We start from the raw sequence: 56,332 nt of genomic DNA, 5'->3' as shown, positions 1-56,332 counted from the left end.
ATAGCAACGGTGGCGAGGCCCGACAGCAGGTGCGGTCTGAAAGACATAAGATACTCCCCCAAATTATGAGGGGTCGATCCATGCCCCCCTATAAAATGAGACGCGCCACCGCCGGATTTGCGCCCCTCTATTTTTCCGGGAGAGTTTTTGCCTTGCTGTCGAGCCGGATTTGCCTGCCCTCGTTCTGAACCGACACAGGGAAAATCGCGGTCACGCCGCTGATGAATCCGCGCGTATCGCCCGCGTCGAAAACCCCGTTTACCAGATAGCCGCCCGCCTTCGCATCGCCGACGACGATCGGTGTATCGGCATAGCGGTTCACCCGCTCGACCGCGCGCGACAGCGGTTCGTCGATGAAGGTCAGCCGCCCGCCTTCCCATGACAGCGACCGCACGGCATCAGCAGGCACGATGGTTGCGGTGCTGGATGACAGGCTGGCGACGAGTTCCTGACCTGGCTTGAGCTGCGATCCCGCGTCGGTGAGTCCGCCGATGCGAACGGGGGTTGGCGTTTTGCCGGGCGGCTGCGCCAGCACCGCGACATGGCCCTCGTATAGAAGAACGCGCATCTGATCGCGCAGCAGCTCGACGCTGAACGCCGTGCCGATCGCCACCACGGTCTTTTGACCGGCGGTGACGGTAAAGGGACGCAGCGGGTCTTTCGCCACGTCGAACTTCGCGCGCCCGCGTTCGAGGACGAGCGTGCGCTTATCGCCCGAATAGGCCACCGTCACGCGGCTCGACGCATCGAGCGATACGCGCGATCCGTCATCGAGCCGGACCACGCGCCTTTCGCCAACGCCGGTCGCATAAACATCCGGGCCGCTGGTCAGATACCATGCGCCGCTGACGACCATCAGCACGACCACCGCCGCGAGGGCAAACATACGCTGCCAGCCTTTGCGCCAGCCGGATTGCGGCTCGCTAGCGTCGCGGGCGGTTTCCATCGTGGTCAGCGCCTTCGCGCGTAGCGACAGGAAGCCCGGCATTTCGGCGATGGCGTCGGTGCCTTTCCAGACCGTCACCATTTCCTCGAACGCCTCGCGGTGGCGCGGGTCGGCGCGAAGCCATGCGTCGAACTCCTCGCGCTCACTTTCAGTGAGAATGCGATCGGCGATGCGCCAGCACCATTCGGCGGCCTGCTCTTCATAGGCGAGCGGCATGTCTTCATCCGCCAGATGGGTCATGGCCTTCCTCCTACCCGGCGGGCGAGGAAAACCAGCGCGCGAGAGATATGCTTTTCGACTGTCCGCACATTATAGCCGAAATTATCGGCGATAGTCTGCTTGTCCATATTCTCGACGCGATAGAGAATGAAAATCTGTTGGGTCGGCTCGGGGAGCGCCTGAATGGCGGCCCATAGCTTGCCGATCGTTTCGCGGGCGGCGGCGACACGGTGCGGGTCGAGGGGATCGACCTCCGTATCTTCCTGTTCGACCGACTGGCGATAGGCATCGCGCACCCGGTCGCGGCGCGAACGATCACGCAGCAGGTTCGTCGCGATGCGGAAGATGAAGGCCTCGGTGGAATCGAAGTTCTCGGTTTCCGTCTGGGCGAGGCGGATGAACACTTCCTGCGTCATGTCTTCGGCCTCTGCATGGCTCGATACTCTCCGCGAGAAAAACGCAACAAGGGCTGGCCGGAATTTCCGGCTCAAGCGTTCCAGATCGTCGGCAGCTTCCGCAGCCATCCGCAAAACCTTCCTCCCCTGTCTATATGACGCACGGTGCGCGACTTAGCGCCCTGAAAAATCAGCGCTGCCCTAACGGCAATGTCGATGGTGAATGTGGAGGCGGAGAAGAGCCTTAGGCGGCTTGGCATCGCCGTCGGACCGATGGTGCGACAATCGCAACGCGCTCAGACGTTCTGACCGCGCATTTTCTCCCTTAGTCGCATAGCGACTACTCGGACAGCACGAGACGGCAGAAGCGAGGAAACCTAGAATTCCTCTATGACAACCGAACTCATCCTCCAATTCCTCTCCGCAACCGCTGCTCAATTGATCGCAGCATGGACAGTCCAAAAACCAGAACGATACCGGCCTTCTTCGATCGACCGTCTGGTCGTCGGCATTACCGACATGGCTCTCAACAACGGCCAAGGAGATGCCACTATGTCGATCCTCAAGAACCTGAAACTCGCCACCGCCGCGCGCGGCAATCCCGCTTCGTCGGAGTTCGGCTTTCGCGCCAAGGTGCTCGCCTATCTCGCGGAGCAGAAGGCGCTCGCGGAGGCCGAGATTGCCGGAACGCGCTTCACCGCGACCAAGAAGGTCACGCGCAAGAACGCGGGGGGCGAAGACATTCGCGTCGATGTTCCTCGCAACGTCCGCAAGGGCTGGTTCACCGATGCCAGCGGCAAGATGTTCTTCCAGATCCGCTACGGCAGCAAGCCGCTGGAATTTGCCAAGGGCATGAACGCGGTCGAGGTCGAAAATCTCGCTGACGTGCCGGTCATCATCGGCTCGATCATCGAGGCGATCAACGCGGGCGAGTTGGACCCCCAGCTCAACGCCGTGCGCGAAGCCCGCCGCGCCAACTTCAAGTCCAAGACGAAGAAGGCTGCGGCATGACCGCGCAGGAAGAGAGGCGGGCGACCATCGCCCGCCTCAATGACCAGCTTCGTTCTACCGGCGAAGATGGCTGGACTTATTTGTCGCGCGGCGTGTCCAAGCTGCCAACCGCGATCCGGGAGGATGTGATCCGCGCGATCCGCCTGTTCTGTGATTTCACGCCGGACAACGACCCGCACGGCGAGCATGACGGCGCGACACTGACGGTCGGCGAATATCGGATCGCTTGGAAGATTGACTATTATACGCGCGGCCAGCAGCAGGGCGTCAAAGTTGATCACGCTGACCCAGCCACCACGCTGCGGGTGATGACCGTCATGTTCGTGGAACCACTTTGATACGGCGCTTCACCTGAACCCACCGATAAACGAGCCAGAAAGAGCGGGTTTTGCCCGCTCTTTTTTCTGACTGTTCCAGCCAACCACCCGCGATAATGCGACTGCCCGAGATGGATTATTCCCACTAGTAGTGGGGCGCGCGATCAGAGCTTCTGAGCGCAGGAGCGTGGGGACTGCTGTCAGACAGCTACGCAGGGGCAAATTGCCTTCGTCGGGCAGGAGAGCGCAATTCAGGCAGCGTCCTTGGTAGTTTGAGCATCAAGCACCTGCTGGACAAGCGTATCCCAATCCAGTCCCCCACCTTGAGCTTCCTGACGCAGAAAGGTCATTGCCCGCACAAGTTCGGCTGCGGAATGTCCATCCAGCTTCGTGATCGCATCTGCGCGCTGCTGCGGGATAACGTGGCTGTAATGCTTGCGGATTTGCTCATAGGACGTGCCCATATTCAGGGCCAAATCCTCGTAGCTGACACCAGCCTTCAGCCGTTCCGTCGCGTAGGTATGGCGGAAGCTGTATATCGTGCGATTGTGACCGTCCGGCCCTTTTAGCAGTCCCACGTCGCTCAGCAGCTTTTTCAAACTGACGTGCGGCTCCCAGCCTTCCGGCCAGACCAAATCCTCGTCGGCTCCGCGCTCCGGCAGATAGATGAATATATCGGGCTGGCTGATCGCTGTGCGTGTGCCGGTCTTGGTGTCGGCAGGGACGGTTATTTCCGCCTTCCCGTCCTTCAACCGCTTGACGCCTTTCCATGTCAGCGTTTCCATCTCGCGGCGACGAAGACCCGTCAGATAATAGCACCAGATCAAACGGCGCAGCAAAGCGCGCTGGGTGTTATGCAGACGGTGGCGTCCGCCATGCTGCCAACTCTCCATGTAACTGCCTAGCTCATACCATTCATCTGAGGTGAAGCCGTATCGCCGCTGTCGATCTGGATCACTTTTGATGACATGGGCTTTCATCACCCCCAGCGGCCGGATGAGCTTTTCACGTTCCGCCCAATTCAGGGCTTGCTTGAACAGGCCAAATTCAATCTGCAAGGTCTTCTTCGACGGCCGCACCGCGCAATTTTTGGGGCGATTATCCCGCTCGACCCAGTAGTCCCGCCGCCATTCCACATAGCCTTCCGCGATCTGCGCCGTAATCTGGTCGAGATTGCGATTGCCGACATAGGACTTGAGATACAGGCGTCCCGTGCCTTCATGCAGGCGATAGCGTTCCGGCGATAATCGCCGCTTCGCGTAGGGCAGCCATTTATTATCCCAGAAATCCGAGAACTTCAGTGTCTTCAACGGAAGGTCTTGGTCAACGCGGACGAGCAGCTTGCGATAAATCTCCTTCGCCTTGTGCTCTGCCACTGCGCGGTCTTGCGTTTCCAATGACCGCATTGCGCGCTGGCGATGACCGAACTGGAAATTCGCATACCAGAGGCCGCTTATCACGTCATCGCGCTGGAACACGGTGACTTTGCCGCTCTCTATCTTGAAAGCATTGATTCTCTTCACTTTTCTTGTTCCAAACCTGTTGCACATGGGGCGCGATCTGTTGCACGACCTGTTGCACGCAGGGATTGAAGTCGAGTTAAAGAATGGCAGAAAACCGCGCTTTCAAACGGCTTGCTGCAAATCTGTTGCACATGAAAAAAGCGGAGACAAGCCCCGCTTTTTCCTTGATATAGTTGGGCTTTTTCAAGCCCAGCAGTAAGGCTCGCCTTAGCGCTTCGAGAACTGGAAGCTGCGGCGGGCCTTCGCCTTGCCGTATTTCTTGCGCTCGACCGCGCGGCTGTCGCGGGTCAGGAAGCCGGCCGACTTGACCGAGCTGCGCAGCGCGGGCTCGAAGCGGGTCAGCGCCTGCGCGATGCCGTGCAGCACCGCACCCGCCTGGCCCGACAGGCCGCCGCCCTTGACGGTCGCGACGATGTCGTAGCTGCCGACCCGGTCGGTCAGGCCGAACGGCTGGTTGATGACGAGACGCAGCGTCGGACGCGCGAAATAGACTTCCTGGTCGCGGCCGTTGATCGTGATCTTGCCCGACCCGGGCTTCAGCCACACGCGGGCGACGGCGTCCTTGCGGCGGCCGGTCGCATAGGCGCGGCCCTGCTTGTCGACCTGCTTTTCGCGCAGCGGCGCGGCCGGGGTTTCGGGAGCCTCGACGCCAACGGCGACGTCGGCGAGATCCTTGAGATCGGTCATGGTCTGTTCGTCAGCCATTATGCACCCACCTTGTTCTTGCGGTTCATCGAAGCGACGTCGAGCACTTCGGGGTTCTGCGCCTCATGCGGATGATCGGTGCCGGCGAAGATGCGCAGGTTGCGCATCTGCTGACGGCCGAGCGGGCCGCGCGGGATCATGCGTTCGACGGCCTTTTCGAGCACGCGCTCGGGAAAGCGGCCTTCGAGAATCTTCTCGGGGCTGGTTTCCTTGATGCCGCCTGCATAGCCGGTGTGCTTGTAATAGCGCTTGTCGGCCATTTTCTTGCCGGTGAACTGCACCTTTTCCGCATTGATGACGATGACATTGTCACCGCAATCGGCGTGCGGGGTGAAGCTCGGCTTGTGCTTGCCGCGCAGGATGTTGGCGATGATCGTCGCGACGCGGCCCACGACCAGGCCGTCGGCGTCGATCAGCACCCATTTCTTTTCGACCGTCGCGGCGTTCGCCGACTGGGTCGTCTTGGTCAGCGCCTTCATGGCACGCTCCTTGACAGAGATGGACTTGGGCGAAGGGCCGGAAAGGTCCGCCGCCCCGAAACGAGCCGCGCCGCCCGGCCCGACAGGGACTCGGCGGCGCTTCGGAGCGGGCCAATGGCCTTCGGCACGCGGAAAGTCAAGCGCTGCGCGGCTTTGCTGACGGGTAATATGATACCTTCAGCGTTCGAGCAGCGCCCGGACCCGCTCTTCGACCAGCGTCCGCGCGCCGCTTCCGGCTTCGGTCGCCCAGCTCTGCTGCTGTTCGCGCACCACAAGGCCCGAGGCGGTATCGATCTGCCAGAGCCAGTCGATCTCGACCGCCTGCCCGCCGGCGATATCGTCCCTTTCGACCTTCGTCACCGTCCGCAGCCGTCCGTCCGCGGCAGAGGGCGCCGCCAGATCCCGATTGGCCGGCGCGACCAGCGCGCGAATATCGGCCGTAGCCAGTTCGGCGCGCTGCGCGGGCGAAAGCCCCTGGAGCAGGGCGGCAATCGCCCTCGCTTCGGGCCGCGATGCGTCGGCGGCCAGCGCCTCGGTCCGGCCCGTGATCCGCGCGCCGAGCGCATTGGGATCGGCCAGTTCGACGCGGCGTCCGTCGGCGGCGACCAGATAGGCGACGCTCTGCCCGATCAGCGGCTGGAGCACCGCGGTCAGCGCCTGCACCAGTTCGGGCCGCGCATCGGATTCGATCCGCAGCAAGGTGGCATCGAGCCGATAGCCGCGCCCGAGCCGGCTCCATTGCAGGCGATAGACGGACGAAAAGCCGATCAGCGAGCCGTCGCGCCCGAGCCGCCGCATCGTCACCTGCCAGCTCAGCGGCTCGCCGAGCGGCGGCGCGAAGCGCATAGCGGCCGCCTTGGCCGGGGCCGCGGGTTCGGCGGCCGCCGCGAAAGGCTGGGCAAGCGGCAGGAGTGCGGCCGCGAGGCGGCCCGCCCGCCTCATGCGTCGCGGCGTCCCAGCCGGTGCAGCGCCGCCGCCGTCGCCGCGACGAGAACCGCGCCGACCACCTGATGCAGCACTGCGATCCACATCGACACGCCCGTAACGACGGTCGCGATGCCGAGCGCCACCTGCGCCGCGACGACGAGAAGCAGCACCGCCGCCTCGCGCTGGCCGCCACGCCGCCACAGAGCGCGCGCGAGCAGCAGCAGCGCAAGCGCCGCGACCCACGCCCACCAGCGATGCAGGAAATGGATCAGGAAGGGATCTTTGGTGATCGCCATCCACGCGCCGCCCGACCAGTCGATCCCCTTGGGCACGAAATGGTCGTTCATCGACGGCCATGTACTCGCCACATAGCCCGCGTTGAGCCCCGCCGTCCACGCGCCGAGCAGGAGCTGGACCGTGAGGATAACGATCACGGCGACGGCTCCGCCGGTCAGCCGCGCCGGCCGCGCGGCGGGATTCTGCGCCAGCATCGCGAGATCGCGCGCCGTCCAGACCAGTCCCGCAAGCAGGAAGAGCGCGGTCAGCAAATGGGTCGCGAGGCGGAAATGGCTGACGTCGGTGCGCTGCGTGAGCCCCGATGCGACCATCCACCAGCCGATCGCCCCCTGCAATCCGACAAGCGCCGCCAGCGCGAACAGCCGCCAGCCATAGCCCGCCGGAACCACGCGCCGCCACGCATAGAAAACGAGCGGCACGAGCAGCGCCAACCCGACCAGCCGGCCGAGGATGCGGTGGAGCCATTCCCAGAAGAAGATCGCCTTGAACGCCGCGAGCGACATGCCGAGGTTGATCTCCCTATATTCGGGAATCTGCTTGTATTTCTCGAACTCGGCCAGCCATGCCGCCTCGCTGAGCGGGGGGAGCACGCCGGTCACAGGGTCCCATTCGGTGATCGACAGGCCCGATTCGGTGAGGCGGGTGATGCCGCCGACCGCGACGACCGCGATCACCAGCAGCGCGACGGCCCACAACCAGCGCGACAGCGCGGCGGGGCGGGATTTGGCGAACACAGCCTGGGTCATGCGCGCCCTATCGTCGCTCGCCCGGCGATAGGCAAGAGGCCGCGCGCCTTTCGCGCAAATTCATGGCGCCGACAGGCGGCGATTGCTAAGCCGCGCGCCGATGTCGTCGCTTTCCCGCCCGCTGCTGCTCCTCGCAATCGTCACCGTCGCCGCGCCGGCGATTGCCGCAGCTCCGGCAGAGGATGCCGAAGACGGCGTCTATGCTGAGCTTGCGGCGCTCGAGGCGCGGGTCGCGGCGATCGGCTTTCGCCTGACCACGGCCAACGCCGGCTGGTGCCCGGTCCGTCAAGCGCAGTTCGGCTGGATCTGGGGCGATCCGCGCCTCTATGACGACAGGCATCGCAGCGCCGCGCTCGCCGCCTATGGCGCCGGCACCGCCGACCTCCCCTTCCTTGCCGCCGTCGTGCCCGGATCGCCCGCCGACCGCGCCGGTTTGCATGTCGGCGACGCCGTCGCCGCGCTCGGCGACACGGCTGCCGCGGCCCCGGACAGGGACGATCCTTTCGCACGCATCGCCGCGTTCGAAACCGCCGCCTCGGCGCTGCCCGACGCCGCGCCGACGACGCTGGCGAAAGACGACGGTCAAGACACCGCCATCACGCCCGTCGCCGGCTGCGTCAGCGATTTCCGCGTCGAGGCGCGCGACCGCGCGACCGGCGCAGCCGATGGACGCCTCGTGCTGATCAGCGCCGGCCTCGCCCGCTTCGCCGCCGATGACGACGAGCTGGCCGCCGCGGTGGCGCACGAACTGGCGCACAATATCCTCCGCCACCGCGAGCGGCTCGACGCCGCCGACGTCGACCGCGGGCTGTTCAAGGGTTTCGGCCGCAGCGCCCGGCTGTTCCGCCAGACCGAGGTCGAGGCCGACCGGCTGTCGGTGTGGCTGATGCGCGGCGCCGGCTATGATCCGCAGGCGGCTGTGCGCTTCTGGGGACGCTTCGGAACCCGCGGCGGCCCGGTGCTGATCCAGCCCGGCACCCACCCCCGCTGGCGCGACCGGGTGCGCTCGATCGAGGAGGAGATCGCGGCGATCCGCGCCGCCGATGCCGCCGGCCGGCCGCTCGAACCACCGCTGATCGCGGCCCCGCCGCCCTTGGAATAGGGGCGCCGCATCCCTATTTCGGCATCCCTGCCCCCTCGACCGCAAAGGATGCCGTGATGACCCGAGACACCGCCATTTTCGCCGGAGGCTGCTTCTGGTGCACCGAGGCTGTGTTCCAGTCGCTGGCGGGGGTCGAACACATCGAGAGCGGCTATACGGGCGGCACCCTCGCCAATCCGACCTACAAGCAGGTGTGCGGCGGCGATACCGGCCATGCCGAGGCGATCCGCATTACCTATGACCCCGCCGTCATTTCCTATGACGACCTGCTCGACGTGCTGTTCGCGACGCACGATCCGACCCAGCTCAACCGGCAGGGGAACGACATCGGCACCCAGTATCGCAGCGCCGTCTTTCCGCTGAACACCGCACAGGAAGAGGCCGCACGCGCGGCGATCGCGCGCAACCAGCCGAACTGGCCGGCACCGATCGTCACCGCGATCGAACCCCTTTCGGACTGGTATCCGGCCGAGGATTATCATCAGGCCTATTGGAACGGCGAAGGCCAGCGCAGCCCCTATTGCCTCGCGGTTGTGCCGCCCAAGCTCGCCAAGCTTCGCAAGGGCTTCGCCGACCGGCTGCGCACGGAGTAAAGCGGTCGTCCTTGCGGCGCGGCGGCTGTTGCAAAGCTGTTGCAAAATGGTCGCATGACGCCACTTTCGCTTGACTTTCAGATGGTTTGGACTAGCGGACGCGACCTCGGCGGGGCAGGCTGATCCCCTAAACGAGGCAGGATCGCCTTTGGTGCTGAAGTCCATTCTCCTGATCGCGACCGCTTTTGCGGGATCGCAGCCGGCCCTGCAATTGGCCAGCCAGACCATCATCGAGGACGATGGGGGCGGGATGGCCGGCGCGGCGAATCGCATGGTCGGCGGGATCGTCAGCTATGTGGGCTGGCCGAACGGGCGGGGCGCCGCTGGACGCAGCCTGTGCCAGGTCGGCACTCCGCGGCTCGCGAGCAATCCTGTCGCCCCCCAATTGCCCAGCGGCCGGCACCTGATCGTGCGGCGGGTCACCGCTGCCGCAGTAATGGCGGGTGGCGACTGCGATATCCTGTTCCTCGGCCGGATGCCGGCGGGCGACCGCCAGCGGCTGATCGGCTGGGTGCGCGGCCGCGCCGTGCTGACGATAACCGACGACGATCCGGCCTGCCTCTATGGTGCCATGTTCTGCCTCGTACGGAAGCCCGCAGGGCTCGGCTTCTCGGCCAATCTCGACGCCATCGGCCGAGGCCCGCTACGCGTCGACCCCCGGGTGCTGCAGATCGGGCGCGATGACGGAGGCGCGTCATGACCGATCGAGCCGTCCGCCACACCACGCTGCAGCGGCTGCTGTCGCGCTTTCATTTCGGCATCACCCTGTTCGCGGTGGCGCTGTCGGGCATCACCATATTGTTCGCCGGCATTTCGGCGCTGCGCGGCTATGCCGACGGCAATCTGGAGCTTGCCGCGCAGCTCGGCGCCTATGGCGTCGAGCCGGCGCTGGTGTTCAACGACCCGCAGGCGGCGCGCGAGGGTCTTGCGCCGCTGACCCGCACCCCCGGCATCCAGAGGCTCCGCGTGCTCGACGATCGCGGACGGACGCTGACCGAATGGCGGTCCCCAGCGGCGGACCCGGCGCCGATACTGACCGGAATCTTCTTCCCGCGCTCGTTCGGGCTGACCGTGCGCCGCAACGGCTCGGCGATCGGGACGATCGAGGTCTGGGGCAATTCGACCGCACTGACCGACTATATACGCCTCGGGCTGTTCGCCGGCCTCGTCTGCCTGCTCATCACCGCGATCGGCACCATCATGCTCGCGCGCCGCTTCGAATATGAGCTGGTGAAGCCGCTGAACGAGATCGCGACCGTCGCCCACGACGTTCGGCTCCACCGCCGCTTCGACAAGCGTGTCGAGCCGCTCGGCATCGCCGAGCTCGACCGGCTCGGCGGCGACATCAACGCGCTGCTCGACGAACTGGAAGGGTGGCAGGGCCATATGGAAAGCGAGCGGGCGATGCTTGCCCATCGCGCCAGCCATGACACGCTGACGGCGATGCCGAACCGCGCTGCCTTCGACGAGCAGCTCGCGCGGCGGATCGAGGCCGCGGCACAGCGCGGCGCGGGACTTGCGCTGCTGTTCATCGACGCCGACCAGTTCAAGACGGCCAACGACAATTTCGGCCATGCCGCGGGCGATGCGGTGCTGGTCGCGATGTCGGAACGGATCAAGGCGACGCTGCGCAAACAGGATTTTGCGGCGCGGGTGGGCGGCGACGAGTTCGTCGTGATCGTCGACCCAGTCGAGGCGCGGCGCGAGGCCGACGAGCTTGCCGACCGTATCCGGCACAGCATGGCCGAGCCGATCGGCCTGCCCGGCGGCGATACCTATCGCATCGGCGTGAGCATCGGCGTCGCCCTCTATCCCGAGGACGGCGACGACGGCACCGCGCTGCTCACCGCCGCCGACGCCGGCATGTATGTCGACAAGTTCAAGAATCGCAACTGATCTGACGGATGAAGATGCCATGCCCCTGACCGCTCCCCCGCCCGCTCCGCAGCCTCATCCTGCTCGTCTGCGCCGCGCTGCTCGCCGCGTGCCAGAGCCTGCCGCGTCCGTCGGGCTTCACCGCCGAGCAGATCGCGGTACTGACCTCGGAAGGGTTCACCGCGGGCGACCCCGACTGGTCGCTGTCGCTCAGCGAGCGGCTGCTCTTCCCGTTCGACGAGAGTCAGGTGCCGCCCGACCAGCAGACGCGGATCGAAACGCTGGCTCACCGCCTGCTTTCGGTCGGCATCGATACCGCGCGGGTCGAGGGACATACCGATTCGATCGGCGCCGAATCCTATAATCTGGCGCTGTCGCAGGCGCGCGCAGAGGCGGTGGCGGCGCCGCTGCGCGCGGGCGGGATGCGCCTGACGCCCGATCAGGTCATCGGCCGCGGCGAGGCGCTGCCGCTGTCGAGCAACGAAACCGCAGAGGGACGCCGCGACAATCGTCGCGTCGTGATAATCGTCACGCCCTGACGCCCCCTGTCTTTTCTTGTTCATCGAACACGGCTAGTGGACCGCCATGAAGCCGATCCGCAAAGCCGTCTTTCCCGTCGCCGGTCTCGGCACCCGGTTCCTTCCGGCCACCAAGGCGATCCCCAAGGAAATGCTGCCCGTCGTCGACCGGCCGCTGATCCAATATGCCGTCGACGAGGCGCGCGAAGCGGGGATCGAGCAGATGATCTTCGTCACCGGGCGCGGCAAGAGCGCGATCGAGGATCATTTCGACATCGCCTTCGAGCTCGAAAAGACGATGTCGGAGCGCGGCAAGAATCTGTCGGTGCTCGAACCCACCCGCCTCGGCCCCGGCAATTGCGCCTATGTTCGCCAGCAGGAGCCGCTCGGACTCGGCCATGCCATCTGGTGCGCGCGCGACATCGTCGGCGACGAACCCTTCGCCATCTTCCTCCCCGACGAATTCATGCACGGCTCGCCCGGCTGCATGAAGCAGATGGTCGACGCCTATCACAAGGTCGGCGGCAATCTGATCTCTGTCCTCGAAATCCCGCGCGAACAGGTGTCCAGCTACGGCGTCATCGCGCCCGGCAGAGCCGATGGTGCGCTCACCGAAGTCACCGGGCTGGTCGAAAAGCCCCCGGTCGCCGACGCGCCCTCGAACCTGATCATCTCGGGCCGCTACATCCTCCAGCCCGAGGTGATGCGCGTGCTCGAAACGCAGGGGAAGGGGGCCGGCGGCGAGATTCAGCTCACCGACGCGATGGCGGCCATGATCGGCCGGCAGGCGTTTCATGCCGTGACCTTCGACGGCGTGCGCTATGACTGCGGATCGAAGGCCGGCTATATTCAGGCCAATCTCGCGCTCGCGCTCGAACGACCCGACATGGCCGACGAAGTGCGCGCCTTCGCGATCGACCTGCTCAAATAGGAAACGCCGGCCGGGCGGCGACCGGCCGGCGCGTTCCGTTCAGTCGCCCTCGATATTGGGCTTGGGAAAGGCGTCGGCGCCGACCGTGCGATAGAGCCAGCCACCGACCGATCCGCCGATCAGCGGCGCGACCCAGAAGAGCCACAATTGCTGGAACGCAAGGCCGCCGACGACGAGCGCCGGCCCGGTGCTGCGCGCCGGATTGACCGACGTGTTCGTCACCGGAATCGAGATCAGGTGGATCAGGGTCAGCGCGAGCCCGATTGCGAGCGGCGCGAAACCCGCCGGCGCGCGGCCGTCGGTCGAACCCATGATCACCCACACGAAGCCCGCGGTCAGCACGATTTCGATGATGAGCGCCGACCAGATGTCGTAACCGCCGGGCGACCCCGCGTCGAAGCCGTTCGCCGCCAGCCCGTTGGCGATGTCGAACCCCGGGCTGCCCTGCGCGATATAGTAGAGCAGCCAGGCGGCGACGATCGCGCCCAGCACCTGCGCGATCACATAGAGCGGGATGTCGCGCGCATCGAAGCGCCCGCCCGCCCACAGGCCGACGGTGACCGCCGGATTGAGATGGCCCCCCGAGATATGGCCGATCGCATAGACCATGGTCACGACGGTCAGACCGAACGCCAAAGCGACGCCGAGGAAGCCGATCCCGAGGTCGGGAAAGCCCGCCGCGATCACCGCGCTGCCGCAGCCGCCGAAAACCAGCCAGAAGGTGCCGATGAACTCGGCCAGTCCCTTTTGCATATTGCTCATATGACCCTCTCCTCCCGCCGGCGATCATGGGCACCGCCGGCGCGAAGCGACGTTATCAGCAGGAGCGCGTACGACAACCCTTCGTCGCACACTGCCTCAGGCGGCTGCGACGGCCTCGACGAAATGGCGCGCCCGCTGCTGGAGCGAGAGGGCGGCGTCGGTCAGCCCCGCCGACATCCGGCCGAGCGATTCGGCGCCCTCGCCGACCGCCGACGCGCCGCGGCCGATATCGCGAACGCGCGTGTCGATCTCGCGCCCCGCCGCGACCGCCTGCTCGACATAACCGGCGATCAGCAAGGTTGTCGCGCTCTGCCCATCGACCGCCCGGTCGACCGCGTCCGAAAAGCCGTTGTTCGCGTCGATCGCCCGCTCCACTTCGGCAAAGCCGTCGGCGACCAGTGCGACGATGCCGCGTATGTCCGCGACATGGCCGGCGATGTCGCCCGCCGCCGTCCGCGTCTGCGCGGCGAGCGCCTTGACCTCCGCCGCGACCACGGCGAAGCCCCGTCCCGCGTCGCCGGCGTGCGCGGCTTCTATCCCTGCGTTCAGGGCAAGCATGTTGGTCCGCCGCGCCATATCGACGATCAGTGCGAGCATTTGCTCGATCGACTGGCTCGCGGCGCGGAGTGCGGTCGCCTGCTCGCCCGCCTGGCGTATTTTCAGATAGGCCTGATGGCGAATCCCGCGGGCGCGGGCGCCATCGCCGACGATCTGCGCCATCGTATCGGCAAGCGCGCGGCCGCGATCACCCAGTTCCTGCAGCCCGGCGAGCGACTGCACCGTCGCGCCGGCGACCATCGCGGCGTCCTGCCCCGTCCCGCGCGCACGGTCCGACAGGCGGACCGCCATCGTCTCGGCCCCGCGCGCGATGTCGGAGAGGGTGGCGGTCAGCGCCGCGATGTCGGCCTCGAAGCGGCGCGCGGCTTCGTCGACCTTGCCTGCGCGCGCCGATCCTTCGCTCGCCCGTTCGACCTCCCGGTGCATGGCGAGCTGCGCGAGCTGCGCCGGGTCGAGCGTCGCGACGAACCGTCCATCCCGGATCAGCACCACCCCTTTCTGCTCCGGCGCCTGCGAAACCCGCTTCAGCAACGCGGCCACCGGCTGATCGGCATCGAGCGACAGACAGGGCTCGACCATCGAATCGATCGAGCCGCCGACCGTCGGATTCTGCATCAGCGAAAACCAATAGGGACAGAAAAGAAGCTCGCGTACCCGCTGCTCCCGAATGAGCCCGATCGGGCGGTGTCCGGCGTCGACGACCGCGAGTATCCGCAGATCGGGATGACTCCGGAAAATGTCGATAACCTCCGAAAGATGCGCGTCGCGGCGAACCACGACGGAGTGGCCATAGGATGAGGGCAGGACGATATCCACGGGGTTGCGATTCCTTTGGTGGGCAGCGGATGGATCGCAGCCGCCCTACAAAAGGAGGGTAAATGTCAATTTAACCAATTGTTTCAGCTATATGACAGAAAGAGCGGCCGCTCCCTTCCGTCCATCGCAACATTCTGTTCAGGTCGGCTGCGATATGCGAAGGACGGCCATCGTCTGGAGGACAAGCCAAGATGCGCACCACAATCGCCGCACTGTCGATCCTGCCGCTGCTTCTCGGCGGCTGTGTCAGCGCAGTCAAAACCGTCGTCACCGCGCCGGTGAAGGCGGTGGGAAAGGTCGCCGACTGGTCGACGACGAGCCAGGAGGAGGCCGACCGCAACCTCGGCCGCTCGGTGCGCGAGCGCGAGGCGAAGCTGGGCAAGCTGACCCGCCAGCGCGACAAGGCGGCCGAGAAATGCCGCGGCGGCGACGAAGAGCAATGCAGCCGCGCCGAAGTGCTCGACCATGAGATCGAAGCGATGACGGCCGCCCCCTATTAGGGTCCCGCGTCACCGCACCCGCCGCCCGGTCCAGACCACGCGCCCGACGAGTTGCACCGCTGCCATCGGCAGATCGTCCCAGCTTCGATATTGCGGATTGTCGCTGATCACCGCGATGCGCCCCGGCCCCGGCGCGCGGGCGATACGCTTCACCATCAGCCCATCGTCCATCCGCAGCACATAGATGCCGTCGCGTAGCCGCCCTGCGGCATCACCCCCATCGACCAATATGTCGTCGCCATCGCTGAGCGTCGGCGCCATCGAATCGCCCGCGACGCGGATGATGCTGAGCGCGCGCGGATCGGCGCCGAGGTCGCGCAGCCATTTGGGGTCAAAGGCGACCGCCCCCTCGACCGGCTCGCCATCGATGCTCGCCCCCGCGCCCGCCGAGGCGCCGATCGCGAGCTTGGGCACCAGCACCATGTCGCGCCCGCGCGATGCGGCGGACGCCGCGACCCGCCGGAGCGGCCCGCCGAGCATCGCTTCCGGCACGCCGAGATAGGCGGCAATGCGCGCGCGGTCCTCCTCGGCCAGGCGGCGCGGCGATCCGCGCTTGATATATTGCTGGATATAGGCGGGGTTGCGGCCGATGCGCGCCGACAGTTCGGCATAGTCGACGCGCCTGTCCCGCAGCAGGCGGTCGAGCGCGGCGCGCGGATCGTCAGCGAAATCCATCTCGGCAAAGTCTGGCATGACCTGTCCTTCCTGCTTTGCGTCTAGCAATAGGATTTTTCCTAGACAAGTAGGAAATCGAGCTTCAGATAGGAAATATCCTATCGGGCGACTCGCCCGGAACGCGATGGACGGGGAGACGAAAGATGGAGCGCAGATTGCTGCAACGGATCGAGGCCTTTTTACGCGAATCGGCGATGCCGCCGAGCGTCTTCGGCCGGGCTGCGGTGCGCGATCCGCGGCTCGTCTCCGACTTGCGCTGCGGACGCGAGCCGGGGCACCGGATCATCTCGCGCGTAGAACATTTCATGAACAAATGGCGCGCCGAGCAGCATCGGCCCAGCGGTGACGGGCGTACCCGCGCGATGCGCGCACGCCGCGGAGGAGGCCGGTCATGATCGGCTGGTCGCCCGTCCGGCCGGCGCGTCCCGGCTGCCCGCACCGCCGCCTGCGCCGCCTGCTGGCGCGCGAACTGCCGCACGGCGTCGCGCTGCTCGACGCCTCGACGCTGCGGCCATGGGCCAGCGCCAATTTCGTCGGCGCCCGCCACCTGTTCCCATGCAGCGTCGCGGCCGACGAGGGCGAAAACCTGGCCCGCTCGCTGCACGCGCATCTCGGCGCGGTCGAATTTCGGCTGCTCGGCCATATCGTCGCCGACGTCGCGGTCGAACGCGAGGCGCCGGGAGACCTCAGGATCGAAATATTGACGGTGGAGGATTAACCCGCGGCGTTGCGGTTGAGGCGCTGGAGCGTCGACAGCGCGGCTTCGAGCGCGAAATCGATATCCTCCGATCCATCCTCATTGGCGGCGTCGGCGAGCGCCGGAGCGGTGGATGGCGTCGCCGCCTGCGTCTGGCGGCGCTGCGCCAGTCCTGCCTCGAAGCGCGCGACCATCGCGCCGAGCGACCGGTCCGCCGGGTCGGGCAGCGGCGACGCGGCGATCTCGGCGGGCTGGAGCCACGGCTCGCTTTCTTCCGCCGGGTTTTCCTCCGCGTCCTCTTCGGACACGGCCGGCGCCACATCGGCGAGGACCAGCGCCTCCTCTTCTTCCTCGCCCCGCTCTTCGACCGCCGGCTCGTCCGCCACCCATGCGACCGGCCCCAGCCCTTCGGCGGGCAGATCGCGGCCGGCGCGGATCGGCGGGCGCGGCGGGTCGTCGGGGTGAAAATCGGCACGGCGGCGCGGCAGCGGATCGTCGGCCGCCTCGTCCAGGTTCCGGCGGCGGGCGCGCCGGACGGCCTGGGGCTTGGCGAGCGCCAGCGCGACGAGCCCCGCGATCAGCGCGGCGACGACCGCCATGCCGAGCGCCAGCACCAGCCGCCCGCCGTTCCCGACCGGCGGCACGAACAGATCCGACAGGCGGTCGAGATAGAGGTTCCAGCTTATCCCGGCGACCCAGGACAGCGGCATCACCGCGGCGAAGAGAAAGATCATCGCCGCAGCGCTGATGACCGCGGGCACCGCCGGACGCAGCGCGCGCAGCAGCGCGCCCGCCTTTCCGGTCCGCCTCGTTTCGACGCTGTCGTCCATCTCGTCCCGTTCCCCTGAAGCGCCTATGCCGCGAGCGACGGCGCGCGGTGCGCGAGCAGCCGCTGGTAAACCGGTTCGTAACGTAGAATGTTTGACGACCAGTTACGATGGGTTTCGACGAACAGCCGCGCCGTGCGCCGCCGATCGTCCCACAGGTCGCGGCGGCCGAGCAGACCGGCAAGCGCGGCGGCGATCGCGGCCGGGTCGTCGGGCGCGAACAGCGTCCCCGTCGCCCCGTCCTCGATCAGTTCGCGGTGTCCTCCGACGTCCGAGGCGGCGACCAGCTTGCCCTGCGCCATCGCCTCGAGCGGCTTGAGCGGGGTGACGAGGTCGGTGAGCCGCATCTTCTTGCGCGGATAGGCAAGGATATCGATCAGCGAATAATAATGATCCACCTCGCTGTGCGGCACGCGGCCGACGAAGCGGATGCGGTCCGCGACCGGAGACGCGGCCGCCTGCGCCTTCAGCGCATCCTCCATCGGCCCGCCGCCGACGAGCAGCAGCCGCGCACGCGGCTGGGCCGCGGCGAGCGCGGGCATCGCCGCGATCAGATCGCCGATCCCCTCATAATCATAGAAGCTGCCGATGAAACCGATCACCGCGTCCCCATCGCCCAGCCCCAGCCGCGCGGCCAGCGCCGCATCGCGCGGCGGCGGATCGCCGAACAGGTCGAGGTCGACCCCATTGGGCGAGACGATGATCTTGGCGGGATCGACCCCGCGCGCGATCAGATCGCCGCGCAGCCCGTCGCAGATCACCGCGACCGCATCGGCCGCCTTCACCGCGCGGGTCTCGAGGGTGCGGGTCAGATAATAGCGCGCACTGTGCTCGCGCCCCGTACCGTTGCCGACCGCCGCATCTTCCCAGAAGGCGCGAATCTCGTACAGCACTGGGATGCCGAGGCGCTTGCCGACGCGCAGCGCCGCCATCGCGTCGAGCACCGGCGAATGGGCGTGGAGCAGGTCGGGCTGCCAGGCGCGCACGAGCGCCTCGATCCGCGACGCGAGCGCGCCGATCTCGCGCCATTCGCGGATCGGCGAACGCACCGGCGCGATCGACGGCGTGCGATAGAAGGTCAGCCCGTCGACCGTCTCGCCGTCCGCTCCCGTTTTCCCGCCCGAATCGGGCTGACGCACCCCCGTCACTCCCGCGACCGCCCACCCCTTCGCCGCCTGCGCCTTCATCAGCGCGCGGGTGCGAAAGGTGTAGCCGCTATGCGCGGGCAGGCTGTGGTCGAGCACGTGGAGGATTCGGGTCATGACCCGGGAAAACTGCCAGACAAGCCTTAACGCCGCGTCAACCCCCCGCGCGTAAGGTCCCCGCATCGGCCCAAAAGGGGGCCGCCGAGGAACAGGCACCGCCGCACCATGGTCGACAATTTCTCGATTGCCCTGACCCATGTGCTGATGGGGATCGCGCTGTGGCGCCTGCTCTATCGCGACGACCTCGACCATGAGGTCAGCCCGCGCAAGCTATGGCAGCAACGCCGCGATGCCGAGGCCGCGAAGCAGGCTGCCGGCGATGCGTGACATCGCCTTCGTCGCCTTTCTCTTCGCCTTCATCGGGGTCGGCTTTCGAAAGCCGTTCCTGTTCATTCTCGCCTATTGCTACATCGATATCGTCGCGCCGCAGCGGCTCAGCTATTTCCTGATCAATTCGATCCCCATCTCGCTGATCGTCTTCGCGCTCGCGATCCTCGGCTGGCTGACGGTCGATGACAAGCGCGACACGCGCTGGTCGGGGCGTCAGACCCTGATGGTGATGCTGCTCGTCTATTGCGGCATCACGACGATGCAGGCCGATTTTCCGGTCGAGGCGCAGGTCAAATGGGACTGGGTGTGGAAGGCGCTGGTGTGGGCGATCTTTCTGCCGCTGACGTTGCGGACCAAGCTCAGGATCGAATCGCTGATCCTGATCATGCTGCTCTCGGCGGGCTCGATAGCCATCGCCGGCGGTCTCAAGACCGCGGCAGGCGGCAGCGGCTATGGCTCGCTGCAATTGCTGCTCAACGAAAATTTTGGCCTCTACGAAGGCTCGATCATGTCGACGGTGGGAATCGCGATCATCCCGCTGATCCTCTGGTATCGCCGCCACGGCACCATCTTTCCGCCCGACTGGCGCGTCTCGCTCTTCTGCTTCGCGCTCTGCTTCGCCTGCATATTGCTGCCGGTGGGGACCGAGGCGCGCACCGGGCTCGTCTGCCTTGTCGTGCTCGCCATCCTGTCGCTGCGCTCGGTCAAGCATCGGCTTCTCTACATGATCGGCGCCGGGCTGCTCGCGGTCGCGTCGATCCCCTTCCTGCCGCAGAGCTTCACCGAACGGATGGAAACGATCGAGGGCTACAAGGCCGACCAGTCGGCCTCGACCCGGGTCGCGGTGTGGAAATGGACCTGGGATTTTGCAAAGGAGAATCCGTTCGGCGGCGGCTTCGACGCCTATATCCAGAATCACGTGCGCGTCGTGAAGGCGGCGACCGCCTATGACCCCGACAATCCGCAGGAAGCCGAACCCTCGGTCTATGAGGAAAAGTCGCGCGCCTATCATTCGAGCTATTTCGAAATGCTGGGAGAACAAGGCTACCCGGGGCTCGCAATGTGGCTGGCGTTGCAGGTCCTCGGTCTCGTCCGGCTCGAACAGTTGCGCCGCCGCTACCTCAAGACGCGCCGCGCAGAGGAGCAATGGATCGCCCCGCTCGCGGTCGCGCTCCAGCAGGGACATATCGTCTATCTGGTCGGATCGCTGTTCGTCGGCATCGCCTTCCAGCCCTTCATCTACATGATGCTGGCGCTCGAAATCGGCCTCACCACCTATTGCCGCCGCCGCGAGCAGGAGGCGGGGTGGCGGCCGCTGATCGCTCGCCCGGCGCAAGTCCCGCCGCGCCATCCGACGGTGCCGGCCATCCCCTGACCCCTCCTTGGCACTTCTTTCCAATAGGGGGACGATAGAGTCGCGGAACCATCGTCGGCGCCCGAACGCTGATACGCCATGCCCGCGCGTCTCATCCATGTCGACGACAGCTTCCCCGGCATCAGCCGCGAGCGCGCGCAGGACGGCTGGCGCTATCGCGACGCGAAGGGCCGTATCATTCGCGACCGCGACGAAATCACCCGGCTCGACGCGATCGCATTGCCCCCGGCCTATCAGGACGCCTGGTTCTGCCCGGCGGCGAACGGCCATATCCTCGCGACGGGCTATGACGCGCGCGGGCGCAAGCAATATCGCTATCACCCCGATTTCCGCCTCGCGCAGGACGCCGACAAATATGACCGCTGCGCCGCCTTCGGCCACGCGCTGCCGCTGCTCCGCGCGCGTCTGGAAGACGATCTCGCCCGCCGCACCCTCTGCCCCGAGCGCGTCGTCGCCGCGGTCGTCCGCCTGCTCGACCTCGCCGCGCTGCGCGTCGGCAACGAGGAATATGCGCTCGCCAACAAGAGTTTCGGTGCGACGACCCTGCGCCAGCGCCATGCCAGCGCGACCGGCCGCACGCTGCGCCTTGCCTATCGCGCCAAGGGCGGCGCGCGGCGCGAAGTAACGATCAGCGACCGCAGCATCGCGACGCTGGTGCGCCGGCTACAGGACCTGCCCGGCCAGAATCTCTTCCAATATGAGGATGCGGGCGAAGTCCGCACGGTCGGCTCCGACGACGTCAACACCTATATCCGCGACGCGATGGGCGAGGCATTCAGCGCCAAGCATTTCCGCACCTGGTCGGCGAGCGTCGAGGCGTTCACCTTCCTTTACGACGCCAACGAGCCGCCGACGCTGAAGGCGCTGCTCGCCCATGTCGCGGAACGGCTCGGCAATACGCCCGCGGTCGCGCGCCGCGCCTATGTCCACCCCGCGATGATCGCCGCGGCGCAGGAGCGCGGCACCTTTGCCGCGACCGTCGGCGCGCTACCGCGCGCGACCCGCTATCTTTCGCGTTACGAACGCGGATTTTTGACCTATCTGGAGCAGGCGCCCGATGCGGCGAAACTGCTCCGTTCCGCCTGACCCGGATGATCGCCGTGACCCTTTCGCTTCTGACCGCCGCCCCTGCCGCTCCCAAAAACGCTTCCGCGCCGACCCCCATCGCCGACCTGCACGACTGGTGGGACGGCAGCGTCGCCTGGGTCAACAGCCACTGGCTTCAGATCGGCATCGCGGTCGCGGCGGGCCTCCTCATCTATTTTCTGCTCTCGCTGCTGCGCACCCTCGCCCTCAAGCGGGCGCAGGCCGCGCCGGGGCATTTCACCCTGACCGATATCGTCGGCCGCGTCGTCCACAAGACACGGTCGAGCGTGCTGGCGATCATCTCGATCCGGCTCGTCGCAAGCTATGCGAACCCGCCCGCCCTGGTCATGCAGACGATCCAGTTCGTCTTCACCGTCGCGGTCGTGCTGCAGGTCGCGATCTGGGCGCGCGAGATCGTCATCGGGCTGATCCAGCGCCGCGCCGCCGACCGGCACAATGAAACGCTCATCAACGCGATGGGGATCATCCGTCTGCTGATCAGCGTCGCGCTGTTCGCGATCGCGGCGATCGTCATCCTCGACAATATGGGGGTCAATGTCACCGGCCTCGTCGCCGGGCTCGGCATCGGCGGCATCGCGATCGGTCTCGCCGCGCAGGGCATTTTTTCCGACCTTTTCGCCTCGCTCTCGATCATCTTCGACCGGCCGTTCCGCGTCGGACAGGCGATCAAATACGACAATTCGTCGGGGACGGTCGAGCGCATCGGTCTCAAGAGCACGCATATCCGCTCGGCGAACGGCGAGCTGCTGGTGATCTCCAACACCAATCTCCTGTCCAAGGAGATCACCAATTACGCGCATCTCCACCGCCGCCGCGTGACCTTCCCGATCGGCGTCATCTATCAGACCACGCCCGCGATGCTGCGCGCGCTGCCCGCGCTGCTCGAGGAGCAGGTGAAGGCGACCGGGCATGAGTTCATCCGCTCGAGCTTCACCGGCTTCGGCCCGTCGAGCCTCGATTTCGAGCTGATCTTCGACGTCCATGACGAGGATTACGACAAGGTCGCCGCGGCACGCACCGACATCGCGATCCGCCTGTTCGAGGCGATGACCGCGGCCGGATATGATTTCGCCTACCCGACTCAGACCAGCTTCACCGCGGCGCCCGACGGCACGATGATTCTGCCCTATGCCGAGGACGGCGCGGCGAAGGCCCCGAAGCCGGCGAGGGGGTGACGCTACGGCGCCGCGGGCGCGGGGCTTGGCTCTTGTGCAATGCGGCAAGACCGGCCTAGAACGCCCCCTTCGAACAGATATTGAGGGGATCAGATATGGCCGCCATTCCGCCGCAGGAGATGAAGGATCTGGTGGGCAAGCCGCTCGGCACGTCCGAATGGGTGCTCGTCGACCAGGCCATGATCGACAAGTTCGCCGACGCCACCGGCGACCATCAGTTCATCCACGTCGATCCTGAAAAGGCGAAGCTGACGCCCTTCGGCGGCACCATCGCGCACGGTTTCCTGACCCTGTCGCTGTTTCCGATGCTGATGGCGAAATCGGACTGCCCGCGCCCCGCGGACGTCAAGATGGGCGTCAACTACGGCGGCAACAAGGTCCGGTTCCTGTCTCCCGTCCGCTCGGGCAAGCGCGTGCGCGGCCATTTCAAATTGCTCGAACTGGACGAGAAACGCCCGGGCCAGTGGCAGCAGACGCTCGAATTCTCGGTCGAGATCGAGGGCGAGGACAAGCCTGCGCTGATCGCCGAATGGATCAGCCAGTTCTTCGTCTGACAATATTCTCCCCTCCCCTTCAGGGGAGGGGCAGTGAGACTTGCGAGCTTGCTCGATAGTCGCAACGGGGTGGGCTCGCGAGTCTTGCGCAAGGTGGATGCCCCCCCACCCCAACCCCTCCCCTGAAGGGGAGGGGCTTTAGACAGAAGGAACATCATCATGCGTGACGCCGTCATCGTTTCCACCGCCCGCACCCCGCTGACCAAGGCGGCGCGCGGCTCGTTCAACAATACCCCCTCGCCGACGCTCGGCGCCTTTTCGGTCAAGGCCGCGGTCGAGCGCGCCGGGCTCGAAGGCGGCGAGGTCGACGACGTCCTCTTCGGTGCCGCGATGCAGCAGGGGTCGCAGTCGCCGAACGTCGCGCGCCTGATCGCGCTGCGCGCCGGCCTGCCCGTCACCGTCCCCGGCATGTCGATCGACCGCCAATGCTCGTCGGGCCTGATGACCATCGCGACCGCCGCGAAGCAGATCATCGTCGACCGCCAGGACATCTGCGTCGCCGGCGGCGTCGAGAGCATCTCGAAGGTCAGCGGCAGCGGCAAGGTGTTCATCGAGCCCGACGCCGAGCTGCTCGCGATGCACAAGGACACCTATATGCCGATGATCGGCACCGCCGAGGTCGTCGCCAAGCGTTACAACATCGCCCGCGAATATCAGGACGAATATTCGCTCCAGTCGCAGCAGCGCACCGCCGCGGCACAAGCCGCGGGCAAGTTCGCCGACGAGATCGTCCCCTGCAAGGCGACGATGGCGGTCGTCGACAAGGAGACCAAGGAGGTCAGCTACAAGGACGTCGTCGCCGACCGCGACGAATGCAACCGCCCCGACACCACGCTCGAAGGACTCGCCAGCCTGAAGCCGGTGATGGGCGAAGGCCACACGATCACCGCGGGCAACGCCAGCCAGCTTTCGGACGGCTCGTCGGCCTGCGTCGTGATGGAGGCCAGGGTCGCCGAGAAGCGCGGGCTCCAGCCGCTCGGGCGCTATGTCGGCATGGCGGTCGCGGGCACCGAGCCCGACGAAATGGGCATCGGCCCCGTCTTCGCGATCCCGAAGCTGCTCGAACGCTTCGAACTCAAGATGGACGACATCGGGCTGTGGGAGCTCAACGAGGCGTTCGCGGTGCAGGTGCTCTATTGCCGCGACACGCTCGGCATCCCCAATGAAACGCTCAACGTCAACGGCGGCTCGATCTCGATCGGCCACCCGTTCGGCATGACCGGCGCGCGCTGCGTCGGCCACGCGCTGATCGAGGGCAAGCGCCGCGGCGTCAAATATGCCGTCGTCACCATGTGCATCGGCGGCGGTCAGGGCGCGGCGGGCCTGCTCGAGGTCTTCTGAGGAATCGGATCGGACCGGCCGGTCGCGGCCGGCCCGATCCAGGGAAAGGAGTTTCGCCATGAGCGCGATCGGCATCATCGCAACGCTGCGCGTGCAGCCCGACAAGACCGAAGCCTTCGAAGGCGTCTTCGTCGAGCTCGCGGCCGCCGTCCGCGCGAACGAGCCCGGCAACAGCCTCTACCGCCTGTTCCGCACCGACGAAGCGGGCGTCTACAAGGTCATGGAATGCTATGACGACGCGGCGGCGGTCGAAGCGCACCGCGCCTCGGACCATTTCCGCACGCTGGGCGCAAAGCTCGGCCCCTGCCTTGCCGGCGCGCCCGAGATCGAACGGCTGACGGCGGTTTGACCGCAGCGAAGAGCGACCGTTATACGACGATCAGCGCTTTATAACGTTGTCATTCCCGCGAAAGCGGGAATCCAGAGCGTGCGCCGGCTGACCCCACACTGGATTCCCGCCTTCGCGGGAATGACGAAGCTGGGGTATGGCCGCTTTCCACCCCCATGACCACCGTTCCAATACCTACCCCATCACGAAGGCGTTGAGCTTGTTCCCGTCCGGGTCGCGGAAATAGGCGGCGTAAAAGCCTTCGCCGCGAAACCCCGGCGCGCCCTCGTCGCTGCCGCCGTTGGCCAGCGCGATATCGTGGAGCCGCTGCACCTGCGCCTGATCCGTGGCGGCGAGCGCGACCATCACGCCATTGCCGACGCTCGCCGACTGGCCGTCGAAGGGCCTGGTCAGGCAGATGCCCGTGCCCTCCGGCTTGCCCCAGGCGATGAAGCCGTCGAATTCCATCGTCCGTCCCGTTCCCATCTCGGCGGCGATCGCGTCATAAAAGACCGCGGCACGGCCCAGATCGCGGGTTCCCAGCGTCACATATCCGATCATCGTCTCTCTCCCGACTCGAAGGATAGAACATAATAGGAACATATTGGGCATCGGGCAAAGAAAAAGGGCGCCGCGATCGATGGCCGCGGCGCCCCTTCGCGATCGCGAGGCGAACGCCTATTTCCCGTCGACGCGGATCGCGACGAACGCCGGCTGCTGGCCGCGGCGCAGGATTTCGAGCAGCACCGCGCTACGCCCCGCCTTCTTGGCGTCGGCGACGCCCTTGGCGAGCGCCTCGGCGGTCGTCACCGGACTGCGGTTGATGCTGAGGATCACGTCGCCCCGGCGCAGGCCCTTGGCGCCCGCGTCGCTGCGGCTGGCGACCGCCGCGATCACCAGCCCCTTGCTGTTCCGGTCGATGCCGATATCGCGCGCGATGTCGGCCGTGAGCGGCTGCACCGCCATGCCGAGCTGCTCCTGGATCGCCTGGTCGGCGCCCTCGCTGGGCTCGTCAGGCAGCGTCTGCTCCGCCTCGGGATCGAAGCTCGATCCGTTGAGTTCCTCTTCGGGCGGTCGCGTGCCGACCGTCACGGTGAGGGTCGTCGTCTTGCCGTCGCGGATGATCTCGAGCGGGACGCGCGTGCCCGGCTTCTCGTTGGCGATCAGATAGGACAGCGACTGCTGCGGCGTCACATCCTTGCCGCCGACCTTGGTCACGATATCGCCGCGCTTCAGGCCGGCCTTGGCCGCCGGCCCGCCGTCCTCGAGGCGCTGGACGATCTCGCCGCGATCCTTGGGCAGGCCGACCGCGGCGGCATAATCGTCGGTCATCGGCACGATGCCGACGCCCAGATAGCCGCGCTGCGGCCGCTCGCCCGACTTGAGCGCCTCGATCACCGGGATCGCGGCATCGGCGGGGATGGCGAAGTTGACGCCGATGTTCGCGCCGACCGGCGAGATCAGCATGTTGGTGATGCCGACGACATTGCCCTGCAGGTCGAACAGCGGACCGCCCGAATTGCCGCGGTTGATCGCGGTATCGGTCTGAATATAGCGGTCATAGGGGCCGCTGCCGAGGTTGCGCTGCACCGCCGAGATGATGCCTGCGGTCACCGTCGAGCCGAGCCCGAGCGGGTTGCCGATCGCGACCACCCAGTCGCCGACCCGCGCCTTGTTGCTGTCGCCGAACTTCACGAAGGGCAGACCGGTCGCGTCGATCTTGAGCAGCGCGAGGTCCGACGTCGCGTCGCGGCCGACGATCTTGGCGCGATATTCCTTGCGGTTGGTCAGCGTCACCGTAACCTCGTTCACCTGCTCGCCGCGCGGGCCGCCGGTGATGACATGGTTGTTGGTGACGATATAGCCGTCGGCCGAGATCAGGAAGCCCGATCCGCCGCCCTGCTGTTCCTGGGTGATCGGCTCGCGCGTCCCGGCGAAGGGGTTGAGCCGGACGCCGAGCGTCACCTCCTGCTTGGTCGAGATGTTGACCACCGCGGGCTGAAGCTGCTCGACGAGGTCGGCGAAGCTTTCGGGCGCCCCGGAGCGCGGCACGACCTTGGCGATTTCGCTCTTCTCGTTCTGCGCGACCTGCGCGCCGACCGGCGATTGCGTGACCAGCGCCAGCGCGGTGCCGCCCGCAAGCAGGGCCGACGTGATGCCATATACGTAACGCACGATAGGAATTCCTCTCGTTTCAAAAATCCAGCGTTCCCGGCGCGGCTCTCTGCCCACCGGCGGCTGAACGGCGATTGAACATGAACAGGGCGTGGACGCCACGTTCATCCGCCGGCCGGCCGCCGATCGCCCGTCAATCGCCCATGAACCGCTTCAGATACTCATTGTCCGGCGACAGGACGATCGACGTCTCGCCGCGGTTGCCGTCGGCCAGGAAGGTCTGGCGATAGCTCTGCATGGCGCGATAGAAATCATAGAAATCGGGGTCCTTGCCATAGCTGGCGGCATAGATGCGCGCCGCGTCGCCGTCGGCGTTGCCGCGGATGATCTGCGCTTCCTTGTCGCCTTCGGCGCGGATCGCCGTTGCCTCCTGCTGGCGCGCGGTGCGCATGCGGTTATAGGCCGCCTCCAGCGTCGCGCCTTCGGGCAGGTCGGCACGCTTGATCCGCACGTCGATGATCTCGGCACCATATTTGCGCGCCTCGCGGTTCAGCGCGACCTGGATATTGTCCATCACCGCGCCGCGCTCGGGCGACAGCAGGGTCGCGAAGGTCCGCTTGCCCAGTTCGTTGCGCAGCGACGAGCCGAGAATCGTCGCGAGCTGCTGCTGCAACCGTTCCTCGGACCGGATCGCGGTGTACATCCGCACCGGATTGGTGATGCGAAAACGCGCGAAGGCATCGACCTGCAACCGCTGCTGGTCGGTCGACAGCACCTGCTGGCGTTCCATGTTGATGCCCAGGATACGCTTGTCGATCTTCTGGATCGAATCGGTAAAGGGCACGCGCACGACCAGCCCGGCACCCGAGTGGCCGAAATCCTCGCCGGGCTTGTACCGGTTTACCGTGCGCTCGATCTCACCGAAGCGCAGGATCAGCGCCTGCTTATCCTCGGGAACGATCGCCAGCGTCTGCGACAGCAGGACGATCAGCACGACAAGCCCGATCAGCAGCCGCATCGGGTGGCGGATCAACGATTCGAACATCATTCGCCTCCCTTCGCCGCGGCATCGGCAGGCGGACTGCTTCGCCGCCGGACTTCGGGCAGCGCCAGATAGGGCGTCACGCCGCGCGGCTCGACGATCGTCTTGTCGACGTTGGAGAGGACATTCTCCATCGTTTCGTAATAAAGCCGCCGCTGGGTCACCTTGGGCGCCAGCCTGTATTGTTCATAGATCTGGTCGAACTGCGCCGTGTCGCCGCGGGCCCGCTCGAGCAGCTGCCGTTCATAGGCGCGCGCCTCGTTGATCGCCGATTCGCGCTGCTGGCGGGCGGCGGTCACCGCCTTGAACGCCTCGTCGACCTGGCTCGGCGGGTCGGCCTGGCGGATCGCGATGCCCTGGATCAGCACGCCGGAGCGATACTGGTCGAGCAGCGCCTGCATCCGCTGCTGCACGTCGGTCTCGATATCGACGCGGCCGGGGCCGATCGCCTGGACGAGGTCGAAATTGGCGACCGTCGCGCGCATCGCGCTTTCGGCGACCTCGCGGATCGTTCCCTCCGGATCGGCGAGCTGGAAGATGAACAGCTCGGGATCGCGGATCGACCAGCGCACTTCATAGGCAAGGTCGACGATGCTCTGGTCGCGGGTCAGCACGAAATTGGCGTCGCTCGCGTCGGGTGAGCCGATCTGCATCGTGCGGATCGCGCGCACGTCCTCCATCCGCATCTGTTCGAAGGGCGCGGGCATGGTGAGCTTGACGCCGGGACCGACCGTTCGCGAATAGCTGCCGAGCCGGGTGACGACGCCTTCCTTTTCGGGCGGCACGATGTGGAGCATCGAAAACAGCGCCCACAGCAGCACCAGCAGGATGACGCCCCATTTCCACAGCCGCGCCGATTCGGGCAGGTTCATCCCGCCGCCGCCGTCGCTGCCGCCGCCGAAGCGCCCGCGCCCGCGGCGCAGCAGTTCGTCGAGCGCCGACGGCCCGCGCGGCTTGCGTCCGCGTCCGCCGTCGACGGGGTCGGGCGTCACCCAGGGATTGCGCGGCCCCGGACGCTTGCCATCGTCGCCGTCCTTCGGGCCGTCCTTGGGGCCATTACCCCACGGGCTGTTCGCCATCAGGCTGATCTGATGGAAAAAATGCCGCAATCCCCTTGGGCTGCGGCGGGCCATCGTGCCGTCATTATCGTTGCTCATGCCTGCATTTATAGGGGCGACGCGCGCGATTAACAGGGGGGCAAGAGAAAATGGCTGGCATTCGGCCGTCACAGGCCTATCTCGCCCTCGACATGACCGACACCGCTCCCCTCGCCAGCCTCGCCACCGACCTCACCGGCGGCCGCACCTCCGGCCTGCGCTTCCTCGACGATGCGGGCACGCTCGCGATCGTCCTCGACGTCACCGGCCTCGCCGAGCCCGAGCGGAAACCGCTCGAGGAGAAGCTGCGCGACGCTTTGCTCGCGCGCGACGAGGTAACGTCGGTCCGCGTCGCGATGACGGCGGAAAAGAAGGCGCTGACCATCGTCGCGGTGGGCAGCGGCAAGGGCGGGGTCGGCAAATCGACCCTCGCCGCCAATCTCGCCGTCGCGCTGCATCGCCGCGGGGTCAAGGTCGGGTTGGTCGACGCCGACATCTACGGCCCCTCGCTGCCGCGGCTGATGGACAGCGAAGGCACGAAGCCCGAGGCGCAGGGATCGAAGCTGGTCCCTGTTCCCAACGCCTATGGCGTACCGATGCTCTCGACCGGGCAGATCGCGGCGCCCGGCCAGGCGATCGCGTGGCGCGGCCCGATGGCGGGCAAGGCGCTCGAACAATTGGTCGACGCGCGCTGGGGCGCCGTCGACACGCTCGTCGTCGACCTGCCGCCCGGCACCGGCGACGTCCAGCTCACCATGATCCAGCGCCACAAGCCCGCCGGCGCGGTCATCGTCTCGACCCCGCAGGATCTGGCGCTGATCGACGCCGCGCGCGCGATCAGCCTGTTCGAGCAGGCCGACGTGCCGATCATCGGTCTGGTCGAGAATATGGCCGGCTATGCCTGCCCGCACTGCGGCGGGGTCAGCGACCCCTTTGGCCGTGGCGGTGCCGAGGCCGCGGCGGGCGAGATGGGCATCGCCTTCCTCGGCCGCGTGCCGCTGGCGATCGGCATCCGCCTCGCGAGCGACGGCGGCGTCCCGCCGGCCGCCGGAACCGATCCCGCGGGCGAGCCGTTCCACGCCGTGGCGGCAAAGGTCGCCGACTGGCTCGACGCACGAAAGGCGCGCTGAATGGCGATCAACGACGAAGGCGAAATCCGCGACCTGCTCTCCAAGCCGCGCCGCATCGCGGTGGTCGGTGCCTCGCCCAACCCGGCGCGCGCCTCGAACGAGGTGCTCGGCTTCCTCGTCGGGCAGGGACATGACGTGGTCGCGGTCAACCCCGGCCACGCCGGCAAGACCATCCACGGCGCCCCCGTCGTCGCGACGCTCGCCGATGTCGAGCCGCCGGCCGAGATCGTCGACATCTTCCGCAACAGCGCCGACGCCGGCGCCGCGGTCGACGAGGCGATCGTCCACGGCGCGAAGGCGGTGTGGATGCAGATCGGCGTGATCGACGAAGCCGCCGCGCGCCGGGCCGAGGACGCCGGGCTGATCGTCGTCATGGACCGCTGCCCGAAGGTCGAGATTCCCCGGCTGGGGCTGCTGCGATAAAGAAAACCCTCTCCCCTTCAGGGGAGAGGATAGCGAAGCTTGCTCCGTCAGGAGCTAGCGAAGCTTGGAGAGGGGAAGGCAGGACAAAGCCCCTCTCCAACTCCGGCTAGGCAGCAAGCTGCCAAGCCTCCATATCCTCTCCCCTGAAGGGGAGAGGGCGCACTCCCCCGAAAGCCTTTGCCTCCCCCCCGCGCCCCGACTATCAGCGGCGGGATGGCGGGCATTCGCGACACGGTGGGCAGGCAATCGGGGCGGGCGCCGCTGGTCACGCGCCGCTCGCTGCTCGTCGGCGCGACCGCCGCCGGAGGGCTCGCGCTGGCATGGTCGGTCTGGCCGCGCGACTATCGGCCGAACCTGACCGCCGCCCCCGACGAGCATATCTTCAACGCCTTCCTCAAGATCGGCGACGACGGCCATGTCAGCACGATCGTCCCGCAATGCGAGATGGGCCAGGGCGTGACGACGCTGCTGCCCCAGATCATCGCCGACGAGCTCGGCGCCGACTGGCGCACCGTCGCGGTCGAGACCGCGCCGATCAGCCCGCTCTATGCCAATACGCTCGTCGTCGACGAAGATAGCGCCGCCTTCATGCCGCGCGCCGGCGTCCCCGATTTCGTCGCCGACGTGCGCGGCTGGGTGCGGCGCGAATGGGCGGTGCGCCACGCGGTGATGCTGACCGCCAATTCCTCGTCGGTGCGGATGTTCGAGGGGCCGTGCCGCGACGCCGCGGCGCAGGCGCGCGTGCTGCTGATGATGGAGGCGGCGCGGCGCTGGGACGCGAATTGGCAGGAATGCGACACGCAGGACGGCTTCGTCCTCCATCAGGGCAAGCGGCTGCGCTTCGGCGAGCTCGCCGCCGCCGCGGCTCGGCTCACCCCGCCCGACCCGCCCGTCTATCGCGCGAGCAGCACCGACCCGCTCTACGGCAAGGAGCTGACGCGCCTCGACCTGCCCGCCAAGGTCGACGGATCGGCCAATTATGCCGGCGACATCCGCCTGCCCGACATGGTCTATGCCGCGATCCGTCAGGGACCGTTCGGCGCGACCCGGCTCAAGAGCATCGACAAAAAGGCCGGCCTCGCGTCGCGCGACGTCCTCTATGTCGTCGAGCATGAGCGCTGGGTCGCGGCGGTCGCCCGCAACTGGTGGGCGGCGAACCGCGCGCTCGACCGCTTCGCGCCCGTTTTCGAGACGCGCGGCCCGCAGATTTCGACCGACCGCATCGACGCCGCGCTGTCCTCCGCGCTCGCCGCCGACGGCTGGCGCATCGCGCAGCAAGGCGACGTCGAGGGGGCGATGGAAGGCCGCACCGGCATCGCCGCCGAATATCTCGTCGCCCCGGCGCTCCATGCGCCGATCGAGACGCGCAGCGCGACCGCCGCCGTCGATGGCGACCGGCTGCGCGTCTGGGTCGCGACGCAGGCGCCCGCCCAGTGCCGCGCCGCGATCGCGCGGGCGACGGGACTCGCCGAAAGCGCCGTCATCCTGTTTCCGATGATGGCCGGCGGCTCGTTCGACGCCTGCCTCGACCACAGCGTCGCGGTGCAGGCGGCGATCATCGCGCGCCAGATCAAGCGCCCGGTCCAGCTCGCCTGGTCGCGCGCCGAAGAGATCATGCGCGTGCCGCCGCGCGCACCGGCGCGCGCGAAGATGACGGCGACGCTCAACAGCGCCGGCGGCATCGACGCGCTGGTCAGCCGCATCGCGGTGCCCGCGACCAATCACGAGGTGCGCGCGCGCCTGTTCGACCATATCCCCGCCGACATCGCGCAGCGGAACGCCGCGGGCAAGGCCGACGCCGCGGCGGTCGAGGGCGCCGCGCCGCTCTATGCGATCCCGCATCATGCGGTCGATCATTGCCCCGCCGACATCGGCCTGCCGACCGCGCGCTGGCGCGGCAATGCCGACAGCTACACCGCCTTCTTCACCGAATGCTTCATCGACGAGATGGCAACGCGCGCCGGGTCCGATGCCCTCTCCTATCGCATGGCGATGCTCGGCGACGCGCCGCTGCTCGCGCGCTGCCTGCTCACGGCGACGACGCTCGGCGGCTGGGAAGGCGGTCTTTCGGGCAGCGCGCAGGGGCTCGCCTGCCACGCGATGCGCGGCAGCTATATCGCGCTGCTGGCGACCGCGCGGCCGAGCGACGGCGGCTTGCAGGTCGAACAGCTCGTCGCGGTCGTCGATGCCGGGCGCCTCGTCAATCCGACAATCGCGCGCCAGCAGGTCGAGGGCGGGCTGATCTTCGGCCTCGCCGCCGCGGTCGGCGCGACGACCGACTATGAGGGCGGCGTCGCGACCGCACGCAAGCTCCACCAGCTCGGCCTGCCGAAATTGTCGCAGAGCCCCGAGATGCTAATCGAGTTCGTCGACAGCGACCGCGAGCCGGGCGGGCTGGGCGAGATCGGCGTGCCCGTCGTCGCCCCGGCGATCGCCAACGCGCTGTTCGCGGCGACCGGCCGCCGCATCCGCCGCCTGCCCCTTTCGGCGCATCCGCTGTGACCGCCGCGACCGATATCGGCGTGCTGCTGGTCAACCTCGGCACCCCCGACGCGCCCGAGCCGGAGGCGGTGCGGCGCTATCTCGCCGAATTTCTCTCCGACCGACGCGTGGTCGAGATTCCGCCCCTCCTCTGGCAGCCGATCCTGCGCGGACTTGTCCTGACGACGCGCCCCCGCCAATCGGCGCACGCCTATCGACAGGTCTGGACCGATCAAGGCTCGCCGCTCGCCGCGATCACCCAGGCGCAGGCGGATGCGCTGCAAAGCGCGCTCGGCCCCGATATCCGCATCGCCTACGCCATGCGCTACGGCGCGCCGGCGATCGGCCCCGCGATCGACAGGCTCGCCGGCGCCGGGTGCGACCGCATCCTCGTCGCACCGCTCTATCCGCAATATTGCGGCGCGACGACCGCGAGCGTCGTCGACGCGGTCACCGCGCATCTCGCCAGCCTGCGCCGCCAGCCCGCGCTGCGTTTCCTGCCACCCTATGCGGGCGATCCCGCCTATATCGCGGCGCTGAAGGTGTCGGTCGAGGCGGGGCTGGCGGCGCTCGACTTCGTCCCCGACGTGCTGCTCGCCAGCTTCCACGGCATGCCCGAACGGACGCGGCGGCTCGGCGACCCCTATCACGACCAGTGCCAGACGACGGCGCGCCTGCTCGCCGAAGCGCTCGGCCGCCTGGTCGAGGTCGCCTTCCAGTCGCGCTTCGGACGCGCGAAATGGCTCGAACCCGCCACCGCCGCGCGGCTCGACGCGCTCGGTCGCGCCGGGAAAAGCGTCGCCGTCTTCGCCCCCGGCTTCGCCGCCGACTGCCTCGAGACGCTCGAGGAGCTGGCGATCCGCGGCGAGGCGCAATTCACCGACGCAGGCGGACGGCACTTCGCCTATCTGCCCTGCCTCAATGACGGGCCGCCCGGCATGGCATTGCTCGAAACGCTCGTCCGGCGCGAGCTTGCCGGCTGGCGCTGACCGCTTACCTCCTGTTTAGCATCTTTCTCTAGACTGGCGCCGAAACGGTGCCGACCGGCACCGAATCGGGAGGTTCGCGATGGACGATCTGCAATCGGCGCTGCTGGCGTGGACCGCGATCACCGTGCTGTTCCTGCTCGCCGCCGGGCTGATCTGGTGGCGCCGCCGTCCGCGCCATCAGACGATACCGCGCGCGCCGAAGCAGGTCCGCGAACTCCGGCTTCCATCGCTGCCCCGCACGCGCCGCGAGGCGATTCCCGAGGTCGAGATCGCCCCGTCGCGACTCGCGCGGATCAAGGCGACGCCCGTCGAACCACGCGCGGCCGACCCCTTCGTCCCGCCCGAACCGGCTCCGCCGCCGGCCGCCCTCGAACAGACGCTCGATGCGATGGCCAGCGAGGTCGAGGCCCGCGCCGCCGAGGGGCCCATTGACGACACCGTGGTGCGCGTGCGGCTGGTGCCGCAGATTCCGCTGCGCGACGCGATCCAGACGCGCAGCCGCCTCGGCGGGCGTCCGCGCCTGCCCGCCGCGCTCGACTGGCCGCGCATCGACGGGGTCAAGGGCGATTTCCTTGCCCAGATCGCCTGCGCCGACCTGCCGCCCGACCTGTGGGACGGGCTCGGGCCACGCGAGGGCTGGCTTGCGGTCTTCGCGCATCCGATGACCGGCGAGGCCATCATACTCCACCTCGCCGAGGATGGGCCGCCGCGCGAGGCTCCGCAGGGCGCCGGCGACGCGATCTTCGCGCCGCACGGTGGCGTCGGCTTCGGCGACTTCGCGGCGCTCGCCGTTCGCGCCTTCCCCGAATGGCCGGTCGATGTCGTCGCGGTGCGGCCAGGCGATTCCGACCCGCGCGACGAAGCGGCGCCCGGCGACATGACCGACGCCGCAGACTATGACATCGCCGACCCCGCCTTCCACCCCTTCGACTGGGACAGCCTGCGCCTGATGGCGGCGGTGCTCGACCGGCGGCTGGCGCGGCTGGTCGGCGGCGGAGAGGCGAATCGCGCCGCGGCGGCGAGCGCGGCGGAGATCGTCGCGATCATCCGCGACAGCGCCGACCAGCACCCCTTCACCGCCGCCGACGCGACCGCGGTGATGGCCGCGCTCCACGCGATCCGCTGGGTCCCCGACGCCGCGGCCGGTCCCGCTTTGCCGCTGACCCGCCACGATCCGCGCGCGCCGCTGTGGGTCCACGAGTATCGCGCGCTGCTCTTCGATCATGCCAAGCATGCCTGGTGCGCCGACCCGTCGCGCCTGTCGGCCCCGGCGCGCGCCTATTTCGAGCCCCTATGGCAGGATCTCGCGGCGCGCGAGATGGCGGCGATGGGACCGCCCGCCCTTCCCCTCCCCGGTTTCGACCCCGAACGCGAAGCGGTGCTGCTCGAACTGCCGACGAGCGGACTGATGAGCCGGCGCATCGGCGAGGAGGAAGGCGCGCTGCTGCTGATCATCCGCAAGGCCGATCTGGCGGCCGGCGATTTCTCGAAAGTCCGCACGCTGCGCACCCGCTGACGGCGCGCCGCGCTACCCATTTGAATAGCTTTGCGATTGACGTGCCGGTCAACTTGCCGGGCGCCGCGGCGCGTCCTAATCAGGACGGACAATCTGTGTGGGAGAGTTTTCATGGCACGCATCGCAATCGTCACCGGCGGCAGCCGCGGCATCGGGGAGGCGATCAGCCTCGCGCTCCAGGGCCAGGGCGTCACCGTCGTCGCCAACTATGCCGGCAACGACGAAAAGGCGAAGGCCTTCACCGACCGCACCGGCATCCGCGCCTATAAATGGGACGTCGGCGACCATCAGGCCTGCCTCGACGGCTGCGCGCGGGTGACCGAAGAGGTCGGACCGATCGACATCGTGGTGAACAATGCCGGCATCACCCGCGACGGCACCCTCGCGCGGATGAGCTTCGACGACTGGAACGATGTGATGCGCATCAACCTCGGCGGCTGCTTCAACATGGCGAAAGCGACCTTTCCCGGCATGGTCGAGCGCGGCTGGGGCCGCATCGTCAACATCGGCTCGATCAACGGCCAGGCGGGCCAGTACGGCCAGGTCAATTATGCCGCCGCCAAATCGGGCATCCACGGCTTCACCAAGGCGCTCGCGCAGGAAGGCGCCAAGAAGGGCGTGACGGTCAACGCGATCGCCCCCGGCTATATCGACACCGACATGGTCGCCGCGGTCCCCGCCCCGGTGCTGGAAAAGATCGTCGCCAAAATCCCCGTCGGCCGCCTCGGCCAGGCGAGCGAGATCGCACGCGGCGTCGCCTTCCTGTGCAGCGAGGAAGCCGGCTTCGTCACCGGATCGACGATGAGCATCAACGGCGGACAGCATATGTATTGACGGCGGCAGGCGCGTAACGAAGGCGTTCGCAAGGCGAACGACGCATTAGGCGCCGGCACGGGCAGCGGGGCGGTCGGCCCAAAAGGCCGGCCAACCCGTCTGACCCCCGTCTTCGCGGGAGCCGGCTGGCGGCGGCTTGGCCATCACCGCTGGAGCATTGGATGCCGATTCCCCTCCATCCCCCCGTCAAACGCTCGGTGACCATCGCCGGCCACCCGACCTCGATCAGCCTCGAACCCGTCTTCTGGGACGCGCTGGAGGCGGAAGCCCAGCGACGAAACCTGCCGGTCAACGCCCTCGTCGCGCGCATCGACGTCGAACGGATGGAGGCGGACGATCCGCCCAACCTGACCTCGGCGATCCGGCAATGGCTGTGGCTGGGGCGAGCGAGCCGCTAAAGGGCCGCGTAAACCGCCCGCCCGAACGCCGCCCCCTTGTCGGGCGCGAAATTCAGGAAGAGCTGCGGCTCGATCAGCTCCAGCTCCATGATCGCGAGCCCGCCGTGTCCGTCGCCGATCATGTCGACACGGGCATAGACGGTCGCCGCCGGCACCGCCGCCAGCGCGGCTTCGGCGAGGTCGCGCGCCGCGGTGCTTGCGTCCCACAGTTCTTCGCGGCCGCCGAATTGCGGCTGGACGCGGAAATCGCCCGCCGCCGGGCGCTTGACGATCGCGTGGCTATAGCGGCCGCCGAACAGGAAGAGCGAATACTCCCCCTCGGCGAGCACGCCGGGCATGAAGGGCTGGATCAGCCGCCGCTGCCCGCGCGCATCGGCGGGGACGGCGGCCTCGGCCGCGAGCCGGTGGGTGCCGTCCGAACCCGCCGACACCGGCGGCTTCACGATCAACTCTTCGGTATCGAACGCCCGGCGCGCCGCCACCAATGCGGCCTCGTCGAGCGCCGCGACCTCGATCGTCGGCACCACCGCGACCTCCCTGGCGCCCAGCTCAGTGAGATAGGCCTTGTCGCTGTTCCAGCGCAGCACCGGCACCGGATTGGCGACGGGCAGTGCCTCGGCCTCGAGTCGGTCGAGCAGCGCGTACCAACGATCCACCGCGCGCGGATAGCCCCAGGCGAGCAGCGGCAGGATCAGGTCGAAGCCCGAAAAGTCGCCCGGATCGGTCCACACGCGTGGTTCGACCGCCAGTCCGGCCGCGGTCAGCGCCGCCGTCTTGCGCGCGAGCGCCGGCCGCCAATGCTCGCCATAATCCGCCGCCGGGATGAGGATCGCGACGCGCGGCTGAAAGGGCATGGCGGAGACTTTCGGGGAGGACGGGAAAGGCGCCCCTATCCTGCCCCGTGCGCCGCGACAAGGGCCGGCGCGCGCCGGCCCTTTCCCCTATCACCGCCCGAGCAGTCCGCGCGCCTGCCCCGCGAGGTGCGACAGCATCGCGCCGTTCGGGTTCGGCACCAGCCGCGCCCGGTCGACGGTGGCGCGGAACTGCGCGACGCGCGGCGCCTGCTCGGCGAGCCAGGCGCCGACCGCCGCGTCGAGATTCTTGCCCGACAGCCCGGCAAGGAAACCGAGGCGCATCTGCTGGAAATCGCGCGCGAGGCTGTTGACCAGCAATCGCTCCCACGGATCGCTCGGGCTCATATGCGCCGCAAGCGTCTGCGCCCAGTCGAGCCCCAGCGCGTCGCCCAGATGGGTGAAGGCGTGGGTCACCGCGATCTCGTCGTCGCCGCGCCGTTCGGCCAGGTCGACGATGCCGATCGCACCATCGGTCTTGAACAGCCGCACCACCGCCGCGGTCAGCGCCTCGGGCGCGCCGGCGTCGAGCAGTTGCTGGCTCAGCATGTCCCACTGGCGCCGCACCGATTCGCTGAGCAGCGCATCGACCCCGGCGGTCAGCCGGTCGACGCCGGGTTCGAGCCGGTCGACGATCGCCCCCGGCTGCGTCCGCGTCGGCGCGACGCGGAGCAGGTCGGCCATCTGCGAGGTCATCGCCGACGCCGCCTGCGCGAACAGCGACAGCCGGATCGATTCGTCGATCTTGGCGACGTCGAGCTCGGCCCATATCTCGCGCATGTCGAGCAACCGTTCGACCGCCACGAACGCCGCCGCGACATCGCCGAGCGAACAGCCTTCCTCCTCGACCAGCTCGAAGGGATGGACGACGCCCATGCGGTTGACGATGCGGTTCGCGAGCTTGGTCGCGATGATCTCGCGCCGCAGTTGGTGATCGGCGATCGCGGCCGCGAAATCGCGCTGCATCTCGGCCGGGAACGCCGCGGCGAGATCGCCGGCCAGCGCCGGATCGTCGGGCAGGTCGCTCGCCTCGATGGCGTCCTGCAACGCCAGCTTGGCGGTCGAGAGCAATATCGCCAGCTCGGGCCGGGTCAGCCCGCGCCCTTCCTGCGCGCGGCGCATCAACTCGTCGTTCGCCGCCAGCCCCTCGACCTTGCGGTCGAGCCGGCCCGATCCCTCGAACGTCTCCATGATCCGCACCAGCGACGGCACCGCGCCCGCCCCGCCCTTTTCGGCGATCGACAGCGCGAGCGCCTGGAGACGGTTGTCCTCGAGCACCAGCGCCGCTACGTCGTCGGTCATGCGGACGAGCAGCGCGTCGCGCGCGTCCTGCGCCAGCCGCCCCTCGGCCATCTCGCGGTTCAGCGCGATCTTGATGTTGACCTCGTTATCCGAGCAGTCGACGCCGGCGCTGTTGTCGACGAAGTCGGCGTTGATCCGACCGCCCTTCAGCGCAAAGGCAATGCGCGATGCCTGGGTCGTGCCTAGGTTCGCGCCCTCGCCCACCACACGGACGCGCAGATCCTCGGCATCGACGCGCAGCGCGTCGTTGGCGGGGTCGCCGACCTCGGCATTGTTCTGACTCGCTGCCTTCACATAGGTGCCGATGCCGCCGAACCACAGTAGGTCGACCGGCGCCTTGAGGATGGCGGAGATCAGCGCGGTCGGCTCGATCTCGGCCTGCGACAGGCCGAGCGCCGCCTGCACCTCGGGGGTCAGCGGAATGCTCTTCTGGCTGCGCGGAAAGACGCCACCGCCCGTCGAGATCAGCGTCTTGTCATAATCGTCCCAGCTCGACCGCGGCAGATTGAACAGCCGCTCGCGCTCCTTCCAGCTCTTCGCCGGATCGGGGTCGGGATCGAGGAAGATGTGGCGATGGTCGAACGCCGCGACCAGCTTGATCGCCTTCGACAGCAGCATGCCATTGCCGAACACGTCGCCCGACATGTCGCCGCAGCCGACGACGCGGACCGTGTCGGTCTGCACGTCGACGCCCATTTCGGCGAAATGGCGCTGGACCGAAACCCAGGCGCCGCGCGCGGTGATGCCCATCGCCTTGTGGTCGTACCCGTGCGACCCGCCGCTCGCGAAGGCATCGCCGAGCCAGAAGTCGCGCTCCATCGCCAGCGCGTTGGCGACGTCGGAAAAGGTCGCGGTGCCCTTGTCGGCGGCGACGACGAAATAGGGGTCCTCGCCGTCGTGGATCGCGACCTTCTTCGGATGCACGACCTTGCTGCCAACGATATTGTCGGTGATCGACAGCAGCGAGCGGATGAAGATGCGATAGCATTCCTTCCCCTCGGCGAACCATGCGTCGCGGTCGAGCGTCGGATCGGGCAGCGCCTTCGGATAGAAGCCGCCCTTCGCGCCGGTCGGCACGATGACGGCATTCTTGACCCGCTGCGCCTTCATCAGGCCGAGGATTTCGGTGCGGAAGTCGTCGCGCCGGTCGGACCAGCGCAGCCCGCCGCGCGCGACCGGGCCGGCGCGCAGGTGGATGCCCTCGACGCGGGGGCTGTAAACGAACACCTCGCGCCACGGCAGCGGCTTGGGCAGCCCCGGAATGCGGCTCGAATCGATCTTGAACGCCAGCGCCTCGGCCGCCGCGGGGGCGAAGGCGTTGGTGCGCAGCGTCGCGCCGATCACCGCGTTGAACAGGCGCAGGATGCGGTCCTCGTCGATCGACTTGATGCCCGCAAACGCCGCCTGGATCTCGTCCGCCAGCGCCTCGGCACGCTTTGCGTCGCGCGTCTCGGGATCGTGCAGCGCGCAGAAACGCTCGATCAGCTTCGCGGTCAGCTCGGGCGCGTGGCGCAGCGCCGCGACGACGGTATCCATGCCATAAGAGGAACCGCCCTGGCGCAGATAGCGGAACCAGGCGCGCAGCCAGACGATCGCCTTGGGGTCGGTCTGGGTGACGAGCACCAGTTCGTTGAACGCGTCATTCTCGGCGCTGCCTTCGAGCACCGCGGCGATCGCCGCCTCGATCACCGGCACGTGCGGCAGCAGCGCGGTCTCGTCGACCGACGGTGGCAGCTTGAGCGTGAAATCGTGGATGAAGGCGGGGTCCTCGCCCTCGAGCGAGGTCGGCCGGCCATAGTTCAGCGCGGTCGGAATCTCTTCCAGCACCTCGAAACCGAAATGTTCGAGCGCCGGCACGACGTCGGACAGCGCGAGCGCGCCCGACGCGCTATAGACCTTCAGCCGCAGCCGATCGTCGCCGTCGAGGCTCTTGAGCGCGAGCCGCACGCCGCGCGGATGCTCGGCGTCGAGGTCGCGCAACCGCAGAATGTCGCGCGCCGCCTCTTCGGGGTCATAGAGGTTGCGATAATTGGGCGGGAAAAGCGGCGCGAAGCGCGCCGCCAGCGCTGCCGCGCGGCCGGCATCGCCGCGCCTCGCCAGCGCCGCCTCGACCTCGGGCTGCCAGCCGCGCACCATCTGTTCCAGCATGGTATTGAGCTGCCCCTCCTCGGGGATCACGCCGCCGCTCCTGAGGTCGAGCGCATAGCGCAGCAGCGCCGCGCCGCCGTCCTCGAGCACCATCGTCCAGCCGATGACGCCGGCGCGCGCCTCGCGCGCCAGCATGCCCTCGATCGCCAGCCGGCGGCCGGTCGACACCTCGTCGCGCGGCAGCCAGACGAAGACGAACAGATGCCGCCCGAGCGCGCTCTTCACCGTCACCAGCTTCGGCCGCGGTCGGTCGGTGATCGACATGGAGGTCAGCGCGAGCCGTTCGAGCGATTCGCCGTCGAAAGCGATCAGCAGGTCGTGCGGCAGCGCGGTCAGCGCGTGCGCGAGCGCCTTGCCGGCGTGGCCCGCGGGGTCGAAGCCGAACTTCGCCATCAACTCGGCAAGCCGGGCGCGCAGCATCGGCACCTTGGCGGGCGGGGTCGACAGCGCCTGGCTGGTCCACAGGCCGGCGTGGATCGACAGCCGCTCGGCGGTCTTCCCCTTCATCTCGGGCACGACGACCAGGTCGAGCAGGACGCGGCGATGCACCGCCGACAGCCGGTTCGACTTGATGAGCAGCGGCGCACGGCCGCCCTTGTCGAACCAGGCGAAGGCGGCGTCGAGCGCTTCGGGCGACAGGAGCTGGCTGCTGCTCGACGCGCAGATGCCGAGCCGGTCCTGCGCCTTGCCCGCGCGCGTGCGCCATTCGTGGCCGAGCTGGGTCATCGCCCCGCCTTCGAACCAGCGCAGCAGTTCGGCGCCCTCGTCGTCGGATCGGATCGCCGCGTCGGCCAGCATCGCGGCGCGCATCGGCTTCCAGTCGGCCACCGCCGCGCGTACGTCGGCCAGCGCCGTCTCGATCGCGTCGAGCAGGCGCCGCCGGGCACGGGCATCGCCGCGCTCGATTTCCATATAGATGACCGATTCGCGGCCCGCGCCGCCCTTTTCGGGCGCGCCCGCGTCGGTCAGATGTCCCTTGGCGTCGCGCTTGGCCGACACCACGGGGTGCAGGATGCGGTGGACGACCAGCCCCTGCGCCGCCGCGACCTGCGAGGTCGAATCGACGAGGAAGGGCATGTCGTCGTTGACGATGGCGAGGCGCATCCGCCGGTCGGTGCCGTCGGCGGCCATCGGTTCGAGCGCCAGCACCGGCTGGCCCGGCGGGCGGTCGAGCGCGACCCCCGCGACGAAAGCGCTCGCGTCGGCGAGCGCCGTGCCATCCATGTCGTCGCCTTCGCCGGGCAGCGCGCTGCCGCGCAGGGCGGTCAGATAGGCGGACTGGATTTTCTTGGGAATGGAGGGGGCCGAAACCGAAGGGTCGGGTTCCGGAATGTCGGTCGACGTCTTGTCAGGCATAGGGTGCAATATCCCGAACCAAAAAGACGGGCTTTCGCCGCCGATCGGCCAGCCCGCTCGTCCCTCCCCTATGCGCCTGCCGCGCGCACGGCTCAAGGCCCGCGGACGGCCCCGCGTAAAAATATTTCAAAACTGGGATTGTCTGTTGCGCTGCAGCGACAAGCGTCATCCGCTAGGCGTGATCGCGATCGCCGCCTTCGCCAGCTTCGCGACCAGCGCCGCGTCGTCGGCCGCCTTGGCGACGATGCCGATATGCCCGCCGGGCATCGCGCGCGCGATCAGCACGACGAACTCGGCCTCGCCCGCGTCATGCTCCAGGATCACCGCGGGATGCGCCGTTCGCAGCGCGGCGAGCCCCGCACCGGCCGGCGGCACGGCCGCGTCCACCGGCTTGCGGCGCGCGCGGGCGTCCCTGACCAGCCCCTTGAGCCCGCCCGGATAGCGGTCGAGATAGGCGGCAAGGCCGCCGCGCGCGACCCCTTCGGCCTTCGCATGGCCAAGCACGCAGGCATATTCGGCCAGCCGCGTCTTGTCGTAATGGGCGCCGAACACCAGCTTGACCACCGGCGTCATCGGCGCGCGCGCCTGCGCCTTCAGCCCCGCGTCGTTCAGCAGCTCGGTCAGGGCCTCGGGCTGCGTTTCGGCGGCGAGCGCGAAGTCCCACGCCCGCCCGACCGCCTGATAGAGCGCGCTGCGGCTGCGGCTGTCGGCGACGAGCGCGCGGGCCGCGGTCTCGCGCGCGGCCGCCAGCCAGTCGGCGAGCTCGACCGGATCGGCGGGTGTTTCGTCGAGCGCCGCGAAACCGGGCGCGGCCTCTTCGTCGTCGAGGGGGCTCGAAACGGGGCCGTCGGCCCACACCGGGACCGGCGCGGTCAGCGGCGGCGCGCTGCGCAGCGCCTGCTCGACGGAAAGCTGCAATTCCTCTTCCTGCGCGGCGGGTGCCGCTTCCTTCCAGTTGATGACCCCGAGGATGAAGTCGATCGCCTCGCCGTCGGACGAGAAGGGGAGCAGGATGCCGCGGTACATGATCGTCGTGCCGCGGTCGTTCACGAACTCGGCCTCGAAACCGATCGGCGCGCGGTTGGCGATGATCTGAAGATAATGGTCGGTCAGCCGCGACAGCAGCGACCGGCCGGGGATCTGGCTGATATGCCGGACATCGGCGTCGATCTGCGACTCGGCGCGCAGCCGGTCGCCCAGAAAGGCGACCCCCGGATTCTCGAGTCCCGCCGTGAAATCGAGCAACACCGAATGCGGTCCGAAATCGCCGACATGCCCGAGGTCGAGGTCCTCGACCGACGGATAGGCGCGGTCGGACAGCAGCGACGCCCAGTGATTATAGGCGCGGACCTGCATCCGCCGCTCGTCGACGCCAACGGCGACCGGGGCGTCGATTCCGCCATCGTCCTGGCCGTGGCTGCCCGAAAGCAGGCCGCGCATGCTGTCCATCATCTGTCCCCAGTCACGACTATCGGGCCGAATCTATGCACCGCGACTGGTAAAAGCGGCGTAAACGATGGACTTCGCCCGGGGGCGGATGTGGAAGCCCCTGTCCTTTGGTCACCCCGGGTCAAGCCCAGGGTGACGCGGAATATCCACCTGCCCGACGCCGCTTCCAACTTTTTCCTATCGCACCCGCCACTTCGCGGGCATCCCCTCGGCCGGGCACCAGCGCCGCGGCGCCTCGGAGTCCTGGATGGTGAGCTGGATGCGCGTCGGGGACAGGACACGCACCTCCATTCCCCACTCCGGAAGGAAGAGGGCCTTGCCCGACCGCTCCACCTTGCCGAGCGGGCCGACGAAATTCTCCTCGTCGCTGCCCGGCGCGCCGCCGCCGCGCACCAGCCCCAGCCGCCGGCCGTCATAGAAGAGCGCCTCGAAACTCGGCTGCGCGCAGGGCTCGCTTTCCGACACATAATAGCCGGGAAGGATGCCGAGCGGCGCGACCGGCTTCCGGCCCGCCGCCTGCGCGCTCGACGCCGCCCCTGCGGCGCCGTCGCATTGCTGGCGAAGCGAACGGATCGCCGCGGTCGATCCGGCGAGCGACAGATAGCTCAGTTCCTGCCACTCGTCGCCGCCGCTGGCGCTCGCGATCGGGTCAAGCCCGGTGTCGGCGCCGATCAGCAGCCCTTCGACGCCGGGGTCGATCGGGCCGCTGAAATCGCTCTTGCCCGGCTCCTGCACCAGCGTCTGCGTCGCGTCATAGCCGCCCTCGCTGCCGGTGAAGTTGACGAGCAGCGGCCGGCCGGCGGGTGGCAGCGACAGGCCCGGCTTGGGCACAAGCGTCATATAGACGCCGCCGCCGGGCTGGCATCGCAGCCCGAGCGCCACGAATTCGGGGTGGCCGGTGGTCGCCGCAACCGCGCCGGCACCGCTGCCCCCGAACTGCCAGCGCGTCTCGTGCTGCGGCGGCAATTCCACCGCGCCCGCCGCGGCCTGCCTCCGCTGCTCGGCCGCATAATCGGCGTCGGTCCAGCGATGGCGCTTGACCAGATCCCATTTGCGCCCGTTCCAGGCAAGCGTCTCGATACAGGCTTCCGCGCCCGCACCGCCGCAGACGGTTCCGTGGACGGGTATTTCGAGCCCCTTGCGCCCGCGCCCGAGGTCGACCGCGCTCCATCCGCGCACATTATCTCCGAAGATCGCGCGCAAGCCCCCGGGACTCGACCCGAGGATCGAGATCATGCAGCCCGCGGTGCCGCACCACGCCGAATAGCCGGCGTTCGAACAGCGCGTCGCGGCATATTCGAGCACCCAGTCGGATTTGCCGTCATTGGTGAGTTCGGTCTCGGTGGCGAAGGCCGCGCGGTCGGCGATGAACTTGCCCCCGCTAGCGCGGCATTCGGTCTTCAGGTCGTCATAGGCCGCCTGAACCTCGCGCGGCCAGGCCTTCGCCGGCGCCGCGGCGGGCGCGGCGGCGGCCTGAACCGACCAGGCGGCAAGCGACAGGAAAGCGAACAGACTGTGCATGGCGGAACCTCCCGACCGGCAATGAAAGCAAAGAAATCCGCTCAACCCGAGCGGTGCGTATCGACCCCGCCGCGGATCGGTTGACCGCGACCGGACCCGGGGGGGTCGCGGCCCCGGATCCGATCGCGATCATGGCGACGAGCGCTGCGATGGCAGCGCCCATCACCCCCCCACGGAAACCTCCTCGATCGCGGCCGGACCGCGCGAGCGCGCATGCCCGGCCTTCGCCTCGGCCAGCATGTCGTCGGCCTTGCGGCGCACGGCCGCGGTCAGTTCGCGATATCCGCGCATCTTCTGCCCATAGGCATGGAGCCCCCAGACGAAGACGCCGAGGGCGATGACCGGCCCAAGGAAGCTCAGCGCGAAGCTGCCTATCGTCGCGATCAGGATCGCGGCGAACAGCGCCGGCTTGCGCGACGGCTTCTTGTCGAGCGGCCACGCAAGGCGATAGTCGGGCGCATAGGCCGTGCCCGTCTTGTGGTTGTAATAGGCGATATTATAGCCCCAGTTCGGCCGCGAGCTGACGCGGATCACCGACACCCGCTGCCCCTCGCGCACCGCGAAACCGCCGCCCTTGATCGTCACCTCCTCCTCGTCCTCATCGTCATATTCCATGAAGAAGCGCAGCACCTCGGTGCTCGTCGAGGAGACGCTGACCGTCGGCGCAGAGACATGGCCGCTGCCGTTGTGGAGATAGCCTCCGCCGCCGCTGCTCGATGCGTGGACGCGGGTTTCGGACCAGTTGCCGACGCCGCGAACCGTGCCCGTGCGATAGCAGCCATGCACCTCTTCGATGCTGCGGATGGGTGGAGTGTCGTCGCTCATCCTCGTGCCTTCCCTTGCCCGACGGCGCTCAGCCCCTGGCGAGCGGGTTGCGGATCAGGCCGAGCCCGCCCGCGATCAGCCCCGCGCCGGAAAGCAGCAGCAGCCAGACGCCCAGCCCCAGGTGAATCTGGCTCGCCATCATGTCGCGCGCCATGTCGGGCACCGCCGACAGCACAGCCTGCCTGACCAGGACGACGAGCAGCGCCGCGACGATGGTCGCGGCTCCCGTGACCAGCATCGGCAGCCGCTCGGCCTTGCCCGCCCAGGCCGCCCAGACGAGCCACAGCGCGGCGAGCGGCGCGGCAAAGCGCAGGATCAGCAGCGCGCCGAGTCCCCCCAGCCCCGAATCGCCGCCGCCGCCCATCATGCTCGCCATACGCGCCGCCCCTTCGAGTTCGGCCACCGCGTCGCCGAGACCGATCAGGCTGACGCCCTTCATCGGCGACGACAGCGCGGTCAGGAAACAGGCGAGCAGCACGACGAGCGCGAGCGGCACCGCGAGCGACTTGGTGAACAGCTCGGTCGCCCGCGCACCGCCGGCCGAACCCGACAGGCCCGACAGGTCAACGTTGATGTTGCCGAGCGCGGCGAGCGCCGCGCCGCCGACCGGATAAATCTCCTTCGCAGCGCCCTCGCTACTCTCGAAATCGACGACCATGCCGGTCGCAGGCGGCTTGTCGCCGCGCCAGTCGGCGCGGGTGAAGCGGTGGCGCGAGCCGTCGTCGGCGGAAATCGCCCCGCTGCCGTCGGCTTCGCTATATCCCAATATCTTGCCTTTCATCGTTCCGCCCTCCCTCAGACCGAACCGCCACACGCCGCGCGGACCGCGTTGCGCAGCGGGTAATAGCTGTCCTTAAATTCCTGCCGGATCGACTCGACCGCCTGGCGGTCGGCGGGATCGACCCCGGCCGCGCGCAAGAGCTGGTTGTTCACCGCCTCGCGGTCCTGCGGCGCGGGCTTCATCGGCCAGCGCAGCGCCGGAAAGGCGACCTTGACCCGGTCGGGCAGCCCGTCGTCGAGCTGCGAGGCGATGCACGAGCAATCCTTGCCCGGGTCGCCATCCTGCGCGCATTCGGCCTCGACCATCCTCGCGAAATCGGACTGGCCGCATCCGGCCAGCGCCACGCCGGCGCCCCCCGCGAACAGCAGCGACAAAAGAATGAGATGCGGTTTCATCGTCGAATACCTCCCCAAAACCGGACCCGGCCGGTTGAACAGTGGAAAGCTAATTCGAGGCCATCCTCAAAGTCTTGATAGGATTCTCAAGAATTTCTAAAGTCGTATTTCACCGGGGGGTTGCAGGGCATGTCGAGTACCCATTCGTCGCGGCGGCGACGGCGCCTGTGGCGCTTTGCAAGCGCGGAGTTCGATGAAGCGAGCTGGGCGCTGCGCGTCGATGGCGCGCCGGCCGCGGTCGAGGGCAAACCGCTCGAAGTGCTCCATGAACTGCTGCTGCGCGCGGGCGAAGTCGTGACCAAGGAGGAATTGTTCGATGCGGTCTGGCCCGGCGTCGTCGTGGTCGAGGGCTCGCTCGCGACCGCCATCTCGAAACTGCGCAAGGCGCTGGGCACCGCGACCGACAGCCAGAGCGTGATCGCCACCGTCTCGCGCGTCGGCTACCGCCTCGTCGCGCCGGTCGAGGTGGCGAGCATCGACACGCCGCTCGCGCCGCGTTTCGCCTTCGCCTCGGGGGACGCCGTTCCGGCGCGCAAGGCATGGCAGCTCGAACGCCCGCTCGGCGACAGCGGCAGCGAGGATGTCTGGCTCGCGCGCCAGACCAAGACCGGCGAGGCGCGCATCTTCAAATTCGCCGACGCGCCCGACCGGCTGCGCGCGCTGAAACGCGAGGCGGCGCTGTCGCGGCTCGTCTTCGCCGCGCTCGGCAAGGCGGCGCCGCTGCCGATGCTCCACGAATGGAATTTCGACGCGCCGCCCTTCTTCCTCGAATATGCGTGGGGCGGGCGCGACCTCCTTGCATGGGCAGAGGAAGCGGGCGGCCTGCCGGCGATTCCGATCGAGGACCGGCTCGCGGTCGCGGCGATGATCGCGCGCGCGGTCGCGGGCATCCACGCCGTCGGCATCCTCCACAAGGACCTGAAGCCCGCCAATATCCTGATCGACGAAGTCGATGGCACCGCCGTCGTCCGTCTCGTCGATTTCGGCAGCGGCCGGCTGCTCGACGACGCGCTGCTCGCGAGCTTCGACATCACCGACCCCGGCTCGCTCGACGCCGATCTCGGCAAGGACGAGCCGCGCTCAGGCACCCTCGCCTATCGCGCGCCCGAACTGGTCGGCGACGCGGTGCCGACGGTGAAGAGCGACATTTATGCGCTCGGGCTGATCCTCTATCAGCTCGTCGTTGGCGATTTCTCCGCGTCTCTCGCGCCCGGATGGGAGGGCCGGGTCACCGACCCGCTGCTCCGCGGCGACATCGGCCGCGCCGCCGCCGGCACGCCCGGCGAACGGCTCGACAGCGCGGGCGACCTCGCCGACCGGCTCGAACGACTCGCGGACCGCCGTCTCGCCGCGGCGCGCGAAGCCGAGCACGCCGCCTTCCTCGCCGAACAGAAGCGACAGGATGAGCGCCGCGCCGCCCGCCGCCCGTGGATGCGTGCGGCGGCCGCCAGCCTGATCCTCGGGCTCGTCGGCACCTCGGCCTTCGCCGCCTATGCCGTCAGGCAGCGCAACGAGGCGCGCACCGCGCAGCAGGTTTCGGAGGCGAGCTACCGCTTCCTCGCCGAGGATGTGCTCGCGAGCGTCGACCCCGCCCACGCCGACGCCGCCGAGGAAACGCTGGTCGCCGCGGTCAATCGCGCCGGCGGCACGATCGCGGAGCGCTTCGAGGATCAGCCGCGCATCGCGGGCTATCTCTATGCAACGCTCGCGCGCGCCTTCGACATGCGCTCGGACTATGCCGACGCCTTCCGCTATTATGAGGCGGCCGAGCGCAGCTACGACCGCGCCGGCGCATCGGGCGCGGCCGATGGCGTCAACGTCCGGCTGCAGCATGCGTCGGCGCTCGCGCTGTCGACCCAGCCGGGTAGCCTCGACACCGCGCGCGGCATGATCGCCGCCGCCGCGAAGACGATCGACGCGAAAGGCATCGACAGCCCCGAAACGACCGTCTGGCTCGAATCGGCGCGGGGCATGGCCGCGCTCGCGGGCGAGGATGTCCCTGGCTCGCGCGATCATTTCGGCCGCGCGTGGCAGGCCGCGCGGACGCAGCCCGAGCTGTTCTCGCCGCGCCAGATCGTCAATTTCGGCCAGCGCCACGCCTTCGCACTGATCCGCCTCGGCGACGGCGCGGCGGCCGAAAAGGCGTTCCGGCCGCTCGTTGCCGAGATGACGAGGCTCGTCGGCCGCGACCATCCCGACACGCTGTTCCTGCGCCTCAATGTCGGCCAGGCGCTGATGGTGCAGCAACGCTATCCCGAGGCGATCGCGGTCCTCGACGCGCTGCTGCCGGTCATGGAAAAGCGGCTGGGTCCGAACCATCGCTATACGCTGCTGCTGCTGGCGGCGCGCCAGCAGTCATTGGGCGGCGTGGGCCGCTATGCCGATGCGGCGGTCGATGGTGAGCGCGTCTGGCGCGCCGCGGCGGCCAAGGACGGCCCCTCCTCCTTCGCCGCGGTCGCGGGGCGCACCGACATCGGCATATCGCAATGCCGCGCGGGGAAACTCGATCAGGGCATCGCGAATATCCGCGCTGCACGCGCTGCGATGACTCGCGGCGAAGCGCTCGCCCAGGCGATCGACGCCGCGCTCGCCGATTGCCTGATCCAGGCGCATCATTATGCCGAGGCCAAGGCGCTGCTTCGGACGGTCGATCCCGCGAAGGTCGCGCAGCTCGTCGGCGACCCCCATTATGGCGCGCTGGTCGACCTGGCGTTCGCCGAGATCGCGCTGGGCGAAAGGAACCCTGCCGAGGCGCGGCGCCTGTTCGCCAAGGCCGGTCCCCACCTCAAGGACACGCAGGATCGCTTCGTCCAGGACCGGATCAAGGCGCTCGAAGCGCGGCTGACGTCCTGACATCGCCGCCTACTTCCCCGGCGTGAGGCGGATGGCCGCGCCGCCGCCGGGGGCGAGCCACAGCTTGTAGGTGTCGCCCTTCTTCACCTGGATCGTCTCATAGGCGATCTTGTGCCGCGCCTCGGTCAGATAGGTCGCGCCCTCGCCATCCTTCCAGATCGTCGCGGTATAGCTCTTGCCCGGATCGAGGAAATCGAAATTCAGCGTCAGCGTGCGCGCGGTCGCGTCGTTGACCCCGCCGACATACCAGTCGGCGCTATTGCGGTCCTTGCGCGCGAAGATCGCATAGTCGCCGACTTCGCCCGCGATCAGGTGGCTCTCGGCCCAGTCGGCGGGCACCGCCTTGATGAATTCCAGTTCGCGCGGATGCTTTTCCAGCGTCTCGACGAAATCGGCCGCCATCTGGATCGGCGAATAGACGGCGAGATAGAGGCCGAGCTGCTTGGCCAGCGTCGAGGCGAGCGGAGCGCCGTTCGCGCCCTCGAGGCTCAGCACGCCCGGCGTATAATCCATCGGACCCGACAACATCCGCGTGTAGACCAGTGTCGGAACATGGTCCGGCCCGTTCGCGAAGGCGCCCCACGCATTATACTCCATCCCGCGCGCGCCCTCGCGCGCGACCCAATTGGGGTATGTGCGGCGGAGCCCGGTGTCCTTGACCGGCTCATGGGCATTGACCGCGATGTGATGCCGCGCGGCAACTTCGACAACTTTCAGATGATGCTCGACCTGCCGCTGGCCATCGTGCCATTCCATCGCGGTCGTCCCCGGCGTTGCGCCCGGCGCGATGATCCCGCCCGCGTCGGCGACATAGCCGGTCTTCACCGCCTTGACGCCCAGCTTTTCGTATAGAGCCATCGCATCCTCGAGCTGCGCTTCGTAGTGCGCGATATTGCCGCCGGTCTCGTGATGACCGATCAGCGTCACGCCCTTCTTCCGCGCATAGTCGGTGACCGCCTTCAGGTCGAAATCGGGGGTCGCCTCGGTAAAGCTGAAGTCGTCGCCATGGCCGAACCAATTGCCGTTCCAGCCCTTGTTCCACCCCTCGACGAGCACGCCGCCGAAGCCGTTCTTCGCCGCGAAGTCGATATATTGCCTGGTCCGCTCGGTCGTCGCGCCGTGGTTAGGCCCCTCGGCCCAGCTCCACGGCCCGCGGATCATTCCCCACCAGATGCCAATATATTTCATCGGCTTGAACCAACTGACGTCGCCGAGCTTGTTGGGTTCGTTGAGGTTGAGTTCGAGGTCGTTCTCGACCAGCCCCGCCGCGTCGTCGGCAATGCGGATCGTGCGCCACGGCGTATGGAAGGGCAGGTCGCGCACGACGCGCGGCCCACGCGACGAGGGCGCCAGCGTCGCGCGGAACTTGCGCCCCTCGACGCGCTTCAGCCACATGCCCGAATAGTCGACCAGCGCCGCCTCGTGGAACGCCAGATGCGTGCCGTCGTCGAGGCGCATGGTGATCGGCGTGTGCGCGGTCGCGACCGCGTCGATCGGCGTCTTCTGATAGATTTGCTCGTAGCGGTTCCATTCGCCGCCGGTGATCCACCAGGCGGTGCCCTCGGGCGCGATGTCGAATTCGGTGACCTCGTCGGCGATCTTCGCGGTCTTGAACCCCGCCTGCTCGGGCAGTTCGTAGCGGAAGCCGATGCCGTTATCGAACAGACGGAAGCGCAGGTTCATCGCATGGCCGCCCCAGCTTTCGTCCTGGCGGAAGCGCACGAGCAGTTCGTTATAATGGTCGCGGACATAGCGGCGCTCGCCCCACGGCTGCTCCCACCTGTCGTCGCCGCTCGCGCGCTCCGCCCCTTCGATGGCGAAGCCGCGCTGGAGCCCGATGCCGTCGGTCAACAGGAAGCCGAGCTTCGACGGCGCGATCAGCAGCTTGCCCTTGCGCGACAGCGACCAGGTCGGGCGCGCGTCATTGTCGGTCGACACGGTGAGCACGATGCTGCCGTCGGGCGAGGCGAGCGTCTGCTGCGGGCGCGCCTCCTGCGCGAGCGCGGGCGTCGCAGCGAAAAGCGCGAGGGGAGTGAGAAGCGCGGGGAGAGCGGGGCGGAACATCGAAATCATCCTTCCATCTGAAGCCAGAGCGCGCCGCACGGAGGCAGCAGGGCGGGGTCGGCGCCGTTCAGCGCCACAAGCGGAATGCCGCCGTCGCCGCGCGCCGCCAGGTCGATCGTACTGCCGCCGAGGTTGAAGAGACAGCGGATCGTCTCTCCCCCCGCGATCCGGTCGAAGGCGAGCAGGTCGCCCTCGACAACCCAGTGCGCATTGTCGCCGCAGCGCAGCGCCGGATGCGCGGCGCGCAGCGCGACGAGGCGGCGGGTCAGCGCGAGCATCGACGCGGGGTCGGCCTCCTGCCGGTCGACCGCGAGCGCGGCATGGTCCGCGCCCAGCGGCAGCCAAGGATCGGTGTCGGAGAAACCAGCGTGCGCCGCCTCCGCCGCCCAGGGCAGCGGCGTACGTGCGCCGTCGCGCGACAGGGTCAGCGGCCAGTTCTTGCGCGCCTCGGGGTCCTTAACCAGCTCGAAGGGAATCTCGACCTGCCCCAGCCCCAATTCCTCGCCATTATAGAGGATGATGTTGCCGCGCAGCGCGCAGAGCAGCGCCATCTTCATCCGCGCATAGGCCGCGGGGTCGACGTCCTCGGGGGTCCAGCGCGACAGCGCGCGCGGCGCGTCGTGATTCTCGAACGCCCAGCTCGGCCAGCCGACCCCCGGCGCGTCGGGCCAGCCCTCGGCCGCCTCGCGCACGAGCTGCGGGGTCAGGCGATCGGCGTAGAGGAAGTCGAAGCCATAGGCGCTGTTCAGTCGCCGCTCGCCCGCGGTGAACAGCTTCATCTCGCGCGCCGCATCGTCGCCGCCGACCTCGGCGACGGTGAAGCGGCCCTCATATTCGTCGGTCAGCGCGCGGATGCGTTCGAGGAACAGCGGAATGTCAGGATGCGACTGGTTGTAGATCTTCTGCTGGAAATCGAACGGCCGGGTGCGCGGCTTGTTCGACGGCGGCGCCGGCGGATTGTCGCGCAGTTCGGGGTCGTGCATCGAAAAGTTGATCGCGTCGATGCGAAACCCGTCGACCCCGCGCTCCAGCCAGAAGCGCACGACACCCAGCAGCGCGTCCTGCACGTCGCGGTTGTGGACGTTGAGCTGCGGCTGCGAGCCGAGGAAATTATGGAGATAATATTGGCAGCGCCGCGCGTCCCACGTCCAGGCCGGGCCGCCGAACACCGACTGCCAGTTGGTCGGCGGCGACCCGTCGGCCCTGGCATCGGCCCAGACATACCAGTCGGCCTTGTCATTATCCTTGCGCGCGCGGCTTGTCGCAAACCAGGCGTGCCGGTCGGAGGTGTGCGAAAAGACGAGGTCGGTCGTGACCTTCAGCCCCAGCGCATGCGCGCGCGCGACGAGCGCGTCGAAATCGGCCAGCGTGCCGAAGATCGGGTCGACATCGCAATAATCGGCGATGTCGTATCCGAAATCGTCCATCGGCGAGGGGTAGAAGGGCGACAGCCAGATCGCGTCGACGCCCAGCGACGCGACATGGTCGAGCCGCGCGGTGATACCCGCAAGGTCGCCGATGCCGTCGCCGTTCGAATCGGCAAAGCTGCGCGGATAGATCTGGTAGATCGCCGCGCCCTTCCACCAGGGATGCAGCGACTGGCGGGCGGACGGCGACAGGGGAGAGAGTTCGTTCATCGGGCTTCGCAGATCATATATCCGAGCGGTGGCAGGTTGATGGCGAGCTGCCCCGGCGCGGCGGTCGCGGCCGGGCAGTCGCCATGGAGCGACATGTAGCGGTTCTTGGCGGGATCGACGGCGACATTGACGCTCAGCGGCGCGTTCGAGGTGTTGAACGCCAGCACGATTTCCTCCCCCGACGCGGCGTCGATGCGCGACACTGCGAACAGCCCCGGCTTTTCGGCATAGCTGCGGATGAGCTGCCGGCCGCGGCGCAGCGCGACATGATCCTGCCGCAGCTTCGCAAGCCGCGCGAAGGCGCGGTAGAGCGGGTGGTTCGGGTCGAAATTGCTTTCGGCGGTCGTCGCGTCGGTGCCGATCAGGTCGTTGTCGTTATAGATCGCGACCTGCGACGCGAACATGTCCTCGCGGGCATCCTGGTCGTCGCCGTCGCCGGTGAACCCCTGTTCGTCGCCCGAATAGAGGACGGGCACGCCGCGCAGCCCCAGCAGCATCGCATGCGCGAATTCGACGCGCCGCAGCATCTCGTCGTCGCTGGCGTCCGGGAAGGCCTTGCGCGCGAAATGGGCGAAGCGGCCGAAATCATGATTGCCGGTGAAAGTCGGAAGCTGGAGCGCGACCGCGTCGTCGCCATAGAGCGGGTCGACCGAGAACAGCTTTTCCAGCCAGTCGGGCGCCTTGGTCCCGCCCACCACATCGCGAACCGCCGCGAAAAAGGGGAAATCGAGACTGGACGGCAGCCCCGCGACCCGCGTGCCCTGCGCGGTGATCACCGGGTCCATGTCGCCGGTCGCATATTCGCCGAAGATGTGGAAGTTCGGAATGCCGTTCTTCGCCGCGCGGTCGAGCATCGCGGGCGCGAAGACCCGCCAGAATTCGGGGTTCACATGCTTGGCGGTGTCGATGCGGAATCCGTCGACTTTATATGTGTCGATCCAGTCGCCATAGATGTCGATGAACCCCTGAACGACGCGGGGATTTTCGGTCATCAGATCGTCGAGCCCGACGAAATCGCCCATCGTCGAACTCTCCCCGGTGAAGGTCGAATTGCCGCGATTGTGGTAATAGATCGGGTCGTTGAGCCACGTCGGGACCTTGATGTCCTTTTCCTGCGGCGCGACCTTGACCGTATAGGCGAAATTCGGGTCGGTCAGCCGCGCGTAATTTTCCGCCGAGGCGACGGCATCGCCGGCGAAGCCGTCGTTGATCGGCGCCCCGTCGGCGGCGCGGCGCGAATAGGGATAGTCGGCGCGGCTGCGATAGGGGCAGTCATAGCCGTCGCATTCGGCCATCTCGATAACGTCGGCGGTATGGTTGATGAGAATGTCCATATAGACCTTCATCCCGCGCGCATGCGCGGCATCGACCAGCGCCTTGAAATCCGCATTGGTGCCAAGATGCGGGTCGACCTGCGTGAAATCGGTCACCCAATAGCCGTGATAGCCCGCGCTCTCCTGCCCCTTCGGTCCCTGCACCACCTTGTTCCTGAACACCGGCGACAGCCAGATCGCCGTCGCGCCGAGCGACTGGATATAATCGAGCCGCCGGATCACGCCCTTGAGGTCGCCGCCATGGAAAAAGCCCTTGGCGGCCGGGTCGTAGCCGGTCGCGAGCCGGTCGCCTTCGAGCCCGCCCTTGTCGTTTCCGGGATCGCCATTCTCGAACCGGTCGGGCAGCAGGAAATAGACGATTTCATCCTCGGGCCGCCGCTGGCGATAGTCGTCGGCGGGAACGGCGGCGGGCGCGGCGCCCGTCATGCTCAGCGCGGCGATGGATGCGAAAAGGCTCATGCGGGCACTCCTGCCGCGCAATGCTGCGCGATGAAATCGTCATGGGTGGGGAGGCGCGACGCGGCGCCCGCGACGATCGTTTCGATGTCGCCGACAAAGCCCGACAGCTCCTCGCGGCTCAGTTGATCGGCCATCGGGTGATAGCCGCGCGGCACGATATTCTGCCCCGTCAGCACCTGGAACCAGCCGATTTCGACGAACAGCTCGTCGCCCTCGCGGACAAGCTGGCCCTGACTTCGGAACAGCGCGATCTTGCGCGCCAGCGTCTCCGGGATCGCCATCTCGCGGCACCGCGTCCAGAAGGACGAGTCGGTGCGCTGGTTGGCGTGATAGTGGAGGATGATGAAGTCGCGGATGCGTTCGTGATCGAAGCGAATCCGGCGGTTATAGGCGTCGATATTGGCGGCGTCGAAATCGCGGTCCGGGAAATGTGCCAGCAGCCGGGCGATGCCGTTCTGGATCAGGTGGATGCTGGTCGATTCGATCGGTTCGAGGAAG

At 67.8% G+C, this 56,332-nt stretch carries 55 protein-coding genes (2 of these 55 cut by a window edge); 27 read left to right on the top strand and 28 right to left on the bottom strand.

Translation table 11 applies throughout. The features are described 5' to 3' along the window. From FHR21_RS02700 to FHR21_RS02690, 3 genes are all read right to left on the bottom strand, one after another. Window positions 1-47 carry the start of a TonB-dependent receptor gene (locus FHR21_RS02700; protein ID WP_246426996.1) on the bottom strand. It extends 3,271 nt beyond the left edge of the window, so only the first 47 of its 3,318 coding nucleotides appear in the window; its start codon is at window positions 45-47; the stop codon falls past the left edge of the window. An 80-nt stretch (window positions 48-127) separates the two neighbouring features. Next, window positions 128-1,186 (bottom strand): FecR family protein, encoded by a 1,059-nt coding sequence (locus FHR21_RS02695; protein ID WP_184095030.1) that lies wholly within the window; start codon window positions 1,184-1,186, stop codon window positions 128-130. After that, on the bottom strand, window positions 1,183-1,689 hold the full coding sequence (locus FHR21_RS02690) for an RNA polymerase sigma factor (protein WP_184095028.1): 507 nt from the start codon (window positions 1,687-1,689) through the stop codon (window positions 1,183-1,185). Before FHR21_RS02690 ends, FHR21_RS02695 begins: the two co-directional genes overlap by 4 nt. 261 nt (window positions 1,690-1,950) lie before the next feature. On the opposite strand from FHR21_RS02690, the gene FHR21_RS02685 reads away from it, so the two are divergent. Both FHR21_RS02685 and FHR21_RS02680 read left to right on the top strand, forming a co-directional pair. Beyond that, the gene (locus FHR21_RS02685) at window positions 1,951-2,571 is read left to right on the top strand and encodes a hypothetical protein (RefSeq protein ID WP_246426995.1); all 621 of its coding nucleotides are present in this window, start codon (window positions 1,951-1,953) and stop codon (window positions 2,569-2,571) included. Further along, window positions 2,568-2,909: a DUF3768 domain-containing protein gene (locus FHR21_RS02680; RefSeq protein WP_184095026.1), complete on the top strand. Its 342-nt coding sequence runs from the start codon at window positions 2,568-2,570 to the stop codon at window positions 2,907-2,909. Before FHR21_RS02685 ends, FHR21_RS02680 begins: the two co-directional genes overlap by 4 nt. A gap of 230 nt (window positions 2,910-3,139) precedes the next feature. Here the strand turns inward: FHR21_RS02680 and FHR21_RS02675 are convergent, their stop codons facing one another. Then, window positions 3,140-4,411: a site-specific integrase gene (locus FHR21_RS02675; protein WP_184095024.1), complete on the bottom strand. Its 1,272-nt coding sequence runs from the start codon at window positions 4,409-4,411 to the stop codon at window positions 3,140-3,142. Between FHR21_RS02675 and FHR21_RS02670 the strand changes: the two genes are divergently transcribed. Continuing rightward, window positions 4,389-4,610, top strand: a complete 222-nt coding sequence (locus FHR21_RS02670; protein WP_184095022.1) for a hypothetical protein — start codon at window positions 4,389-4,391, stop codon at window positions 4,608-4,610. The two genes, FHR21_RS02675 and FHR21_RS02670, sit on opposite strands and share 23 nt — an antisense overlap. A gap of 8 nt (window positions 4,611-4,618) precedes the next feature. On the opposite strand, the gene rpsI is transcribed toward FHR21_RS02670, so the two are convergent. The 4 genes from rpsI to FHR21_RS02650 form a co-directional block, all read right to left on the bottom strand. Continuing rightward, window positions 4,619-5,098, bottom strand: coding sequence for a 30S ribosomal protein S9 (rpsI, locus tag FHR21_RS02665; RefSeq protein ID WP_420825269.1), 480 nt, complete (start codon window positions 5,096-5,098; stop codon window positions 4,619-4,621). A gap of 17 nt (window positions 5,099-5,115) precedes the next feature. Then, window positions 5,116-5,595: a 50S ribosomal protein L13 gene (gene rplM, locus FHR21_RS02660; RefSeq protein ID WP_184095018.1), complete on the bottom strand. Its 480-nt coding sequence runs from the start codon at window positions 5,593-5,595 to the stop codon at window positions 5,116-5,118. 177 nt (window positions 5,596-5,772) lie between these two features. After that, entirely contained in the window at window positions 5,773-6,537 is a 765-nt protein-coding gene (locus tag FHR21_RS02655) for a hypothetical protein (RefSeq protein WP_184095016.1), read from the bottom strand. After that, window positions 6,534-7,565: a COX15/CtaA family protein gene (locus FHR21_RS02650; protein WP_184095014.1), complete on the bottom strand. Its 1,032-nt coding sequence runs from the start codon at window positions 7,563-7,565 to the stop codon at window positions 6,534-6,536. The genes FHR21_RS02655 and FHR21_RS02650 overlap by 4 nt, the downstream gene beginning before the upstream one ends. 100 nt (window positions 7,566-7,665) lie before the next feature. Here FHR21_RS02650 and FHR21_RS02645 point away from each other — a divergent pair, with 100 nt between their 5' ends. From FHR21_RS02645 to galU, 6 genes are all read left to right on the top strand, one after another. After that, on the top strand, window positions 7,666-8,667 hold the full coding sequence (locus FHR21_RS02645; protein WP_184095012.1) for a M48 family metallopeptidase: 1,002 nt from the start codon (window positions 7,666-7,668) through the stop codon (window positions 8,665-8,667). 56 nt (window positions 8,668-8,723) lie between these two features. Further along, the gene (gene msrA / locus FHR21_RS02640) at window positions 8,724-9,260 is read left to right on the top strand and encodes a peptide-methionine (S)-S-oxide reductase MsrA (RefSeq protein WP_184095010.1); all 537 of its coding nucleotides are present in this window, start codon (window positions 8,724-8,726) and stop codon (window positions 9,258-9,260) included. A gap of 151 nt (window positions 9,261-9,411) precedes the next feature. Beyond that, the gene (gene yfiR, locus FHR21_RS02635) at window positions 9,412-9,960 is read left to right on the top strand and encodes a regulatory sequestration protein YfiR (protein ID WP_338113030.1); all 549 of its coding nucleotides are present in this window, start codon (window positions 9,412-9,414) and stop codon (window positions 9,958-9,960) included. Next, entirely contained in the window at window positions 9,957-11,156 is a 1,200-nt protein-coding gene (dgcN, locus tag FHR21_RS02630) for a diguanylate cyclase DgcN/YfiN (protein WP_184095008.1), read from the top strand. The genes yfiR and dgcN overlap by 4 nt, the downstream gene beginning before the upstream one ends. Before the next feature lie 56 nt (window positions 11,157-11,212). Continuing rightward, entirely contained in the window at window positions 11,213-11,674 is a 462-nt protein-coding gene (gene yfiB / locus FHR21_RS20770) for an outer membrane lipoprotein YfiB (RefSeq protein WP_184095549.1), read from the top strand. A 46-nt stretch (window positions 11,675-11,720) separates the two neighbouring features. Next, complete coding sequence (galU, locus tag FHR21_RS02620; protein WP_184095006.1) at window positions 11,721-12,584, top strand: UTP--glucose-1-phosphate uridylyltransferase GalU; 864 nt, start codon at window positions 11,721-11,723, stop codon at window positions 12,582-12,584. Window positions 12,585-12,623: 39 nt separating this feature from the next. On the opposite strand, the gene aqpZ is transcribed toward galU, so the two are convergent. Beyond that, window positions 12,624-13,346, bottom strand: coding sequence for an aquaporin Z (gene aqpZ / locus FHR21_RS02615; RefSeq protein WP_184095005.1), 723 nt, complete (start codon window positions 13,344-13,346; stop codon window positions 12,624-12,626). 96 nt (window positions 13,347-13,442) lie between these two features. After that, window positions 13,443-14,720, bottom strand: coding sequence for a methyl-accepting chemotaxis protein (locus FHR21_RS02610; protein WP_338113029.1), 1,278 nt, complete (start codon window positions 14,718-14,720; stop codon window positions 13,443-13,445). A 191-nt stretch (window positions 14,721-14,911) separates the two neighbouring features. Between FHR21_RS02610 and FHR21_RS02605 the strand changes: the two genes are divergently transcribed. Continuing rightward, window positions 14,912-15,220 (top strand): hypothetical protein, encoded by a 309-nt coding sequence (locus FHR21_RS02605; protein ID WP_184095003.1) that lies wholly within the window; start codon window positions 14,912-14,914, stop codon window positions 15,218-15,220. Between the two features lie 9 nt (window positions 15,221-15,229). Here the strand turns inward: FHR21_RS02605 and FHR21_RS02600 are convergent, their stop codons facing one another. Continuing rightward, complete coding sequence (locus FHR21_RS02600) at window positions 15,230-15,895, bottom strand: S24 family peptidase (protein WP_184095545.1); 666 nt, start codon at window positions 15,893-15,895, stop codon at window positions 15,230-15,232. Window positions 15,896-16,050: 155 nt separating this feature from the next. On the opposite strand from FHR21_RS02600, the gene FHR21_RS02595 reads away from it, so the two are divergent. Together FHR21_RS02595 and FHR21_RS02590 are read left to right on the top strand one after the other, a co-directional pair. Further along, a complete protein-coding gene (locus FHR21_RS02595) occupies window positions 16,051-16,290 on the top strand; it encodes a hypothetical protein (RefSeq protein WP_420825261.1) in 240 nt (79 codons plus the stop codon). Next, complete coding sequence (locus FHR21_RS02590; RefSeq protein WP_184094999.1) at window positions 16,287-16,613, top strand: hypothetical protein; 327 nt, start codon at window positions 16,287-16,289, stop codon at window positions 16,611-16,613. The genes FHR21_RS02595 and FHR21_RS02590 overlap by 4 nt, the downstream gene beginning before the upstream one ends. On the opposite strand, the gene FHR21_RS02585 is transcribed toward FHR21_RS02590, so the two are convergent. Together FHR21_RS02585 and FHR21_RS02580 are read right to left on the bottom strand one after the other, a co-directional pair. Beyond that, entirely contained in the window at window positions 16,610-17,422 is an 813-nt protein-coding gene (locus FHR21_RS02585; protein ID WP_184094997.1) for a hypothetical protein, read from the bottom strand. The genes FHR21_RS02590 and FHR21_RS02585 overlap by 4 nt on opposite strands. A gap of 23 nt (window positions 17,423-17,445) precedes the next feature. After that, entirely contained in the window at window positions 17,446-18,681 is a 1,236-nt protein-coding gene (locus FHR21_RS02580) for a TIGR04063 family PEP-CTERM/XrtA system glycosyltransferase (RefSeq protein WP_184094995.1), read from the bottom strand. A 108-nt stretch (window positions 18,682-18,789) separates the two neighbouring features. Between FHR21_RS02580 and FHR21_RS02575 the strand changes: the two genes are divergently transcribed. From FHR21_RS02575 to FHR21_RS02545, 7 genes are all read left to right on the top strand, one after another. Beyond that, a complete protein-coding gene (locus FHR21_RS02575) occupies window positions 18,790-18,951 on the top strand; it encodes a hypothetical protein (protein WP_184094993.1) in 162 nt (53 codons plus the stop codon). Then, the gene (locus FHR21_RS02570; RefSeq protein ID WP_184094991.1) at window positions 18,944-20,329 is read left to right on the top strand and encodes a putative O-glycosylation ligase, exosortase A system-associated; all 1,386 of its coding nucleotides are present in this window, start codon (window positions 18,944-18,946) and stop codon (window positions 20,327-20,329) included. The genes FHR21_RS02575 and FHR21_RS02570 overlap by 8 nt, the downstream gene beginning before the upstream one ends. 78 nt (window positions 20,330-20,407) lie before the next feature. Then, the gene (locus FHR21_RS02565; RefSeq protein WP_184094989.1) at window positions 20,408-21,415 is read left to right on the top strand and encodes a DNA topoisomerase IB; all 1,008 of its coding nucleotides are present in this window, start codon (window positions 20,408-20,410) and stop codon (window positions 21,413-21,415) included. Window positions 21,416-21,429: 14 nt separating this feature from the next. After that, on the top strand, window positions 21,430-22,611 hold the full coding sequence (locus FHR21_RS02560; protein WP_338113028.1) for a mechanosensitive ion channel family protein: 1,182 nt from the start codon (window positions 21,430-21,432) through the stop codon (window positions 22,609-22,611). A 95-nt stretch (window positions 22,612-22,706) separates the two neighbouring features. Then, window positions 22,707-23,165: a MaoC family dehydratase gene (locus FHR21_RS02555; protein WP_184094985.1), complete on the top strand. Its 459-nt coding sequence runs from the start codon at window positions 22,707-22,709 to the stop codon at window positions 23,163-23,165. A gap of 159 nt (window positions 23,166-23,324) precedes the next feature. Further along, window positions 23,325-24,506 carry an acetyl-CoA C-acyltransferase gene (locus FHR21_RS02550; protein WP_184094983.1) on the top strand — a complete coding sequence of 394 codons (1,182 nt, stop codon included), beginning with the start codon at window positions 23,325-23,327 and terminating at the stop codon, window positions 24,504-24,506. Between the two features lie 58 nt (window positions 24,507-24,564). Continuing rightward, a complete protein-coding gene (locus FHR21_RS02545; RefSeq protein ID WP_184094981.1) occupies window positions 24,565-24,855 on the top strand; it encodes a putative quinol monooxygenase in 291 nt (96 codons plus the stop codon). A 174-nt stretch (window positions 24,856-25,029) separates the two neighbouring features. Here FHR21_RS02545 and FHR21_RS02540 read toward each other — a convergent pair whose 3' ends face one another. From FHR21_RS02540 to hflK, 4 genes are all read right to left on the bottom strand, one after another. Beyond that, window positions 25,030-25,395, bottom strand: coding sequence for a VOC family protein (locus FHR21_RS02540; protein WP_184094979.1), 366 nt, complete (start codon window positions 25,393-25,395; stop codon window positions 25,030-25,032). Window positions 25,396-25,512: 117 nt separating this feature from the next. Further along, window positions 25,513-27,009, bottom strand: a complete 1,497-nt coding sequence (locus FHR21_RS02535) for a Do family serine endopeptidase (protein WP_184094977.1) — start codon at window positions 27,007-27,009, stop codon at window positions 25,513-25,515. A 133-nt stretch (window positions 27,010-27,142) separates the two neighbouring features. After that, a complete protein-coding gene (gene hflC / locus FHR21_RS02530) occupies window positions 27,143-27,994 on the bottom strand; it encodes a protease modulator HflC (protein WP_184094975.1) in 852 nt (283 codons plus the stop codon). After that, window positions 27,994-29,148 carry a protease modulator HflK gene (hflK, locus tag FHR21_RS02525; RefSeq protein ID WP_184094973.1) on the bottom strand — a complete coding sequence of 385 codons (1,155 nt, stop codon included), beginning with the start codon at window positions 29,146-29,148 and terminating at the stop codon, window positions 27,994-27,996. Before hflK ends, hflC begins: the two co-directional genes overlap by 1 nt. Before the next feature lie 92 nt (window positions 29,149-29,240). On the opposite strand from hflK, the gene FHR21_RS02520 reads away from it, so the two are divergent. From FHR21_RS02520 to FHR21_RS02490, 7 genes are all read left to right on the top strand, one after another. After that, a complete protein-coding gene (locus FHR21_RS02520; protein ID WP_184095543.1) occupies window positions 29,241-30,218 on the top strand; it encodes an Mrp/NBP35 family ATP-binding protein in 978 nt (325 codons plus the stop codon). Continuing rightward, window positions 30,219-30,641 carry a CoA-binding protein gene (locus tag FHR21_RS02515; protein WP_184094971.1) on the top strand — a complete coding sequence of 141 codons (423 nt, stop codon included), beginning with the start codon at window positions 30,219-30,221 and terminating at the stop codon, window positions 30,639-30,641. A 213-nt stretch (window positions 30,642-30,854) separates the two neighbouring features. Next, a complete protein-coding gene (locus FHR21_RS02510; RefSeq protein ID WP_184094969.1) occupies window positions 30,855-33,143 on the top strand; it encodes a xanthine dehydrogenase family protein molybdopterin-binding subunit in 2,289 nt (762 codons plus the stop codon). Then, window positions 33,140-34,111, top strand: coding sequence for a ferrochelatase (hemH, locus tag FHR21_RS02505; RefSeq protein WP_184094967.1), 972 nt, complete (start codon window positions 33,140-33,142; stop codon window positions 34,109-34,111). Before FHR21_RS02510 ends, hemH begins: the two co-directional genes overlap by 4 nt. A gap of 79 nt (window positions 34,112-34,190) precedes the next feature. Next, window positions 34,191-35,627, top strand: coding sequence for a DUF1963 domain-containing protein (locus tag FHR21_RS02500; RefSeq protein ID WP_184094965.1), 1,437 nt, complete (start codon window positions 34,191-34,193; stop codon window positions 35,625-35,627). A 111-nt stretch (window positions 35,628-35,738) separates the two neighbouring features. After that, window positions 35,739-36,461, top strand: coding sequence for an acetoacetyl-CoA reductase (gene phbB / locus FHR21_RS02495; RefSeq protein ID WP_184094963.1), 723 nt, complete (start codon window positions 35,739-35,741; stop codon window positions 36,459-36,461). A gap of 161 nt (window positions 36,462-36,622) precedes the next feature. Continuing rightward, the gene (locus FHR21_RS02490) at window positions 36,623-36,859 is read left to right on the top strand and encodes a ribbon-helix-helix domain-containing protein (protein WP_184094961.1); all 237 of its coding nucleotides are present in this window, start codon (window positions 36,623-36,625) and stop codon (window positions 36,857-36,859) included. On the opposite strand, the gene FHR21_RS02485 is transcribed toward FHR21_RS02490, so the two are convergent. From FHR21_RS02485 to FHR21_RS02455, 7 genes are all read right to left on the bottom strand, one after another. Further along, on the bottom strand, window positions 36,856-37,713 hold the full coding sequence (locus tag FHR21_RS02485; protein ID WP_184094959.1) for an ATP-grasp domain-containing protein: 858 nt from the start codon (window positions 37,711-37,713) through the stop codon (window positions 36,856-36,858). The genes FHR21_RS02490 and FHR21_RS02485 overlap by 4 nt on opposite strands. A 90-nt stretch (window positions 37,714-37,803) precedes the next feature. Further along, window positions 37,804-42,516 (bottom strand): NAD-glutamate dehydrogenase, encoded by a 4,713-nt coding sequence (locus FHR21_RS02480; protein WP_184094957.1) that lies wholly within the window; start codon window positions 42,514-42,516, stop codon window positions 37,804-37,806. A 165-nt stretch (window positions 42,517-42,681) separates the two neighbouring features. Continuing rightward, a complete protein-coding gene (locus FHR21_RS02475) occupies window positions 42,682-43,965 on the bottom strand; it encodes a PAS domain-containing protein (RefSeq protein ID WP_184094955.1) in 1,284 nt (427 codons plus the stop codon). Window positions 43,966-44,142: 177 nt separating this feature from the next. Continuing rightward, the gene (locus FHR21_RS02470) at window positions 44,143-45,486 is read right to left on the bottom strand and encodes a hypothetical protein (protein ID WP_184094953.1); all 1,344 of its coding nucleotides are present in this window, start codon (window positions 45,484-45,486) and stop codon (window positions 44,143-44,145) included. A 162-nt stretch (window positions 45,487-45,648) separates the two neighbouring features. Next, a complete protein-coding gene (locus FHR21_RS02465) occupies window positions 45,649-46,311 on the bottom strand; it encodes a hypothetical protein (RefSeq protein ID WP_184094951.1) in 663 nt (220 codons plus the stop codon). A 28-nt stretch (window positions 46,312-46,339) separates the two neighbouring features. Continuing rightward, on the bottom strand, window positions 46,340-47,092 hold the full coding sequence (locus FHR21_RS02460; RefSeq protein ID WP_184094949.1) for a hypothetical protein: 753 nt from the start codon (window positions 47,090-47,092) through the stop codon (window positions 46,340-46,342). Window positions 47,093-47,106: 14 nt separating this feature from the next. Then, a complete protein-coding gene (locus FHR21_RS02455) occupies window positions 47,107-47,487 on the bottom strand; it encodes a hypothetical protein (protein WP_184094947.1) in 381 nt (126 codons plus the stop codon). A 129-nt stretch (window positions 47,488-47,616) separates the two neighbouring features. Here FHR21_RS02455 and FHR21_RS02450 point away from each other — a divergent pair, with 129 nt between their 5' ends. Further along, a complete protein-coding gene (locus FHR21_RS02450; RefSeq protein WP_184094945.1) occupies window positions 47,617-50,340 on the top strand; it encodes a protein kinase domain-containing protein in 2,724 nt (907 codons plus the stop codon). A gap of 9 nt (window positions 50,341-50,349) precedes the next feature. Here the strand turns inward: FHR21_RS02450 and FHR21_RS02445 are convergent, their stop codons facing one another. The 4 genes in view from FHR21_RS02445 to FHR21_RS02430 are tightly spaced (at most 5 nt apart) and all read right to left on the bottom strand, a layout consistent with a single transcriptional unit that may run on beyond the window. Continuing rightward, window positions 50,350-52,404: a glycoside hydrolase family 97 protein gene (locus tag FHR21_RS02445; protein WP_420825260.1), complete on the bottom strand. Its 2,055-nt coding sequence runs from the start codon at window positions 52,402-52,404 to the stop codon at window positions 50,350-50,352. 5 nt (window positions 52,405-52,409) lie between these two features. Then, window positions 52,410-54,041, bottom strand: coding sequence for an alpha-amylase family glycosyl hydrolase (locus tag FHR21_RS02440; protein ID WP_184094941.1), 1,632 nt, complete (start codon window positions 54,039-54,041; stop codon window positions 52,410-52,412). Continuing rightward, window positions 54,038-55,834, bottom strand: a complete 1,797-nt coding sequence (locus tag FHR21_RS02435) for an alpha-amylase family glycosyl hydrolase (RefSeq protein WP_184094939.1) — start codon at window positions 55,832-55,834, stop codon at window positions 54,038-54,040. The genes FHR21_RS02440 and FHR21_RS02435 overlap by 4 nt, the downstream gene beginning before the upstream one ends. Then, window positions 55,831-56,332 carry the end of a tryptophan halogenase family protein gene (locus FHR21_RS02430; RefSeq protein ID WP_184094937.1) on the bottom strand. It continues 1,016 nt past the right edge of the window, so 502 of the gene's 1,518 nt are visible here — the last part of the coding sequence; the start codon falls outside the window, past its right edge; the stop codon is at window positions 55,831-55,833. Before FHR21_RS02430 ends, FHR21_RS02435 begins: the two co-directional genes overlap by 4 nt.

Source organism: Sphingopyxis panaciterrulae, assembly GCF_014199295.1.
GTDB classification, from domain to species: domain Bacteria; phylum Pseudomonadota; class Alphaproteobacteria; order Sphingomonadales; family Sphingomonadaceae; genus Sphingopyxis; species Sphingopyxis panaciterrulae.
Note: the sequence above shows the minus strand (reverse complement) of the source record. Positions and strands in the feature narration are given on the sequence as shown.

Coding starts and splice junctions, on each gene's coding strand:
- FHR21_RS02685 (WP_246426995.1), top strand. CDS start 1,951: ATGACAACCGAACTCATCCTCCAATTCCTCTCCGCAACCGCTGCTCAA.
- FHR21_RS02540 (WP_184094979.1), bottom strand. CDS start 25,395: ATGATCGGATATGTGACGCTGGGAACCCGCGATCTGGGCCGTGCCGCG.
- FHR21_RS02435 (WP_184094939.1), bottom strand. CDS start 55,834: ATGAGCCTTTTCGCATCCATCGCCGCGCTGAGCATGACGGGCGCCGCG.
- FHR21_RS02690 (WP_184095028.1), bottom strand. CDS start 1,689: ATGGCTGCGGAAGCTGCCGACGATCTGGAACGCTTGAGCCGGAAATTC.
- rpsI (WP_420825269.1), bottom strand. CDS start 5,098: ATGACCGATCTCAAGGATCTCGCCGACGTCGCCGTTGGCGTCGAGGCT.
- FHR21_RS02455 (WP_184094947.1), bottom strand. CDS start 47,487: ATGAAACCGCATCTCATTCTTTTGTCGCTGCTGTTCGCGGGGGGCGCC.
- FHR21_RS02645 (WP_184095012.1), top strand. CDS start 7,666: ATGTCGTCGCTTTCCCGCCCGCTGCTGCTCCTCGCAATCGTCACCGTC.
- FHR21_RS02465 (WP_184094951.1), bottom strand. CDS start 46,311: ATGAGCGACGACACTCCACCCATCCGCAGCATCGAAGAGGTGCATGGC.
- galU (WP_184095006.1), top strand. CDS start 11,721: ATGAAGCCGATCCGCAAAGCCGTCTTTCCCGTCGCCGGTCTCGGCACC.
- FHR21_RS02555 (WP_184094985.1), top strand. CDS start 22,707: ATGGCCGCCATTCCGCCGCAGGAGATGAAGGATCTGGTGGGCAAGCCG.
- FHR21_RS02480 (WP_184094957.1), bottom strand. CDS start 42,516: ATGCCTGACAAGACGTCGACCGACATTCCGGAACCCGACCCTTCGGTT.
- FHR21_RS02680 (WP_184095026.1), top strand. CDS start 2,568: ATGACCGCGCAGGAAGAGAGGCGGGCGACCATCGCCCGCCTCAATGAC.
- FHR21_RS02460 (WP_184094949.1), bottom strand. CDS start 47,092: ATGAAAGGCAAGATATTGGGATATAGCGAAGCCGACGGCAGCGGGGCG.
- FHR21_RS02450 (WP_184094945.1), top strand. CDS start 47,617: ATGTCGAGTACCCATTCGTCGCGGCGGCGACGGCGCCTGTGGCGCTTT.
- aqpZ (WP_184095005.1), bottom strand. CDS start 13,346: ATGAGCAATATGCAAAAGGGACTGGCCGAGTTCATCGGCACCTTCTGG.
- FHR21_RS02515 (WP_184094971.1), top strand. CDS start 30,219: ATGGCGATCAACGACGAAGGCGAAATCCGCGACCTGCTCTCCAAGCCG.
- FHR21_RS02605 (WP_184095003.1), top strand. CDS start 14,912: ATGCGCACCACAATCGCCGCACTGTCGATCCTGCCGCTGCTTCTCGGC.
- FHR21_RS02550 (WP_184094983.1), top strand. CDS start 23,325: ATGCGTGACGCCGTCATCGTTTCCACCGCCCGCACCCCGCTGACCAAG.
- hflC (WP_184094975.1), bottom strand. CDS start 27,994: ATGTTCGAATCGTTGATCCGCCACCCGATGCGGCTGCTGATCGGGCTT.
- FHR21_RS02590 (WP_184094999.1), top strand. CDS start 16,287: ATGATCGGCTGGTCGCCCGTCCGGCCGGCGCGTCCCGGCTGCCCGCAC.
- FHR21_RS02580 (WP_184094995.1), bottom strand. CDS start 18,681: ATGACCCGAATCCTCCACGTGCTCGACCACAGCCTGCCCGCGCATAGC.
- FHR21_RS02485 (WP_184094959.1), bottom strand. CDS start 37,713: ATGCCCTTTCAGCCGCGCGTCGCGATCCTCATCCCGGCGGCGGATTAT.
- phbB (WP_184094963.1), top strand. CDS start 35,739: ATGGCACGCATCGCAATCGTCACCGGCGGCAGCCGCGGCATCGGGGAG.
- FHR21_RS02545 (WP_184094981.1), top strand. CDS start 24,565: ATGAGCGCGATCGGCATCATCGCAACGCTGCGCGTGCAGCCCGACAAG.
- FHR21_RS02500 (WP_184094965.1), top strand. CDS start 34,191: ATGGACGATCTGCAATCGGCGCTGCTGGCGTGGACCGCGATCACCGTG.
- FHR21_RS02470 (WP_184094953.1), bottom strand. CDS start 45,486: ATGCACAGTCTGTTCGCTTTCCTGTCGCTTGCCGCCTGGTCGGTTCAG.
- FHR21_RS02475 (WP_184094955.1), bottom strand. CDS start 43,965: ATGGACAGCATGCGCGGCCTGCTTTCGGGCAGCCACGGCCAGGACGAT.
- FHR21_RS02565 (WP_184094989.1), top strand. CDS start 20,408: ATGCCCGCGCGTCTCATCCATGTCGACGACAGCTTCCCCGGCATCAGC.
- hflK (WP_184094973.1), bottom strand. CDS start 29,148: ATGAGCAACGATAATGACGGCACGATGGCCCGCCGCAGCCCAAGGGGA.
- FHR21_RS02585 (WP_184094997.1), bottom strand. CDS start 17,422: ATGGACGACAGCGTCGAAACGAGGCGGACCGGAAAGGCGGGCGCGCTG.
- FHR21_RS02600 (WP_184095545.1), bottom strand. CDS start 15,895: ATGGATTTCGCTGACGATCCGCGCGCCGCGCTCGACCGCCTGCTGCGG.
- FHR21_RS02575 (WP_184094993.1), top strand. CDS start 18,790: ATGGTCGACAATTTCTCGATTGCCCTGACCCATGTGCTGATGGGGATC.
- rplM (WP_184095018.1), bottom strand. CDS start 5,595: ATGAAGGCGCTGACCAAGACGACCCAGTCGGCGAACGCCGCGACGGTC.
- FHR21_RS02520 (WP_184095543.1), top strand. CDS start 29,241: ATGACCGACACCGCTCCCCTCGCCAGCCTCGCCACCGACCTCACCGGC.
- FHR21_RS02510 (WP_184094969.1), top strand. CDS start 30,855: ATGGCGGGCATTCGCGACACGGTGGGCAGGCAATCGGGGCGGGCGCCG.
- FHR21_RS02655 (WP_184095016.1), bottom strand. CDS start 6,537: ATGAGGCGGGCGGGCCGCCTCGCGGCCGCACTCCTGCCGCTTGCCCAG.
- FHR21_RS02570 (WP_184094991.1), top strand. CDS start 18,944: ATGCGTGACATCGCCTTCGTCGCCTTTCTCTTCGCCTTCATCGGGGTC.
- FHR21_RS02440 (WP_184094941.1), bottom strand. CDS start 54,041: ATGAACGAACTCTCTCCCCTGTCGCCGTCCGCCCGCCAGTCGCTGCAT.
- msrA (WP_184095010.1), top strand. CDS start 8,724: ATGACCCGAGACACCGCCATTTTCGCCGGAGGCTGCTTCTGGTGCACC.
- FHR21_RS02490 (WP_184094961.1), top strand. CDS start 36,623: ATGCCGATTCCCCTCCATCCCCCCGTCAAACGCTCGGTGACCATCGCC.
- FHR21_RS02650 (WP_184095014.1), bottom strand. CDS start 7,565: ATGACCCAGGCTGTGTTCGCCAAATCCCGCCCCGCCGCGCTGTCGCGC.
- dgcN (WP_184095008.1), top strand. CDS start 9,957: ATGACCGATCGAGCCGTCCGCCACACCACGCTGCAGCGGCTGCTGTCG.
- FHR21_RS02445 (WP_420825260.1), bottom strand. CDS start 52,404: ATGTTCCGCCCCGCTCTCCCCGCGCTTCTCACTCCCCTCGCGCTTTTC.
- FHR21_RS02695 (WP_184095030.1), bottom strand. CDS start 1,186: ATGACCCATCTGGCGGATGAAGACATGCCGCTCGCCTATGAAGAGCAG.